The 55,213-nt window shown below is 71.7% G+C and carries 53 protein-coding genes and 2 tRNA genes (2 of these 55 cut by a window edge); 28 read left to right on the top strand and 27 right to left on the bottom strand.

Features of this window, described 5'->3' with window-relative positions; translation table 11 throughout:
* The 5 genes from ACNNMR_RS22205 to ACNNMR_RS22185 all read right to left on the bottom strand — a co-directional run.
* A protein-coding gene (locus tag ACNNMR_RS22205; RefSeq protein WP_419996415.1) for an AMP-binding protein crosses the window boundary here: on the bottom strand, positions 1–1,546 show its 5' portion. 149 nt of this gene lie to the left of the window's left edge; 1,546 of the gene's 1,695 nt are visible here — the first part of the coding sequence; it begins with the start codon at positions 1,544–1,546; the stop codon falls past the left edge of the window.
* Between the two features lie 24 nt (positions 1,547–1,570).
* Positions 1,571–2,119 carry a 4'-phosphopantetheinyl transferase family protein gene (locus ACNNMR_RS22200; protein WP_419996414.1) on the bottom strand — a complete coding sequence of 183 codons (549 nt, stop codon included), beginning with the start codon at positions 2,117–2,119 and terminating at the stop codon, positions 1,571–1,573.
* Positions 2,120–2,246: 127 nt separating this feature from the next.
* Positions 2,247–3,485 (bottom strand): cytochrome P450, encoded by a 1,239-nt coding sequence (locus ACNNMR_RS22195; RefSeq protein ID WP_419996413.1) that lies wholly within the window; start codon positions 3,483–3,485, stop codon positions 2,247–2,249.
* Positions 3,486–3,488: 3 nt separating this feature from the next.
* Positions 3,489–3,881, bottom strand: a complete 393-nt coding sequence (locus ACNNMR_RS22190; protein WP_419996412.1) for a hypothetical protein — start codon at positions 3,879–3,881, stop codon at positions 3,489–3,491.
* Positions 3,882–3,885: 4 nt separating this feature from the next.
* A complete protein-coding gene (locus tag ACNNMR_RS22185; protein ID WP_419996411.1) occupies positions 3,886–4,407 on the bottom strand; it encodes a hypothetical protein in 522 nt (173 codons plus the stop codon).
* Here ACNNMR_RS22185 and ACNNMR_RS22180 point away from each other — a divergent pair.
* On the top strand, positions 4,397–6,058 hold the full coding sequence (locus tag ACNNMR_RS22180) for a long-chain fatty acid--CoA ligase (RefSeq protein ID WP_419996410.1): 1,662 nt from the start codon (positions 4,397–4,399) through the stop codon (positions 6,056–6,058). The two genes, ACNNMR_RS22185 and ACNNMR_RS22180, sit on opposite strands and share 11 nt — an antisense overlap.
* Here the strand turns inward: ACNNMR_RS22180 and ACNNMR_RS22175 are convergent.
* From ACNNMR_RS22175 to ACNNMR_RS22165, 3 genes are all read right to left on the bottom strand, one after another.
* A complete protein-coding gene (locus ACNNMR_RS22175; RefSeq protein WP_419996409.1) occupies positions 6,045–6,668 on the bottom strand; it encodes a TetR/AcrR family transcriptional regulator C-terminal ligand-binding domain-containing protein in 624 nt (207 codons plus the stop codon). The two genes, ACNNMR_RS22180 and ACNNMR_RS22175, sit on opposite strands and share 14 nt — an antisense overlap.
* 5 nt (positions 6,669–6,673) lie before the next feature.
* The gene (locus ACNNMR_RS22170; protein ID WP_419996408.1) at positions 6,674–11,407 is read right to left on the bottom strand and encodes a PAS domain-containing protein; all 4,734 of its coding nucleotides are present in this window, start codon (positions 11,405–11,407) and stop codon (positions 6,674–6,676) included.
* Between the two features lie 212 nt (positions 11,408–11,619).
* Positions 11,620–12,825 carry a YncE family protein gene (locus ACNNMR_RS22165; protein ID WP_419996407.1) on the bottom strand — a complete coding sequence of 402 codons (1,206 nt, stop codon included), beginning with the start codon at positions 12,823–12,825 and terminating at the stop codon, positions 11,620–11,622.
* Between the two features lie 212 nt (positions 12,826–13,037).
* Between ACNNMR_RS22165 and ACNNMR_RS22160 the strand changes: the two genes are divergently transcribed.
* On the top strand, positions 13,038–13,742 hold the full coding sequence (locus tag ACNNMR_RS22160; protein WP_419996406.1) for a hypothetical protein: 705 nt from the start codon (positions 13,038–13,040) through the stop codon (positions 13,740–13,742).
* A gap of 191 nt (positions 13,743–13,933) precedes the next feature.
* On the opposite strand, the gene ACNNMR_RS22155 is transcribed toward ACNNMR_RS22160, so the two are convergent.
* Positions 13,934–14,464, bottom strand: coding sequence for a DinB family protein (locus ACNNMR_RS22155; protein WP_419996405.1), 531 nt, complete (start codon positions 14,462–14,464; stop codon positions 13,934–13,936).
* Positions 14,465–14,561: 97 nt separating this feature from the next.
* On the opposite strand from ACNNMR_RS22155, the gene ACNNMR_RS22150 reads away from it, so the two are divergent.
* The 6 genes from ACNNMR_RS22150 to ACNNMR_RS22125 all read left to right on the top strand — a co-directional run bounded on the left by ACNNMR_RS22150 (position 14,562) and on the right by ACNNMR_RS22125 (position 22,808).
* A complete protein-coding gene (locus ACNNMR_RS22150; RefSeq protein ID WP_419996404.1) occupies positions 14,562–15,266 on the top strand; it encodes a response regulator transcription factor in 705 nt (234 codons plus the stop codon).
* Positions 15,263–16,819 (top strand): sensor histidine kinase, encoded by a 1,557-nt coding sequence (locus tag ACNNMR_RS22145; protein WP_419996403.1) that lies wholly within the window; start codon positions 15,263–15,265, stop codon positions 16,817–16,819. The genes ACNNMR_RS22150 and ACNNMR_RS22145 overlap by 4 nt, the downstream gene beginning before the upstream one ends.
* Before the next feature lie 26 nt (positions 16,820–16,845).
* Complete coding sequence (locus ACNNMR_RS22140; RefSeq protein WP_419996402.1) at positions 16,846–18,108, top strand: glycosyltransferase; 1,263 nt, start codon at positions 16,846–16,848, stop codon at positions 18,106–18,108.
* Positions 18,105–20,420 carry a glycosyltransferase family 39 protein gene (locus tag ACNNMR_RS22135; RefSeq protein ID WP_419996401.1) on the top strand — a complete coding sequence of 772 codons (2,316 nt, stop codon included), beginning with the start codon at positions 18,105–18,107 and terminating at the stop codon, positions 20,418–20,420. Before ACNNMR_RS22140 ends, ACNNMR_RS22135 begins: the two co-directional genes overlap by 4 nt.
* Before the next feature lie 120 nt (positions 20,421–20,540).
* Positions 20,541–21,824: a D-alanyl-D-alanine carboxypeptidase family protein gene (locus ACNNMR_RS22130; protein WP_419996400.1), complete on the top strand. Its 1,284-nt coding sequence runs from the start codon at positions 20,541–20,543 to the stop codon at positions 21,822–21,824.
* Positions 21,825–21,905: 81 nt separating this feature from the next.
* Positions 21,906–22,808, top strand: coding sequence for a UTP--glucose-1-phosphate uridylyltransferase (locus ACNNMR_RS22125; protein ID WP_419996399.1), 903 nt, complete (start codon positions 21,906–21,908; stop codon positions 22,806–22,808).
* Here ACNNMR_RS22125 and ACNNMR_RS22120 read toward each other — a convergent pair.
* Together ACNNMR_RS22120 and ACNNMR_RS22115 are read right to left on the bottom strand one after the other, a co-directional pair.
* Positions 22,805–23,674, bottom strand: coding sequence for an alpha/beta fold hydrolase (locus ACNNMR_RS22120; RefSeq protein ID WP_419996398.1), 870 nt, complete (start codon positions 23,672–23,674; stop codon positions 22,805–22,807). The genes ACNNMR_RS22125 and ACNNMR_RS22120 overlap by 4 nt on opposite strands.
* Positions 23,675–23,704: 30 nt before the next feature.
* Positions 23,705–24,376 (bottom strand): TetR/AcrR family transcriptional regulator, encoded by a 672-nt coding sequence (locus ACNNMR_RS22115; protein ID WP_419996397.1) that lies wholly within the window; start codon positions 24,374–24,376, stop codon positions 23,705–23,707.
* Positions 24,377–24,443: 67 nt separating this feature from the next.
* On the opposite strand from ACNNMR_RS22115, the gene ACNNMR_RS22110 reads away from it, so the two are divergent.
* From ACNNMR_RS22110 to ACNNMR_RS22090, 5 genes are all read left to right on the top strand, one after another.
* Positions 24,444–25,529: an oxygenase MpaB family protein gene (locus ACNNMR_RS22110; RefSeq protein ID WP_419996396.1), complete on the top strand. Its 1,086-nt coding sequence runs from the start codon at positions 24,444–24,446 to the stop codon at positions 25,527–25,529.
* A gap of 40 nt (positions 25,530–25,569) precedes the next feature.
* The gene (locus tag ACNNMR_RS22105; protein WP_419996395.1) at positions 25,570–26,121 is read left to right on the top strand and encodes a GNAT family N-acetyltransferase; all 552 of its coding nucleotides are present in this window, start codon (positions 25,570–25,572) and stop codon (positions 26,119–26,121) included.
* A 10-nt stretch (positions 26,122–26,131) separates the two neighbouring features.
* Positions 26,132–26,833, top strand: coding sequence for an SMI1/KNR4 family protein (locus ACNNMR_RS22100; RefSeq protein WP_419996394.1), 702 nt, complete (start codon positions 26,132–26,134; stop codon positions 26,831–26,833).
* Positions 26,834–26,887: 54 nt separating this feature from the next.
* On the top strand, positions 26,888–27,352 hold the full coding sequence (locus ACNNMR_RS22095) for a nitroreductase/quinone reductase family protein (RefSeq protein WP_419996393.1): 465 nt from the start codon (positions 26,888–26,890) through the stop codon (positions 27,350–27,352).
* A gap of 192 nt (positions 27,353–27,544) precedes the next feature.
* Positions 27,545–28,762, top strand: a complete 1,218-nt coding sequence (locus tag ACNNMR_RS22090) for an IS481 family transposase (protein ID WP_419996392.1) — start codon at positions 27,545–27,547, stop codon at positions 28,760–28,762.
* A 67-nt stretch (positions 28,763–28,829) separates the two neighbouring features.
* On the opposite strand, the gene ACNNMR_RS22085 is transcribed toward ACNNMR_RS22090, so the two are convergent.
* Positions 28,830–28,902, bottom strand: a tRNA-Arg gene (locus tag ACNNMR_RS22085).
* A gap of 165 nt (positions 28,903–29,067) precedes the next feature.
* Here ACNNMR_RS22085 and ACNNMR_RS22080 point away from each other — a divergent pair.
* The gene (locus ACNNMR_RS22080) at positions 29,068–29,616 is read left to right on the top strand and encodes a DinB family protein (RefSeq protein WP_419996391.1); all 549 of its coding nucleotides are present in this window, start codon (positions 29,068–29,070) and stop codon (positions 29,614–29,616) included.
* Between the two features lie 44 nt (positions 29,617–29,660).
* Here the strand turns inward: ACNNMR_RS22080 and ACNNMR_RS22075 are convergent.
* Together ACNNMR_RS22075 and ACNNMR_RS22070 are read right to left on the bottom strand one after the other, a co-directional pair.
* Positions 29,661–29,752 (bottom strand) — tRNA-Ser (locus ACNNMR_RS22075).
* Positions 29,753–29,949: 197 nt separating this feature from the next.
* A complete protein-coding gene (locus ACNNMR_RS22070; RefSeq protein ID WP_419996390.1) occupies positions 29,950–30,861 on the bottom strand; it encodes an LLM class F420-dependent oxidoreductase in 912 nt (303 codons plus the stop codon).
* A gap of 188 nt (positions 30,862–31,049) precedes the next feature.
* Between ACNNMR_RS22070 and ACNNMR_RS22065 the strand changes: the two genes are divergently transcribed.
* The gene (locus tag ACNNMR_RS22065; protein WP_419996389.1) at positions 31,050–31,907 is read left to right on the top strand and encodes a TetR/AcrR family transcriptional regulator; all 858 of its coding nucleotides are present in this window, start codon (positions 31,050–31,052) and stop codon (positions 31,905–31,907) included.
* A gap of 104 nt (positions 31,908–32,011) precedes the next feature.
* Here the strand turns inward: ACNNMR_RS22065 and ACNNMR_RS22060 are convergent, their stop codons facing one another.
* Together ACNNMR_RS22060 and ACNNMR_RS22055 are read right to left on the bottom strand one after the other, a co-directional pair.
* Positions 32,012–34,531 (bottom strand): MFS transporter, encoded by a 2,520-nt coding sequence (locus tag ACNNMR_RS22060; RefSeq protein WP_419996388.1) that lies wholly within the window; start codon positions 34,529–34,531, stop codon positions 32,012–32,014.
* 11 nt (positions 34,532–34,542) lie between these two features.
* Positions 34,543–35,004, bottom strand: coding sequence for a MarR family winged helix-turn-helix transcriptional regulator (locus ACNNMR_RS22055; RefSeq protein ID WP_419996387.1), 462 nt, complete (start codon positions 35,002–35,004; stop codon positions 34,543–34,545).
* Positions 35,005–35,152: 148 nt separating this feature from the next.
* Here ACNNMR_RS22055 and ACNNMR_RS22050 point away from each other — a divergent pair, with 148 nt between their 5' ends.
* On the top strand, positions 35,153–35,365 hold the full coding sequence (locus ACNNMR_RS22050; protein ID WP_419996386.1) for a hypothetical protein: 213 nt from the start codon (positions 35,153–35,155) through the stop codon (positions 35,363–35,365).
* Positions 35,366–35,369: 4 nt separating this feature from the next.
* Here the strand turns inward: ACNNMR_RS22050 and ACNNMR_RS22045 are convergent, their stop codons facing one another.
* From ACNNMR_RS22045 to ACNNMR_RS22025, 5 genes are all read right to left on the bottom strand, one after another.
* Positions 35,370–36,062: a hypothetical protein gene (locus tag ACNNMR_RS22045; protein ID WP_419996385.1), complete on the bottom strand. Its 693-nt coding sequence runs from the start codon at positions 36,060–36,062 to the stop codon at positions 35,370–35,372.
* 59 nt (positions 36,063–36,121) lie between these two features.
* A complete protein-coding gene (locus tag ACNNMR_RS22040) occupies positions 36,122–36,988 on the bottom strand; it encodes an RNA polymerase sigma factor SigF (RefSeq protein WP_419996384.1) in 867 nt (288 codons plus the stop codon).
* A 216-nt stretch (positions 36,989–37,204) separates the two neighbouring features.
* Positions 37,205–38,002: an RNA polymerase sigma factor SigF gene (locus ACNNMR_RS22035; protein ID WP_419996383.1), complete on the bottom strand. Its 798-nt coding sequence runs from the start codon at positions 38,000–38,002 to the stop codon at positions 37,205–37,207.
* Between the two features lie 148 nt (positions 38,003–38,150).
* A complete protein-coding gene (locus ACNNMR_RS22030; RefSeq protein WP_419996382.1) occupies positions 38,151–38,330 on the bottom strand; it encodes a hypothetical protein in 180 nt (59 codons plus the stop codon).
* Between the two features lie 430 nt (positions 38,331–38,760).
* On the bottom strand, positions 38,761–39,528 hold the full coding sequence (locus tag ACNNMR_RS22025) for an SDR family NAD(P)-dependent oxidoreductase (RefSeq protein ID WP_419996381.1): 768 nt from the start codon (positions 39,526–39,528) through the stop codon (positions 38,761–38,763).
* A 153-nt stretch (positions 39,529–39,681) separates the two neighbouring features.
* Here ACNNMR_RS22025 and ACNNMR_RS22020 point away from each other — a divergent pair, with 153 nt between their 5' ends.
* A complete protein-coding gene (locus ACNNMR_RS22020) occupies positions 39,682–41,280 on the top strand; it encodes a sigma-70 family RNA polymerase sigma factor (protein ID WP_419996380.1) in 1,599 nt (532 codons plus the stop codon).
* Here ACNNMR_RS22020 and ACNNMR_RS22015 read toward each other — a convergent pair.
* Both ACNNMR_RS22015 and ACNNMR_RS22010 read right to left on the bottom strand, forming a co-directional pair.
* Positions 41,277–42,521: an RICIN domain-containing protein gene (locus tag ACNNMR_RS22015; protein WP_419996379.1), complete on the bottom strand. Its 1,245-nt coding sequence runs from the start codon at positions 42,519–42,521 to the stop codon at positions 41,277–41,279. The genes ACNNMR_RS22020 and ACNNMR_RS22015 overlap by 4 nt on opposite strands.
* 105 nt (positions 42,522–42,626) lie before the next feature.
* Entirely contained in the window at positions 42,627–43,637 is a 1,011-nt protein-coding gene (locus tag ACNNMR_RS22010; RefSeq protein ID WP_419996378.1) for a LacI family DNA-binding transcriptional regulator, read from the bottom strand.
* 166 nt (positions 43,638–43,803) lie between these two features.
* Between ACNNMR_RS22010 and ACNNMR_RS22005 the strand changes: the two genes are divergently transcribed.
* From ACNNMR_RS22005 to ACNNMR_RS21985, 5 genes are all read left to right on the top strand, one after another.
* Positions 43,804–45,102, top strand: coding sequence for an extracellular solute-binding protein (locus ACNNMR_RS22005; protein WP_419996377.1), 1,299 nt, complete (start codon positions 43,804–43,806; stop codon positions 45,100–45,102).
* Positions 45,099–46,013: a carbohydrate ABC transporter permease gene (locus ACNNMR_RS22000; protein WP_419996376.1), complete on the top strand. Its 915-nt coding sequence runs from the start codon at positions 45,099–45,101 to the stop codon at positions 46,011–46,013. Before ACNNMR_RS22005 ends, ACNNMR_RS22000 begins: the two co-directional genes overlap by 4 nt.
* Before the next feature lie 4 nt (positions 46,014–46,017).
* Positions 46,018–46,857: a carbohydrate ABC transporter permease gene (locus tag ACNNMR_RS21995; RefSeq protein ID WP_419996375.1), complete on the top strand. Its 840-nt coding sequence runs from the start codon at positions 46,018–46,020 to the stop codon at positions 46,855–46,857.
* A gap of 17 nt (positions 46,858–46,874) precedes the next feature.
* Positions 46,875–47,792, top strand: a complete 918-nt coding sequence (locus tag ACNNMR_RS21990; protein WP_419996374.1) for a nucleoside hydrolase — start codon at positions 46,875–46,877, stop codon at positions 47,790–47,792.
* Positions 47,793–48,251: 459 nt separating this feature from the next.
* Positions 48,252–48,911: an HAD family hydrolase gene (locus tag ACNNMR_RS21985; RefSeq protein WP_419996373.1), complete on the top strand. Its 660-nt coding sequence runs from the start codon at positions 48,252–48,254 to the stop codon at positions 48,909–48,911.
* On the opposite strand, the gene ACNNMR_RS21980 is transcribed toward ACNNMR_RS21985, so the two are convergent.
* From ACNNMR_RS21980 to ACNNMR_RS21965, 4 genes are all read right to left on the bottom strand, one after another.
* Positions 48,893–49,699 carry a DUF1932 domain-containing protein gene (locus ACNNMR_RS21980; RefSeq protein ID WP_420000434.1) on the bottom strand — a complete coding sequence of 269 codons (807 nt, stop codon included), beginning with the start codon at positions 49,697–49,699 and terminating at the stop codon, positions 48,893–48,895. The genes ACNNMR_RS21985 and ACNNMR_RS21980 overlap by 19 nt on opposite strands.
* Positions 49,700–49,728: 29 nt before the next feature.
* Positions 49,729–50,316, bottom strand: a complete 588-nt coding sequence (locus ACNNMR_RS21975) for a guanylate kinase (protein WP_419996372.1) — start codon at positions 50,314–50,316, stop codon at positions 49,729–49,731.
* On the bottom strand, positions 50,313–51,317 hold the full coding sequence (locus ACNNMR_RS21970; RefSeq protein ID WP_419996371.1) for an AAA family ATPase: 1,005 nt from the start codon (positions 51,315–51,317) through the stop codon (positions 50,313–50,315). Before ACNNMR_RS21970 ends, ACNNMR_RS21975 begins: the two co-directional genes overlap by 4 nt.
* A gap of 250 nt (positions 51,318–51,567) precedes the next feature.
* A complete protein-coding gene (locus ACNNMR_RS21965) occupies positions 51,568–51,918 on the bottom strand; it encodes a winged helix-turn-helix domain-containing protein (protein ID WP_419996370.1) in 351 nt (116 codons plus the stop codon).
* A gap of 437 nt (positions 51,919–52,355) precedes the next feature.
* Between ACNNMR_RS21965 and ACNNMR_RS21960 the strand changes: the two genes are divergently transcribed.
* From ACNNMR_RS21960 to ACNNMR_RS21935, 6 genes are all read left to right on the top strand, one after another.
* Positions 52,356–52,742: a RapZ C-terminal domain-containing protein gene (locus ACNNMR_RS21960; protein ID WP_419996369.1), complete on the top strand. Its 387-nt coding sequence runs from the start codon at positions 52,356–52,358 to the stop codon at positions 52,740–52,742.
* Between the two features lie 46 nt (positions 52,743–52,788).
* Positions 52,789–52,974: a hypothetical protein gene (locus tag ACNNMR_RS21955; protein WP_419996368.1), complete on the top strand. Its 186-nt coding sequence runs from the start codon at positions 52,789–52,791 to the stop codon at positions 52,972–52,974.
* Between the two features lie 98 nt (positions 52,975–53,072).
* Positions 53,073–53,366: a hypothetical protein gene (locus ACNNMR_RS21950; protein WP_419996367.1), complete on the top strand. Its 294-nt coding sequence runs from the start codon at positions 53,073–53,075 to the stop codon at positions 53,364–53,366.
* Positions 53,363–54,316 carry a conjugal transfer protein gene (locus ACNNMR_RS21945; protein WP_419996366.1) on the top strand — a complete coding sequence of 318 codons (954 nt, stop codon included), beginning with the start codon at positions 53,363–53,365 and terminating at the stop codon, positions 54,314–54,316. The genes ACNNMR_RS21950 and ACNNMR_RS21945 overlap by 4 nt, the downstream gene beginning before the upstream one ends.
* Complete coding sequence (locus tag ACNNMR_RS21940) at positions 54,316–54,693, top strand: RRQRL motif-containing zinc-binding protein (protein WP_419996365.1); 378 nt, start codon at positions 54,316–54,318, stop codon at positions 54,691–54,693. Before ACNNMR_RS21945 ends, ACNNMR_RS21940 begins: the two co-directional genes overlap by 1 nt.
* 29 nt (positions 54,694–54,722) lie before the next feature.
* Positions 54,723–55,213 carry the 5' portion of a hypothetical protein gene (locus ACNNMR_RS21935; RefSeq protein WP_419996364.1) on the top strand. It continues 13 nt past the right edge of the window, so 491 of the gene's 504 nt are visible here — the first part of the coding sequence; the start codon lies at positions 54,723–54,725; its stop codon lies off the right edge, out of view.

The following is a 55,213-nucleotide window of genomic DNA, read 5'->3' as shown; positions in this document are numbered from 1 at the left end:
CCGACCGCACCAGGGCCCGCAGCCGGGTCGCGAGCGCGGCGTGCTCCGCGGCGGGGCTGCCGGTCTCGGCGACCAGCACCATGAACTCCCGGTCGCCCTCCTGGTGGACGAAGGCCACGCAGCGTCGGCGGCGCACGGCCGGGTCGGCCCGTACGGCGCTCTCCACATCGTCCGGGTAGTAGTTGGCGCCGCGCAGGATGAGCATCTCCTTGGCGCGCCCGGTGATGTGCAGCTCGCCGTCCGCCAGATAGCCGAGGTCGCCGGTGCGCAGCCAGCCGTCGGCGGTGAACGGCTGGGCGAGGCCGCCGGAGTCGTCGACATACCCGGCGGTGACGGACGGGCCGCGCAGCTGCACCTCGCCGACCGACCGCTCGCCGGCCGCGGTGCTGCCGCCGGGGCCGCTGCCGTCGGGGGCGGCGATCCGTACCCGCATCCCGCGCACCGGGCCGCCGACGCTGACCACGCCGCGGGCGCCGAGCCCGGTCCTGGCGACCGGCACCGCGGCGCACCGCTCGGCGAGCGCCGCCCGGTCGACCCAGTCGATCCGGGGGCTCCGGCGCACCGGCGGGAAGGTCGCCGCGAGCGTGGCCTCGGCCAGGCCGTAGACCGTCAGCATGGCGCGCGGGTCGAAGCGGGCCGGGGCGAAGTGCCGGAAGAAGGCCACCAGCGAGTCCACCGCGATCGGCTCCGCGCCGTTGACCGCCACCCGCCAGCGGGACAGGTCGTACGAGGCGGCATCGGCGGCGGGGACGGCGGACGCCAGATAGTCGAAGGCGAAGCCCGGCATCGGGGTGACGGTGTAGCCGCCGTCGGCGAACGTCCGCAGCCAGCCCGCCGGGTCCCGTACGAACGCCGAGGGGCGCCAGATCGTGGTGGGCACCCCGGTCAGGAGGGCGGTGAGGGTGCCGAACAGGCCCATGTCGTGGAAGAGCGGCAGCCAGCTGAAATTGCGGTCCGCGGGGGTGAGCCGGATGCCGTCCCGGATCGCCCGCAGACAGGCCAGCACGTTGGCGTGGGTCAGCCGTACGCCCTTCGGGTCCGAGGTGCTGCCCGAGGTGTACTGCAGGACGATCTCCTGCTCCGCGGCCACCTCCGCGCCGGTCACCGCGGCCGTGCGCGCGGCCACGACCAGGGCCTCCGCCGCCGGCAGCACCCGGCGGCCCGGCAGCGCCTCCTCCAGGAAGGGCCGCATCCGTTCCAGCCGGCCGGACACCACCACTTCCTTGATGCCCGCGTCGTCCAGCACGTTCAGCAGCTTGGCGGTGCCGCTCGCGCGCGGAGAGTGCACCGGCAGCGGGCAGACGGACGCGCCGAGCCGGCTGAGCGCGAAGAGCAGCAGCAGAAAGTCGGGCTCGTTGGCGGACAGCGTGCCGACCCGGTCGCCCGGCTGGATGCCCAGCTCGCGCAGCCGCGCCGCGATGCGCCGGGACCGCTTGCGCAGCCGGCCGAGGGTGAGCGAGGCCCCTTCGGCCGGGAAGTCGACTGCTGCCGCCCGGTGTTGTGCAGTCACCTCGTCAAGCGCGAGGTGCAGCGTCGGTGCGTCCATCGCCCGCCTTCTCTCCAGTGGCATTCAGCCGGTGACTGCCCTGCGGATGTGCTGCATGCCGTCTATTCGGAGCGAAGGGGCCGCCGGATTGAGTCCCCATGTGCCGGCGGCGCGGCGTGGTGCCCACCACGTGAGGCGGATGCCGTCCGGTACGGCCCCGGCGGTGACCGCCAGGTGCCGGCTGCCCAGGTCGACCGTGCGGGTGCGCAGCCCGGTCGGCCGCCCGCGCCAGACCGCCCCGGCCCAGTGCCGGCCGGGGTGGCGGGTGAAGTGGATCGAGGAGAGCCCGGCGCGCAGCCCGAGACCGAGCGCTTTGGCCGCGCTCTCCTTGGCCGTCCACAGCTGCCGGGCGCCGCCGGGCCCGTCGAGGACGGCGGCGTCCTCGGCACGGCAGAAGCGGTCCGCGACCTCGCGCAGCCGCTGCTCGGCGATGTCCTCGACATCGATGCCGCACGGGACCGCGGCGGCCACCAGCGCGAGCAGCCCGGTGTCGTGGCTGACGTTGACGCACGGCTGCCCGGTGCCGCGGGCGAGCACGGCCCGTACCAGCAGCCGGGACGCCAGCGCCTGCAAGCGCCGGCGGCCCGGGGCGTACCGGTCCTGCAGCGCCGCGCGCTCTGCCGCGGGCAGGTCGGGCGGCAGGTGGGCGGCCGCAGGAGCGAGGGTGGCCAGGTCGACCAGGTGAAGGTGAAGTTCCCTGTTAATCCGCCCGGGTCCTGCCCGGCAGCGTCGCCAGCCCCCTGAACTGGAGGTTGTCCGCCCGCCAGCGATACGGACGGCTCTCGTCCAGCGCGAGGTCCGGCATCCGGCGGGTCAGCTCGGCGAGGGCGCAGGCGCCTTCCAGCTTGGCCAGCGCGGCGCCGATGCAGTAGTGGACGCCGGTGCCGAGCGCGACGTGCCCGGTCTCGGTGCGGGTGACGTCGACCCGGTCGGGGTCGCTGAAGTGCGCGGGATCGCGGTTCGCCGAGCCCCGTACGAGATAGACGAGCCGGCCCTTCTCGATGGTCGTGCCGTGCAGCGTGACCTCGCGGGTGGTCAGCCGGTGGGTGAGCTGCACCGGGCCGTCCCAGCGCAGGATCTCGTCGACCGCGGCCGGGATGAGCTTCGGCTCCGCCTTGATCCGTTCCCACTGGTCGCGCTCGGTCAGCAGGCCGCGCAGCCCGTTGCCCAGCATGTCGACGCTGGTCTCGTAGGTGGCCACCAGCAGCAGGAGCAGATTCGAGCAGAGCTCCTCGTCGCCCAGCCGCTCGCCGTCCTCCTCCGCCTGGGTCAGCCGGGATATGAGGTCGGTGCCGGGGGCGCGCCGGCGTTCGTCGATCACCGCGCCCAGGTAGTCCATCATCTGCTCCAGCGACCGCGTCGCCGGGTCGTGCGTGCCGAGCAGGTCGGGGGCGCCGCCGACGAAGAGCTTGATGGTGTCGCACCACTCGGTGATCAGCCGCCCGTCCGTCTCCGGGAGGTCGTACAGGGCGAGCAGCACCCCGGCCGGCACCGCATAGCTCAGGTCGGGAATCAGGTCGAAGCGGCCCTTGTCCAGCAGCTTGTCGACGAGCCGGCTGACGATGCCCGCCACCCGCGGCTCCAGGAGGCGTACGTCGCGCGGGCTGAAGCCCTGGTTCATCAGCTTGCGCACCCGGGTGTGCTGCGGCGGGTCGAGCATCCACATCCACTGCGAGGCGAGTTCGATGAACCGCCGCATCGCCGGGGAGGGGTTCGCCCCGCCGCGGGCGGCGAGCAGGCCGATCCGCCGGGACGAGAAGGTGTCGTGGTCGCGCAGCGCCGCGGCCACGTCGTCGTAGCGGGTCAGCAGAAAGCCGTTGAGGTCGTCGTCCCAGTGCACCGGGGCGTGTTCGCGTAACAGCGCATAGGTCGGATACGGGTCGGTGAGGACGTCTTCGGTGAGCAGCTTCAGGCCGCTGACCGCCGAGGTGTCGGGCATGGGTCAGCCCCTCCCGCCCGCGGCGTCGGCCAGGGTGCGGGGCACGTCGGCGACGCCGGTGCCGGCGAGGACCGGGGTGCCGTCCCCGTTGGTCACGCTGATCTCGCAGGCCAGCAGCGCCCGGTCCGCCGCCGGCTCCCCGGTCTCGGTGGCGCGGACCGAAGCGGTGACGGTGTCCCCGGCGTACACCGGGGCGAGAAACGCGAACGACAGCTCCCGCATGTGCACCCCGGGCTCGTCGAGCAGCGGAACCGCGGAGAGCGTCAGGGCGCCCTGGGTCATCCGCCGGCCGCCGTGCCCGGCCATGTGATGCGAGCCCAGGTCGCCGGTGAGGCGGGCGCAGACGTCGATGTCCTCGGAGCTGAAGGTGCGCGTGGTGGTACGGGTGATGGGCACGGGACTACCTCCGGTCGGGTGAGCCGCCGATGACGAAGCCCTTGCTGCGGCCGGTGATCACGAGCTCTTCCCCGACGTGGATGCGGGCCTCAAAGGCGATTTTGGTCATCCCTTCGGCCGGCTCCAGGCGCGTGACCTCGAGCTCGGCTGTAATCACTTCGTTCCGGCCCACCGGGCGGATGGCTTTCCACTCCATCTTTCCGGACAGATAGTTCAGATCGCCGCCCAGTTTGGTCAGGGGAGCGACGGTCAGGAGATACGGCAAGTGCTCCGGCAGCGAGTCGACGGGAGCACCACTCAAGGCGTAGTAGCCGCGCAGTTCCTGGTCCGTGTACTGCTTCGTCCAGACCAGCACGGTGCCCACGGAGATCTCGCCGTGGACGGCATTGGTGAGGCTGGTGGGAGACAACATCTCCTCCAGTTCGTGGGAGGTAGTGACATACCGGGCGGTCGGCAGCAGAATCTGCCAGTAATTACTGGCGCGTATTTGCGGCTTCGACCCTCGGGAGGCCCCGGTGCTGAGCACGATGCAGGACGTACCTCTTACCACGCAGCGCATTCTCGCCCAAGGCATGACTGTCCACGGCGCCGCGCAGGTGATCACCTGGACCGGCGAGGGCGAGCCCGCGCGGCGGACCTTCCGCGAGACCGGGGAGCGCGCCGTGCAGCTGGCTACGGCGCTGCGCGACGAGCTCGGCGTCGGCGATGCCGACCGGGTCGCGACCCTGATGTGGAACAACCAGGAGCACATGGAGACGTATCTCGCCGTCCCCTCCATGGGCGCCGTCCTGCACACCCTCAACCTCCGGCTGCCCGCCGACCAGCTCACCTGGATCGTCAACCACGCGGCTGACCGGGTGGTCGTCGTCTCCGGCTCGCTGATCCCGCTGCTGGCGCCGCTGCTGCCGCAATTCGGGTCGGTGGAGCACGTGGTGGTCGCCGGGCCCGGCGACCGTGCGCCGCTGGAGGGCGGGCGGGCGCGGGTGCACGACTACGAGGAGCTGATCGCGGGGCGGCCGGGCTCCTTCGACGGCTACGACTGGCCGGAGCTGGACGAGCGGGACGCGGCGGCGCTCTGCTACACGTCGGGGACCACCGGCGACCCCAAGGGCGTGCTGTACAGCCACCGCTCGATCTACCTGCACTCGCTGCAGGTCAACTCCGCGGCGTCGTTCGCGCTGACGCCGCAGGACCTGGCGCTGCCGGTGGTGCCGATGTTCCACGTCAACGCCTGGGGGCTGCCGCACGCCGCCTTCATGGCGGGCGCCTCGGTGCTGATGCCGGACCGCTTCCTGCAGCCGGAGCCGATCGCGGAGATGCTTCAGACGCTGCGGCCGACGATCGCCGCCGCGGTGCCGACGATCTGGCAGGGGCTGCTGGCGGAGCTGGACGGGAAGCCGCGCGATGTGTCGTCGCTGCGGTGCGTGATCATCGGCGGGTCGGCGTGTCCGCCCGCGCTGATGACCGCGTTCGAGGAGCGGCACGGGATTCGTGTCGTACACGCGTGGGGCATGACCGAGACGTCGCCGCTGGGGTCGGTGGCGCATCCGCCGGGCGGGCTGCCGGCGGAGGAGGAGTTCGCGTACCGGATCACGCAGGGGCAGTTCCCGGCGTCGGTCGAGGCGCGGCTGGCCGGGCCGGAGGGCGGCTTCCAGCCGTGGGACGGGGAGGCGGCCGGGGAGCTCGAGGTGCGGGGGCCGTGGATCGCGGGGGCGTATTACGGGGGTGCGGGCGGGGATCCGTTCCGGCCGGAGGACAAGTTCAGCGAGGACGGGTGGCTGCGGACGGGCGACGTCGGGACGATCACGCCGGATGGGTATCTGACGCTGACGGACCGGGCGAAGGACGTCATCAAGTCGGGCGGCGAGTGGATCTCGTCGGTCGAGCTGGAGAACCAGCTGATGGCGCATCCGGGCGTCGCGGAGGCCGCGGTCATCGCGGTACCGGACAAGAAGTGGGGCGAGCGGCCGCTCGCCGCGGTGGTGGCGAAGGAGGGCGCGGCCGAGGTGTCGTACGAGGAGCTGCGCGGCTTCCTCGGCGAGCACCTGGCGAAGTGGCAGCTGCCGGAGCGGTGGGCGCGGATTGCGGCGGTGCCGAAGACGAGCGTGGGGAAGTTCGACAAGAAGGTGCTGCGGAAGCAGTACGCGGACGGGGAGCTGGACGTTACGGAGCTGTGAGCGGGTACGCGCCCGCGCGCGCCGCCGCGGCTGCGGCTGCGGCGGCGCGGTCGGCCGCCTGCTCGTCGACGGGGGCGCCGGTGGCGAGCAGGCGGTAGTAGAGGGGGGCGGAGACGGCGCGGATGACCTCGTGCGGGTCGGTGCCGGGAGGCAGTTCGCCGCGGTCGACGGCCTGGGTGACGCAGGGGGCCCACTCGGCGATGCGGGTCGCGTAGAAGCGATGCAGCGCTGTTGCGGCCCCGGTGTCGCAGGTGGCGGCGGAGATGACGGCCTTGAAGAGCGCGCCCTGGCGCGCATCGCGCAGCGTCTTGGCGACCAGGCGGGCGTTGGCGCGGAGGTCGCCGTCGAGGGTGCCCGTTTCCGTACGGGGGAGGGACTGCTCGGCCATGTCGGCGAGGAGGTCGGCGACCAGGCCCGCGGGGGTGGACCAGCGGCGGTAGACCGTGGTCTTGCCGACCTCGGCGCGGCGCGCGATCTCGGCCAGGTCGAGGCCGGCGAAACCGGACTCGGCGAGGGCGTCGCCCGCCGCCTGGAGCACGGCGGCACGCACCCGGGCGGTGCGGCCGCCGGGGCGGAGGGTGCCGGGCTTGGCGTCCTGGTTGGCCGTCATGGCCCCTAGTTTGTACCGATCTTCGACAGCAGGTCGACGATCCGCGACTGGACCTCCGCGCTCGTCGAGCGCTCGGCGAGGAAGAGCACGGTCTCGCCGGAGCGGAGCCGGGGCAGCTCGTTGCCGTCGATGTCGGCGCGGGTGTAGACGACCATCGGCATGCGGGCGAGCAGGCCGTTGGCGCTGAGCCAGTCGATGATGCCGGCGCGGCGGCGGCGTACCTGCATCAGGTCCATCACCACCAGATTCGGCCGCATCTGAGTGGCCAGGGAGATCGCCGTCTGGTCGTCGGCGGCGTGCCCGACCTGCATCCCGCGCCGCTCCAGGGCGGTGGTGAGCGCGGCGGCGATGTCCGGGTCCTCCTCGAAGAGCAGGACGCGGGACGGGTGCATCTCGCTGTCGCGCGGGGCGAGGGCCTTCAGCAGTACGGCCGGGTCGGCGCCGTACGCCGCCTCGCGGGTGGCCTGCCCGAGGCCCGCGGTGACGAGGACGGGGACCTCGGCGGCGACGGCCGCGGTGCGCAGCGCCTGGAGGGCGGTGCGGGTGATGGGGCCGGTGAGCGGGTCGACGAAGAGCGCGGCGGGGTACGCGGCGATCTGCGTGTCGACCTCCTCGCGGGAGCGGACCACGACGGGGCGGTACCCGCGATTGGTGAGCGCCTGCGAGGTGGCGCCGTCCGGCTCGGGCCAGACGAGGAGGCGACGCGGATTGTCGAGCGGCTCGGGCGGGATCTCGTCATCGATCGGCCGGAGGAGCGCCGTATCCGGGTCGTCGTCGACCTCGACGACGCCGTGCTGCCCGTCGAGCGGCTCGGGACGGCCGATGGCGGCGGCGTCGGGGGCGCCGACGGCGTAGGCGCGGCCGGCGGTTTCGGTGAGGCGGGGGTCGGTGGGCGCCTGGGACTGGCGGGAACGGGGGTCGGCCGGGGCGTGGGGGTGGCGCGAGCGGGGGTCGGCCGGTGTGGGCGTGTGGCCGGTGCGGGGGTCGGTGGGCGCTTGTGGCTGGGCGGTGCGCGAGGCTGCCGCCTGGGGCCGGCCGGTGGCGTGGTCCGTGGCCGCGTGGGGGTGGGCCGGGCGCGAGGGCTCCTGAGGAGTGCCTTGCGCGGCCTGCGCGCCTTCGCCGGCTGCGGGGGCGGAGCCCGGGTGCGGGCGGGCGTCGGTCGGGGTGCCGTCCGGCGGGGTGCCGAGGCGACGGCGGCGGCCTGAGCCTTGGTCGGGGGCTTGGGTGGAGGGCTGGCCGGGGGCCTGGCCGGGGGCCTGGTTGGCGGGGTGCCCGGCGGTCTGGCCCGGGGCCTGATTGGCGGGGTGCCCGGCGGTCTGGCCGGTGGTGTGGCTCGTGGCCTGGCCGGCGTTCCGGTTGGCGGCGTGCTGCTCGGCGGCGCGGGGGTCGTCCGCGAAGCCCTCCTGCGCTTCCGCGTCGTGCTCGGCGAGCGGCTGCGTGAACGCCACACCCTGCCCGAGCGTCCGCACACTGATCGCCCCGGGCTGCACATGCCCGGCCGCGGCGGGCGGCGCGGGCGCGGGCCGGGCGCGGGCGAACTTGGTCGTGCCGCTGGGCTCAGGCGTGAGCGGCGCGGGGAACCTGCCGGTGGGGTCGGCGGTGGTGTGGGCCTCGGGGGTGTCGGCGTCGGCGGCCGTGTCCGCGGACATGGCGTCCGCGCGACTGCCGTCTGCGCCCATCGCGTCTGGGGCCACGGCGTCCGCGGACATCGCGTCCGCGCGACCGCCGTCTGCGCGCCTGCCTCCCGCGGCCAGCGCGTCTGCGCGCATCGCGTCCGCGTCCGCGGTGGCCGCCTGCGCCGGTGCGTTGTCGTACGCGGCTGCCGGGGCCGTCGGCCCGGGGGGCTGCGCGCCGCTTGCCGCGGCGTCCCGCTCCGTCCCCTGCGCGGGCGTGCGGTCCGCCTCCGTGGTCAGCGGGCGGCGGGTCCGGCGGCCGCTCTGGGTGGCCTGCGGGGCGCCGGCTTCCGCCGGGGGGACCTGGGCCTGGCGCGGTACGCCGGGCGCGGCCGCATCGCTCGCGACAGCGGTACGGACGACCTCCCCGCTCTCCTGCTCCGCGGGCGCGCGCCGCCGACGCCGTCCGCTCGGCTGCTGCCCGGCCGCGCTCTCACCGCCGCCGGTCTCCTCATCGCCACGCGCCACGGGCCCTTCCCCGACCGGCCGTCGCCGCCGCCCCGCACCGGGAACGGAAACGCCCCCAGGAGGCGTGCCACCGCCGGCCATGCCCGCGTCGCTGTCGTGGGGAGTGCCGGGCGCCGTGGCGTGCTCGGCCGCGATGCCGGGCACCGCGGTGTGGTCACCTTCCGCTGCCCCGGGCTCCGCGGGCTGGCCCTCTGCCGCTGCCCCGGGCACCGGAAGGTAGTTGCCGCCCGTTGTGTCGGGTGCCACCGGCTGGTCACCCGCTGCCGCTCCGGGCACCGGAAGGTAGCTGCCGCCCATTGTCCCGGGCGCCGCCGGCCGGCCACCGGCCGCCGCTCCGGGCGCTCCCGGGAAGCCGGCCCCCGATGCCTCTGGATGCTCACCCGCCGCAGCCGCAGCCGCCGACTGGTCGCCCGTGTCCGGGCCCTGGGCCGCGCGGCGGCGGCGCCCGGCGGGGCGGTCACCGACGGTGCCATCCTGGCCCGGCTGGCCCGGCTGGCCCGGCTGGCCCGGCTGGCCCGGCTGGCCCGGCTGGCCCGGCTGGCCCGGCTGCCCGGGCTGGTTCAGCTGGCCCGGGTGACCCGCCTGGTCGGGGCCCTGCTGCTCCTGCTCGGCGAGCGCGCCCCCCTGCCCGCCATACGAATCGTCGGCAAGGAAGGCATCCGTGCCGGAGGTCCGCCGCCCCCGACGCCCACCGGAGGTGGCCCCGTGCGGCGCGCCTTCGCCGGAATCCGCGCGCCCGCCGCCATACGTACCGCCCTGCTGAGCAGGAACGGCCTGCAGCTCACCGCGCACACCACCGCGCCCGTCAGTCCCGGCGCCCTCGTCCTGCGCCGCCCCCTGCCGCGCCCCACTCTCGGCAGCCAACGCCCGCCGCGCCCGCCGCCCGACAGGCACCCCGCCCGTACCGCCGCCGGGCACCGCACCGGTACCGCCGCCGGGCACCGCACCGGTACCGCCGCCGGCAAAAGCTCCAGCGCCGCCAGGCGCCATCGCGCCCCCACGCGCCACCGCCGCCGACTCCCCCCGAGGCGGCGCCATCCCCCGCCCCGGCTCCGCCGGCTCCGGCATCACCGTCGTCTCGCCCGCACGGTCCCGCGGCGGCCGCGCCGCCGTCGCGGCGCCCGCGCCGGGGCCCGTCACCGGGACCTCCAGCACATACGCGCTGCCGCTGCCCCCCTGACCAGGCACCTCGTGCGTCTGCAGTATCCCGCCGTGCAGCCGCGCCACGCCCCGCGCCAGCGGCTCGTGCACCGGGTCTCCGCCACCGTGCGGCCCGCGCACCTCCACCCGTACGACATCGCCCCGCTGCGCCGCCGCCACCACGATCGTCGAGTCGCCCGAGCCCCCCGACACCACCGGCGCCCGACCCGTCGCGTCCACGCCTGCCACGTCCGCGATCAGGTGCGCCAGCGCCTGCGTCAGTCGCTCGCCGTCCACGACCGCCTCGACGCCCTCCGGCGCGTGGACCACAAACTGCGCCCGCCCGGGGCCGATCAGCTCCGAAGAGCGCTCCACCGCCGCGTGCACCACCGCATCCACGGCGGTCGGCTCGGGCGAAAGCCGCTCGCGGCCCGCGTCCAGGAGTTGGTATGACAGCACGCTGTCGATCAATGCGGTCATCCGGCCGTATCCGGCCGACAGGTGATGCAGGACCTGATTGGCCTCCGGCCACAGCTGCCCCGCCGGGTCCGACGCCAGCGCGCCCAGCTCCGCGCGGAGCTGGTCCAAAGGGCCGCGCAGGCCCGACGTCAGGACCGCCGACAGCTGGTCCTGGCGCGCCGTCAGCGCGTCCACCCGCCGCCGGTCCGTGAACGCCAGCACCGCGCCGACCAGCTGGTCCCCGTCCCGTACCGGAGCCGTCGTCATGTCGACGGGCACCGCGCGCCCGTCCTTCGCCCAGAGCACCTGGCCGCGGACCCGGTGCTTGCGCCCGGAGGAGAGGGTGTCGGCGAGCGGGGTCTCCTCGTACGCGAGGGGTGTGCCGTCGCGGCGGGAGTGGTGCAGCAGCGGGTGCAGCTCCTGGCCGCCGAGGTCGCCTGCGCGGTAGCCGAGTATGTGGGCGGCGGCGGGGTTGACCAGGACGATCCGCCCCTCCGTGTCCGTGCCGACGATGCCTTCCGAAGCGGCCCGCAGAATCATTTCGGTCTGGCGGCGCTGCCGGGCCAGCTCCGCCTCGGTGTCGAGCGTCCCCGTCAGGTCGCGTACGACCAGCATCAGCAGCTCGTCGCCGGTGAAGCGGTGGTCGCCGTTGAAGGCGTCGGGGGCCTCGCCGTCCTCGAGGTTCGCGCTGGTGACCTCTGCGGGAAAGGAGCTGCCGTCCGTCCGGCACGCCGTCATGCGCGTCGGCTTCGTCTGCTTGGCCTCCGCCGACTGCTCCTCGGCGCGCATCGAACCGGGGATCCGGCGCGGGTCGAAGTCCGGCAGCAGGTCGAGCAGCCCGCGCCCGATCAGCGCGGCTCCCGGGCGCTCGAAGGCGGCCAGCGCGACGGGGTTGGCGGCCACGACGGTGCCATTGGTGTTGACCAGGACGAGCGCATCGGGGAGCGCGTCGAGTATTGCCGCGAGGCGAGCAGCGCCTCGGGACGGCCGGCTGCTCACGACGACACTTCCTCCTCGGTTACGCAACTTCTCCCCCGGTCCCCGACGGCCGCCGAATTCGCTTCACCGCCGTGTCCCCCGGCCGGGTACTGGTGAGGATTCTACGACCCATGTGCGCACCTGCGACGGCGGATGAGAATCGTCACGGAAGCGGCACACAAGACGCCCGCACCGGGTAGCTTTCCGCCCGGTGCGGGCGTGTTGTGGGTCGGTTACCGGAAGATTCCCGTGTGTCCGAGTGAGTAGCGCCCCGGCTGCGGGTACACCGCGAGCCCGTGCGGCCCGGCCCCGACCGGGATCCGCGCGAGCTGCTTGCCGCTCCTGGTGTCGATCGCGTAGACCTCGCTGTCGTACCGCCCGGACAGCCACAGCGTCTTGCCGTCCGCCGACACCCCGCCCATGTCAGGGCTGCCGCCGTCGGGCAGCGTCCACTTCTCCACGACCTTCTTCTTCGCGAAGTCGAAGACCGAGACCGTGCCCTCGCCGCGATTCGATACGTACATGGTCTTGGCGTCCCGGCTCGGGTAGAGGCCGTGCGTGCCCTTGCCGGTCGGGAAGAGCTTCGGCTTGCTGAACTTGTCGCCGTCCAGCACCCACATGCCGTGCGCCATCATGTCGGCCACGTACCAGGTCTTGCCGTCCGGCGAGACCTTCACGTCCTGCGGCATGCCGTCCGCCATCGGCAGCTTCTGCTTCTTGACCACCTTCATCTTCTCGGTGTCGACCTTGAGCAGCTCCGCGGAGAACTCGCAGGAGACGATGAAGTACTTCCCGTCCGGCGAGAAGTCCGCGTGGTTGACCCCGTAGCAGTCGACCGGGACGGTCTTCTTCCGCTTCATGGTGTGCGGGTCGCGGAAGACCAGCTCGCGGTCCATGGAGGCCATGACGACGGCGTATTTGCCGTTCGGCGTGAAGTAGAGGTTGTACGGGTCGCTGACCTCGACCGGCTTGCCCTTCTTCTTGCCCGTACGCGGGTCGAGCGGGGTGAGGGTGTCGCCGAGGTCGTCGTTCACCCAGAGCGTCTTCATGTCCCACGACGGCACCACGTGCTGCGGCTGGTCGCCGACCGGGATGGTGCGGATGACCTCGTACGTCTTCGGGTCGATGACGGAGACCGTGTCGGACTCGGTGTTCGGGACGTAGACCAGGTTCTTGAAGGTCTTCATCACCGGCGCCATCTTGTCGGCGGTGGTCTCGCTGTAGATGTTCTTCGCGTCCTTCACCAGCGGCATCCCCGGGAGGGCCGCGGCCTTCTGGGCGGCGATCTTGCGGGCCTTGGTCTGCGCGGCGAGCTTGGCGGCCTTGCGCTTCTTCTCGTGCGCCGCCTCCTGCGGGGACGGGCCGCAGGCGCCCGCCGCGAGGGCGAACACGACGGCCGCGGCGGCGAGCGCGGCCGGGCGCCGGAACAGAGGGGTCATGGGTGCTGGCTTCCTGGCTCGTACGGGATGGGGGGGTGCGGTGGTGCAGTGCTGACAGTCAAGAAGCTTGTATGACCTTCGTCCCGGATTACGCAGAACGAGGGCGTGTGCACGCTATGTCACTCATTTGGCGGAATGGGACTTTGTGCTCTATGGTCGATATTCCGTGCAAAACGGACATCAGCCGTAAAAAGTGAGGGAAAGGGACCCCCTTGAAGCGATCCATACGCTCCGCCATCGTCACGACCGGAGTTCTTGCCGTCGCCGTCGTGCCGACCTCCGCGGCCTTCGCGACCAGCGCCCCCGCGGCCGGGGTGCCCGGTGTGCACGCGGCGCTGCCCGAGCACGGGCAGAAGAAGACGAAGCGGGTCTACGTGAAGACCGTGCAGCTGAAGGGCGGCTTCACGGCCAAGGTCTACAAGGTCGGGCGCCACTACGAGGCCGACCTGCGTGCCAAGGTGCCGGGCACCGGCAAGACCAAGGTGTGGCACACCCTCAAGACCAGCGGCAACAAGCCCGCGTACGGCGAGGCCAACGGCGTGCGCTTCGTCCTCGACCCGAACGGCGGCATCCGCTCCTGGACCGACGGCGCGAAGCCGAAGCCGGTCAAGCGCGTGTACGTGCAGTCGTACCCCCTCGCCGGCGGCTTCAAGGGCAAGGTCTACAAGGTCGGCTCCAACTACGAGGCCGACATCATGCCCCGCGGCACCAGCAGCGCCTGGGACACCCTGAAGACGCGGGGCGGCAAGCCGGCGTACGGCGAGCACAACGGCGCCCACTTCGTCCTGAACCCCAACGGCACGATGAAGTCGTGGGTCGACGAGGACCCGGGCCCGAACCCGCCGGCGCCGAACCCGAACCCGGACGACGGCTCCACCCCGGCGCCGAACCCGGATGACGACTGGGGCACCGAGTAATCCCCTAGAGACGTGACGCGCGGCCAGGACAACGGCGTCCTGGGCAATGGCGCCCAGCGCCGCCCGTCCAGCGGAACCGAGCGCGTGGCATCAGCGGCCCTCCTGCCACCGACCGGCTCCGCACCCTGAAGAAGAACGAGAGCCCCGCTCCACCTCACCTGGAGCGGGGCTCTCGGGCGTCCGTAACCCCGCTATTCGCCGGTCAGCCCGTCCACCGTCTCCCGTACGAGATCGGCGTGCCCGTTGTGCCGCGCGTACTCCTCGATCATGTGGCACACCACCCAGCGCAGCGACACCGCCCGCCCGTCCGGCCACTTGAAGACGGACATCCCGGACAGCCCGCCCTCCGCCAGCGCCCGCTCGGTCAGCTCGCGGGACCGGTCCACCGCCGCCTGCCAGAGCGCGAGCAGCGCCTCCGGATCCTCGTCCAGCTCGGACGGCGCCCACTCGGCGGCCCAGTCGTCCCCGGCCCACCGCGGATCCGGCTTCTCGCCGCGCAGCCGGACCGCGAACCAGATGTCCTCCACCCGGGCCAGATGCCGCAGCATCCCGCCCAGCGTGATCTCCGACACCCCCACCTTCGCGCGCAGCCCCGCCGCGTCCACCCCGCCGCACTTCCACGCCAGCGTCGCCCGCTGGTAGTCCAGGAAGCCGAGCAGGGTGGCGGCCTCGTCCCCGTCGAGGGGCGGCTCGGGGCGCCCTTCCTCGTCAATGTCGACCATGCGCCGCGAGTGTACGGGCGGCCGCCGACACCCGCTCACAGGTTGCACACAGCCTGCGCTCAGGCTGCTCTCAGACAAGGCGCGCACCCTGCCGGGTGTGACCACCGATATCCGCATCCTGGTCGTCGACGACGAGCCGCCGCTCGCCGAGCTGCTCACCATGGCACTGCGGTACGAAGGCTGGGTCGTGCGCAGCAGCGGCACCGGCGCCGAGGCGCTGCGCACCGCCCGCGAGCTCAAGCCGCACGCCGTCGTACTCGACGTGATGCTCCCCGACATGGACGGCCTCACGGTGCTGCGCCGGCTGCGGGCCGAGCAGGCCGAGCTGCCGGTGCTGTTCCTCACCGCGAAGGACGCCGTCGAGGACCGCATCGCCGGTCTTACGGCAGGCGGGGACGACTACGTCACCAAGCCGTTCAGCCTGGAGGAGGTGGTGGCGCGGCTGCGCGGGCTGATCCGGCGGGCGGGCGCCACCACGGCCGCGCGGGGGCGGCAGTCGCTGCTGACCGTCGGCGACCTGGTGCTGGACGAGGAGAGCCGGGAGGTGGCGCGGGGCGGGGAGCCGGTGGAGCTGACGGCGACCGAGTTCGAGCTGCTGCGCTATCTCATGCGCAATCCGCGGCGGGTGCTGTCGAAGGCTCAGATCCTCGACCGGGTGTGGTCGTACGACTTCGGTGGGCAGACCAATGTGGTCGAGCTGTACATCTCGTACCTGCGGAAGAAGATCGACGCGGGGCGGGAGCCGATGATCCACACGCGGCGCGGGGCGGGCTATCAGATCAAGCCGAGCGCGGGCGGGTGAGGCGGCTGCCGGCTCGGCGCCGCCTGTCCCTCCGGGCCCGCCTCGTCCTCTCCGCCGTCGCCCTCATCGCCGTCGTCTGCGCGGTCATCGGCGCGGTCACGACCCTCGCCCTCCGCGCCTATCTCTACGACCAGCTCGATGACCAGGTCGCCGGCATAGCGCACCGCGCCGTACCCCCCATGCCCGCGCCGCCGCTCAAGGGCGAGGAGCGCGACCACGGCCCGCTCGGCTTCCTCCTCGGCCCGGGCCAGCCGCCGCGCACCCTCGGCGCCGAGCTGTCCGGCGGCAAGGTGACCGGGGCCGCCGTCAGCACCGAGGACGGTGACCTCGACCGGCTCGACGGGGAGCAATCCGCCGCCCTCTCCGGCGTACGGACCGGCGCCGACCCCAGCACCGTGAGCGTCGGCGGCCTCGGCCCGTACCGCGTGGTCGCGGTCGCGGGCGAAGAGAAGGGCGAGAGCATCGTCGTCGGCGTCCCCGAGTCCGGGCTCCACGACACCATCGACACCCTCATCGTCGCCGACGCCTCCGTCACCGCCGCCGGGCTCGCCGCCGCCGCGCTCGCCGGGACCGGCATGGTACGGATCGCGCTCCGCCCGCTGCGCCGCGTCGGCGCCACCGCCACCACCGTCGCCCGACTCCCCCTGGACCGCGGCGAGGTGGCGCTCCTCGAACGCGTCCCCGCCGCCGACACCGACCCGCGCACCGAGGTCGGGCAGGTCGGCGCGGCTCTCAACCGGCTGCTCGGGCACGTCTCTTCCGCGCTGGAGGCGCGCCATGAGAGCGAGACGCGGGTACGTCAGTTCGTCGCCGACGCCAGCCACGAGCTGCGTACGCCGCTGGCGTCCATCTGCGGATACGCCGAGCTGACTCGCCGCGGACGGGAGGAGCAGGGGCCCGACACCCGGCATGCGCTCAGCCGCATCGAATCCGAAGCCACGCGGATGACGGGGCTGGTGGAGGACCTGCTGTTGCTGGCCCGGCTGGACGCGGGCCGCCCGCTTGCCCTTGCCGAGGTGGACCTCTCGCCGCTGGTCGTGGACGCGGTCGGCGATGCGCGGGCGGCGGGGCCCGCGCACAGCTGGCGGCTCGAACTGCCCGACGCGCCTGCGGTGGTGCGCGGGGATCCGGGGCGGCTGCAGCAGGTGCTGCTGAATCTGCTGCACAACGCGCGGGTGCATACGCCGGCGGGGACGACGGTGATCGGCCGGGTCGCGAGGGCTGGGGGCGGGGCCGGGGTGCTCCTGGAGGTGGAGGATGACGGGCCCGGGATTCCGGCGGGAGTGCTGCCCCATGTCTTCGAGCGCTTCGCGCGCGGCGACGCCTCGCGACACCGCATGACGGGCACGGGCACGGGTGCCGGCACCGGCGTCGGCGCGCCGCACGGCACCGGGCTCGGCCTCGCCATCGTGCACGCGGTCGTCACCGCCCACGGTGGCTCGGTGACTGTCGAGAGCGCGCCGGGACGGACCGTCTTCCGGGTCGTGCTGCCCGGGGCCACCCCGGCCGCGTACGACTCACAGCTCACGCACAGCGACGCCACAAGGTCATGACAGCCTGACCGCGAAATCTCGGGGGCATGACGCGATCAGAACCCCCACCGGTCACCACGCTGGTGCCGCTGCCCGCCCGCGACCACCTGCCCGCGGCCTCCGTGGCGCCGGTGCTCGACGTGGTGATCCCCGTCCACAACGAGGAGCAGGCGCTCGCCGCGAGCGTCCGCCGCCTCCACGACCACCTCTCCCGCACCTTCCCGTACGCCTTCCGCATCACCGTCGCCGACAACGCCTCCACCGACGCGACCGCGACGGTCGCCGCCGCGCTGGCGGGCGAGTTCGCCGAGGTCGCCGTCGTACGGCTGGAGCTGAAGGGCCGCGGCCGGGCGCTGCACGCCGTGTGGTCGGCATCCGACGCGCCGGTCCTCGCGTACATGGACGTGGACCTCTCCACCGACCTCAACGCCCTGATGCCGCTCGTCGCACCGCTCATCTCCGGGCACTCGGAGCTGGCCATCGGCACCCGGCTCGCCCGCGGTTCGCGCGTGGTGCGCGGGCCGAAGCGGGAGCTGATCTCGCGGGCGTACAACCTCATCCTGCGCCGCGGGCTCGCGGCCGGATTCAGCGATGCGCAGTGCGGCTTCAAGGCGATCCGGCGGGATGTGGCGGAGCGGCTGCTGCCGCTGGTGCAGGACACGGCGTGGTTCTTCGATACGGAGCTGCTGGTGCTCGCGGAGCGGGCCGGGCTGCGGATTCACGAGGTGCCGGTCGACTGGGTCGACGACCCGGACAGCCGCGTCGACATCGTCCGTACGGCCGTCGACGACCTGCGCGGCGTGTGGCGGGTGGGGCGCGCGCTCGCCTCCGGCGACCTGCCGCTCGATCGGCTGCGCCGCCCGTTCGGCGACGATCCGCGGGACCGGAAGCTGGCGGGGGTGCCCGGCGGGCTGCCGCGGCAGCTGCTCGGCTTCTGCGCGGTGGGGGCGCTGTCGACGCTGGCGTACCTGGGCCTGTACTCGCTGCTGCGGCCGGGCCTCGGCCCGCAGGCCGCGAACCTCCTCGCACTGCTGCTGACCGCCATCGCCAACACCGCCGCCAACCGGCGCCTCACGTTCGGAGTCCGGGGTCGTACGGGGGCGGTGCAGCAGCAGGCCCAGGGCCTGCTCGTCTTCGGCATCGGCCTGGCCCTGACCAGCGGCTCGCTGACGGCGCTCGACCGTGCGAGCGGCAGCCCGGCGCACGGCACGGAGCTGGCGGTGCTGGTGATCGCGAATCTGGCGGCGACGCTGATCCGCTTCCTGCTGCTGCGGGGCTGGGTCTTCAAGAAGGAAGAGACGACACGATGACGACGACCACGACGATCCCCGCAGCCGCGCCGCCCGCGCACCGGCGGGCGGCGGGACGCCCGCGCTGGGAACGCCCGGCCCTGGCCGCCCTGCTGCTGGCCACCGCCGCCCTCTACCTCTGGGACCTGAGCGCCTCCGGCTACGCCAACTCCTTCTACTCCGCCGCCGCCCAGGCAGGCGGCACGAGCTGGAAGGCCTTCCTCTTCGGCTCCCTCGACGCCGGCAACGCCATCACCGTCGACAAGCCCCCGGCCGCGCTGTGGCCGATGGCCCTGTCCGTACGCCTCTTCGGCCTCGGCGCCTGGCAGATCCTGGTGCCGCAGGCGCTGATGGGCGTCGGCACGGTGGCGGTCGTGTACGCGGCGGTGCGCCGGGTCTCCGGCGCCGCGGGTGGGCTGATCGCGGGGGCGGTGCTGGCGCTGACGCCGGTGGCGGCGCTGATGTTCCGCTTCAACAACCCGGATGCGGCGCTGGCGCTGCTGATGGCGGCGACGGTGTATTTCGTGGTGCGCGGCCTTGAGGACGGCCGTACGCGATGGCTGGCGTGGGCCGGCGCGATGGTCGGACTCGCCTTCTTGGTGAAGACCCTGCAGGCGTTCTTGATCCTGCCGCCGCTGGCGCTGGTGTACGCGGTGTGCGGGCCGACGCGGCTGCGGCGGCGGCTTGGTCAGCTGGCGCTGGCCGGGGTGGTGCTGGTGGTCAGCGGCGGCTGGTGGGTGGCGCTGGTGGAGCTGTGGCCGGAGTCGTCGCGGCCGTATGTGGGGGGCTCGCAGCACAACTCCTTCCTGGAGCTGACCTTTGGGTACAACGGGCTGGGCCGGCTGAACGGGGAGGAGACGGGGAGCGTCGGGGGCGGGGCGCCTGGCGGCGGGGGGCCCGGTGGCGGGGGCGGCGGGGCGTGGGGTGACTCCGGCATCGGCCGGATGTTCTCGGATTCCATCGGCGGCCAGATCGCCTGGCTGCTGCCCGCGGCGCTGATCCTGCTGGCGGCGGCGCTGGTGCTGACACGGCGGGCCGCTCGTACGGACGTGACCAGGGCGGCGTTCCTGGCGTGGGGCGGTTCGCTGCTGGCGACGGCGGCGGTGTTCAGCTTCATGGCCGGGATCTTCCACGAGTACTACACGGTGGGGCTGGCGCCGTATCTGGCGGCGGTGTGCGGGATGGGGGCCGTACTGCTGTGGCGGCACCGGCGGGATGCGGCGGTCGCGCGGTGGGGGCTGGCGGCGGCGGTGGCGGCGACGGCGGTGTGGTCGTACGCGCTGCTGACGCGGACGGAGGACTGGCAGCCGTGGCTGCGGTGGGTGGTGCTGGTGCTGGGGCTGGTCGCGGCGGTGGGGCTGGTGATCGGCCGTACCGCGGGCGGCCGCACCTCGGGCGCGGATTCGGTGGGTACGGGGCCGGGCGTCGTAGGCCCGGCGGAGATGGGCCCGGGCATCGCGGGACCGGCCACCGCCGGACGGGCCACCGCCGGGCGGCTTCCGGCGAGGATCGGGCTGATGTCGGCGGGCGCCGCGCTGATCGCATGCCTGCTGGCTCCGCTCGCCTACACGGCCGCGACGGTGACCACGGCCCACACGGGCAGCATCGTGACGGCGGGCCCGGCGAGCGCGCAGCGAGGCCCGGGAGCGGGCGGCGGCCGCCCGCCGGGCGGTGGCGCGGGGATGCAGGCGGCGCCCGGCCAGGGCGGCCAGAACGGCCAGAACGGCCAGGGCAGCCAAGGCGGAAAGGGCGGTCAGGCCGCCCCCGGCGGGCAAGGTGGTCAGGCCGGACCCGGCGGCCAGTCCAGCCGGAACGGCCAAGGTGGTCAGCCCGGCGGGAAGAGCGGCAGCACTCAGCCCGGCGGGCAGACCGGCGGTTCCCAGACCACCCCCGGCCAGCGACCCGGCCCCGGCACCGCCGCCGAAGGCGGCATGGGCGGCGGCCGAGGTGGCGGCATGGGCGGGCTGCTCAACGGCCAGAAGGTCAGCTCCAAGCTCGCCAAGGCCCTCGCCGCCAACGCCTCCGACTACACCTGGATCGCCGCCACCACCGGCGCCCAGAATGCCGCCAGCTACCAACTCAGCACCGAACTCCCGGTCATGGCCATCGGCGGCTTCAACGGCAGCGACCCGTCCCCGACCCTCGCCGAGTTCAAGCGCTACGCAAAGGAAGGCAGGATCCACTACTACCTCGGCGGAGCCGAAGGCGGCGGCATGCCCGGCTCGGATTCCGGCACCGCGCCCAAGATCGCCGACTGGGTCGAGAAGACCTACACCAAGCGCACGATCGACGGCGTCACCGTCTATGACCTGACCGCCCCGAAGTCTGACTGACCCGTACGGCCGCGAGAGTTTGAGCGACGGCGCCCCAATCCGTAGTGTCCGAATAATCCGATTTGTTGGTACGGGACGGAATGGGGCGCCTCTCTCTTGCAGCATCTCCAGCGGTCTCACGTGCGCATTGCCGCGACAGCGGCCATCGCCGCCCTCCTCGCCGGCGCGGTCCCGGCCACCGCCGCCACCGCGGCCGCCGCCGACGGCTCCGACGGCAAGTCATCCGTCGGCGGCGAGCTCCTCGGCAAGCCCGGCACCCACGTCCACCCCCGCACCGGCGTCCAGCTCACCGTCGGCGGCGAGGTCCTCGACCGCGCGGGCGCCCGCACCGGCCCGCGCCGCGCCGTACCTCTGGAGTCCGGCAAGGTCCGCCTCGGCCATCCCGGCGAGCCGGTCCGCCCGGGCCAGGGCGCCCCCCGCCTCCCCGACGACCTCACCGCCGCCTCCTGGCTGGTGGCCGACGCCAAGACCGGCGAGATCCTGGCCACCCGCAACGCCCACCGCCGCCTCGCCCCCGCCTCCACCCTCAAGATGCTCTTCGCCGCCGCCCTGCTGCCGAAGCTCGGCAGCTCGCAGCGGCACCGCGTCACCGCCACCGAACTCGAAGGCCTCGGCGACGGCAGCAGCGCGGTCGGCGTCGAGGAGGGCATGACGTACGCCGCCCGCGACCTGTGGCACGGCGTCTTCCTGGCCTCCGGCAACGACGCCGTGCACGTCCTGATGTCGATGAACGGCGGCAAGGCGAAGACCGTCACCGACATGCAGGCGACGGCCGACGACCTCGGCGCCGCCGACACGGTGGTGAAGGAGCCGGACGGCTACGACGCGGCCGGGCAGTCGTCGTCGGCGTACGACCTGACGCTCATCGCGCGCGCCGGGCTGCGCAATCCGGAGTTCCGCGAGTACGCGGGCACCGCCAGCGCCACCTTCCCGGCCGCCGGCGGCGCCTTCGAGGTCGGCAACACCAACCGGCTGCTCACCGGCGACTTCGACATCGAGCCGTACAAGGGCATGGCGGGCGTCAAGAACGGCAACACCACCGAGGCCGGCGCCACCTTCACCGGCCTCGCCAAGCGCGGCGACCGCGAGCTCCTGGTCACGGTGATGCGCCCCTCGGACGACCACAACCAGGTCTACCGCGAGGCGGCCTCCCTCCTCGACTGGGGCTTCGCCGCGGCGGGCACGGTCGAGCCGGTCGGCCACCTCGTCGAGCCGAAGAGCTCCCGCGAGGACGCCAAGCCCGCCCGGCACGCCCACCTCCCGACCGCCCCGCCGGCGGGCACGGCGAGCAACGACTCCGCCGGCACCACGGCCGCCCTGACGACGGCCGCGGTCCTGCTGGCGCTGCTGTCGCCGCTGGCCTTCCCGCGGGTACGGACCCGCCTCCGGCGGCGGCGGAGCTGAGCCGCCGGGCCTGAAGGCGGGCCGCTCGGACGGCGTTGGTAGCGTCGGGGCAAGTTGCCATTCGACCGAGAGAGACGCGAAATGTCGCCGACGATCCGCAGAGCCGTGATCCCCGCCGCCGGACTGGGCTCCCGCCTGCTGCCGCTGACCAAGGCGACGCCGAAGGAGATGCTCCCGGTCGGCGACAAGCCGGTGATCGAGCACACCGTGCGCGAGCTGGTCGACTCCGGCATCACCGACATCACCATCGTGGTCTCCGGCGGCAAGAGCCTGATCCAGGAGCACTTCCGCCCCAACCCGGCCCTCGTCGCGCAGCTCCGCGAGGACGGCAAGACGGCGTACGCGGACGCGGTCGAGGAGGTCGCCGAGCTGGCCCGCCAGGGCCACATCACCTACCTCGACCAGCACGGCCCGTACGGCAATGGCACCCCGGTCCTCAACGCCGCCCGCGCCTTCGGCGACGAGCCGGTGCTCGTCCTGTGGCCCGACGACGTCTTCGTCGCCGAGGTCCCGCGCGCGCAGCAGCTGATCCGCGCGTACGAGCAGACCGGCTGCCCGGTGCTGGCGCTGTTGCCGATGGACCCCTCCGAGTCGCAGCGCTACGGCGTCCCGATAGTCAAGGAGGACCTCGGCGAAGGCCTCCTCCGCATCACGGGCCTGGTGGAAAAGCCCGCCCCGCAGGACGCCCCGTCCTCCTACGCCGCCATCGGCGGCTACGTCATCACCCCCGGCATCGTCGACGAGCTCCGCGAGCAGACCCGCCGCTGGTACGAGCACCGCGAGGGCGAGATCTACCTGACCGACGCCATCAACGCCTACGCCGGCGACCGCGCGGTCTACGGCCAGGTCATCCAGGGCCGCTGGTACGACACCGGCAACCCGGCCGACTACCTGGTCGCCCAGATGGCCTCGGCCCTCGCCCACCCGGAATACGGCCCGCTGCTGCGCGGCCTCGTGAACCAGCTGGACGAGGGCAGGGCTTAGCTCGCTCCGCCGAGGACTTCCCGCAGCCGCACCGCGAACTCCTCCGGCTTCCCCGGATACCCGAACTCGCCGTCCAGGAAGCCCCCGTGGTGGCTCGGGAAGACCACCGGCTGCTGCCCGAGCAGCTCGGCCGCGGCCTTGGCCGTACGGCCGGTGAGGGTCTCGCCCGTCTCCTCGCCGACGGCGATCACCACGCGCGTCGGCGCGGCGGTGAGCGCCGCGGCGTCGGGCCGGTAGTCGGTGATCGCCCAGGACCGGTCGGACAGCAGCGGGTCGTCCCGCGAGCCGTCGTCCTCGGCCGGCATCCCCATCGCGGCGGGGTCCGGCGCGGGCTGCGCGAAGTACGCGTCGGTGAACTCGCCCTCCCACGAGGTCCCCGCCACGAACGCCGCCATCCCGGCGCCCCAGCCGCCCGTCTCGTACGCATCCCGGAACCCGGCCCGCATCCGCGCGGCCGCCTCGGCATCCGGCAGCAGCCTGAGGAGCGGCGGCTCGTGCGCGACCAGGGTGCTGACGTCCCCGGGGTACCGGGCCACCAGCGCGAGCGCGGTCACCGCCCCGCCACTGCTGGCGAACAGCTCGACCGGTCCGCCCCCGATCGCCTCAATGACCGCGTGCACATCCGCGGCCTGGGTCTCGGGGGTGTGGTCGACCCGCCCGTCGGAGCGCGTGCTGCGCCCGATGCCGCGCGGGTCGTACGCCACCACGGTCCGCTCGGGCAGCTGTCTGGCCAGGGCCCGGAATCCGGTGGCATCCATGGGCTGCCCGATCATCACCAGCGGCACCTGGCCGTCGGCGGCGGGCAGCGGGCCGTGCACGTCGTAGACGATCTCGGCCTCATTGGTCTTGAGCGTGTGTGTCTCCATACCCGTACTGACCGGGGCCGCCGGGGAAACTCATCGGTGGCGGGCAGGGGTCGGGGCCGGGGTCGGGGGGAAGAGTGCCCGCACCTGCCCCGCCAGCCGCTCGGCGTCGAAGCGCCCCGGCTCGTCCAGCGCCAGCCGGGCGAAGTGCTCGCCGACGGCGAGCAGCGCGTGCGCCAGCACCTCGGCGTCCAGGTCGTCCCGCCCCTGGTGGTCGAGGGCGACGGCGATCCACTCCTCGAAGCGTGCCCGCAGCCGCTCCCGGTCGGCCTGGATGCGGTCCCGTACGACCGCGGGCATCGAGGCGGGGGTGAGCAGGATCAGCCGCCAGGTGTCGGGGTCCTCGCGCAGCATGGCGCCGACCCTGCGGGCCGCCTCGGCCGCGAATCCGGCGGGATCGCGGAGCTCCTCGCTCTGCGGAAAGGCGTCGAGCAGGCGGCCGAAGGCCCGCTCCTGCTGCCGGTCCAGCAGCGCCGTGAGCAGCGCGCCGAGGTCGCCGAAGGCGCCGTAGACGACGGCGCGCGCGACGCCCGCGCGCTTGGCGACGGCGTCGATGGAGATCCGGTCGTGGCCGTCGGTGACGATGACGGCGAGGGCGGCGTCGAGCAGTTGCTCGCGGCGCTCCTCGAGGGGGATGCGGGGGGCGTACGGGCGGCGCTTGCGCGCCGTGGTGCTCGTAGTGCGCGAATTGGCGGGCGTCGGCATCTTGGCATCGTACGACGGCCGTGTCTTAATTTACGACAGCAGTGTCGTAAATGCTGGAGGAGAAGGCATGAAGCGCTCGGACGTCCAACCGCACGACGACTACGGCTTCTTCGGCCCCGGCTCGGTGGTCTGGAAGGTCTGGAGCTACCCGTCGGCCCCCACGGTCGGCTTCCAGCGCGCGGTGGTCGTCGAGGAGCTCGACCCGCCCCTGGTCGCCTCCGTCGACCACACCCAGGGCATCTACGACCGCCCCCGCACCCGCTACGACCGCACCCTGCGCTACTTCGCGATGGTCGCCTTCGCCGGCACCCGGGACGTATGCAAGGCGGCCGACATCCTGGTCAAGGTCCACTCAAAGGCGATCGGCAAGCTCCCGTACGAGGAGGACGCGAACGGGGCGGGCACGTCAGCGGTGGGCACGTACGACGCCAATGACCCGGCCTCCCAGCTGTGGATCCAGCTGACGGGCTGGCACTCGATCCTCTATGCCTACGAGAAATACGGCCCCGGCAAGCTGTCGGACGCGGAGGAGCGGGAGTACTGGGAGGCGTGCGCGGTGGCGGCGGAGCTGCAGACCTGCTCGCCCGACGACGTGCCGCGCACGCGCGAGGGCGTGCGCGCGTACCTGGAGGGGATGCGCCCCAAGCTGAGCGCGAGCCCGATCGCCAAGCAGGCGATGCGCCACCTCCTGAAGACGGAGCTGGTCCTGCCGAAGAAGCTGCCGTGGTGGGAGAAACTCCCGGCCCACATCGCCGCCAGGGCCCTGCGCATCGCCACCCTCGCCACGCTCCCGCGCTGGATGCGCAAGGAAACGAACCTCCCGACCTCCCGCCTCCTGGACGTCCTGATCGTCCCGCTGATGCGGGTGTCCTTCGCGGTGATCCACCTGAGCCCACAGCTGGAACTCCGCCTGATCAGCCGCCTCTCCCCGTCGACGGTCCCGGTGATCGCCCCGATGAAACTGGGCGTGCCCCCGGTAAAGGAGGAGACCCTCACCCCGGCCGAAGCCCGCGACCGCCACGGCTACCCCCGCCCGGCCGACGCCCACCACGACCTCCGCACCCGCCAGGCAGCCCGCGTCTTCGACAAGGGCGAGGCGCCGAGCGAGGAGGGCCTGCTGGAGTCGCAGGAGGTGCTGGGCCGGCTGGCGTGAGGCGGGCCCGTGCAGGGTGACCGACTACGGTGTGATGGCGATGAAGCCGATAACCACTGAGCGCCTCACCCTGCGCCCGTTCCGGGCGGACGACGCAAACGACCTGGCCGACCGCCACGCGTACCAGTCCCTCCCGGAAGTAGCCCGCTACCTCTACCGCCCACCCCTCACCCGCGAAGCCTGCGCGAAGTCGATCGCGGCACACGCGGCCGGGACCCGCTGGCAGTCGGACGACGACGCCCTGCTCCTGGCCGTAACCCGCACTTCGGAACCAGGCGTGCTCGGCGAGGTAGTGCTCACCCTGCGCAACGCCCACGCCCGCCAGGCCGAGATCGGCTGGATCTTCCACCCGGCCTGGGCGGGCAAGGGCTACGCCACAGAAGCCGCCAGAGCGCTGACGAACGAGGCCTTCACCACCCTGGGCGTCCACCGCGTATACGCCCGCCTGGACGCCTTGAACAAGGGCTCGGCGAACATCTGCGAACGCCTCGGCATGCGCCGCGAAGCCCACCTGATCGACAACGACCTCGACGGCGACCGCTGGGGCAGCGAGTACATCTACGCGCTGCTGGCCCGCGAGTGGAGGTCGTAACCTCACGGCGATGGGGGCAATGGAGGCAACGGAGGCAATGGACTGGGGCGGGGTCCGCGAGCGGGTCGAGGCGCTCGCTCGCACGGACCGAGCGAGAAGAATCTTCGGTGCCTGGGACGAGTACGGCGCCATTGGGCATCATTTCCGGCTCGCCGCGCCGTTGTCAGAGCCACAGGTCGGCGAGGTCGAGGAGCAGTGGGGCATATCGCTGCCGGCGGACTACCGCGGCTTTCTGCTGGAGGTGGGTGCGGGCGGCGCTGGCCCTGGGTACGGCCTGAATGTCGTGGCCAGGCAGGGTGCCGGTTGGCGCTGGCAAGCGCACGACCGAATGCGCCATGACCGCTTGCGAGTCCCTTCCCCAAGCGCCGCGCTCAGCGAGCGCATGCAGGCCGAGCACGCCGGTCGAGAGCCTGTGGAGGCCGAGTTCGAGGACGAGGACGCCTTCCTTGAAGCCAACCGAATCTGGCTCGAGGAAGACGAGGCCGTCTTCGAATGGACGACGTGCGGGGCAGTGAACCTCTGCCACGAAGGCTGCGGATACTGCTACTGGCTGATCGTCTCCGGCCCCGAGCGCGGCTCAATGTGGCTCGACGAACGCCCCGGCGACGGCACGTTCTCCCCCCTCGGCGAGCCTCAGTCGCGGGTCTCCTTCGCGGCGTGGTACCTCAACTGGCTGGAAACGTCGGAGTCTTCAGCCGCCGTACGGCGATGACCGCCTGGGTAGGGTTTCATACCGGTCCGGTCGCCGAGCGACAGGAGAGCACGCATGAGCTTCGATTCCCGCCCTGGCACCCGCGGCGCCCGGCAGCCCGCCGGGTGGGCGGCGCGGTGGTACAACGTCCTGGCCGCGCGGCGGATCCGCCGTCGGGAAGGCGGCCGGTTCATGGACTTCAGCGCCCTGATCATGACGACGATCGGCCGGCGGACCGGCGCCGAGCGGACCACGCCCGTCGGCTGGTTTCCCGGCAAGGACGGCTCACGACTGATCGTGGCATCGGCTTCGGGCGCGGCGGAGAATCCGGGCTGGTATTACAACATCGCCGCGAACCCCGACAAGGTCCGCATCGAGATCGAAGGCCGTACGGTCGAAGTGGTCGCCGACCAGCTGCACGGGACGGAGCGGGAAGAGGCCTGGCAACAGATCACCACCGCCTCCCCCCGCTTCGCGCACTACCAACGCAAAACCGACCGTGAACTACCCGTAATCCGCCTACGCCCCCTGCGCAGCTAACCGCGAGAGCACCAGAAGCCCACTGACGCCAAAGACCCCCTGGATGATCTCCAGGGGGTCTTTGATCGCTGCGCGCTCGGCAGTGTCCTGGTTCAACACATCCCGGACGGATGTCTCGGGTGATGGCGGACGGCTGTCTCGGGTGATGGCGTACTGGTCCGCCGGGGTGTCGTGCGAGGCCAGCGTGCGGGGATGTCCCGCATCCGTTTGATGATCACTGCGGTGGTGGTCGAGAAGCGTCCGGTGGCCGCCGTCGCGGCCGACTACGGGGTTTCCCGGTCCTGGCTGTATGAGCTGCTGGCCCGGTACCGCGCCGAGGGCGAGGCGGCCTTCGAGCCACGCTCACGGCGTCCGCATACCCAGCCGCGGGCCCTGGCCGCCGAGGCGGTCGACCTCGTCGTCGAGCTGCGGCAGAAACTGAGCGCGGCCGGTCTGGATGCCGGGCCGGACACCATCGCCTGGCATCTCGCCCACCACCACGGCGTGACCGTGTCCCGGGCCACCGTGGCCCGCTACCTGAGCAAGGCCGGCCTGGTCGTGCCCGAGCCGGCCAAGCGCCCGAGGTCGTCCTACCTGCGCTTCGAAGCCGCGCAGCCGAACGAATGCTGGCAGGCCGACTTCACCCACTACCCGCTCGCCCTCCCAGGCGGCCGCCCGGGCGCCGGGGCCGAGATCCTCACCTGGCTGGACGACTGCTCCCGCTACGCGCTCAACGTCACCGCGCACGCCCGGGTCACCGGCCCGATCGTCCTGGCCGCCTTCCGCCACACCATGGCCGAACACGGCCACCCCGCCTCGACCTTGACCGACAACGGCATGGTCTTCACCACCCGCTACTCCGGCCGCGGACAGACCCCCACCCGCGGCCGCAACGGCCTCGAACACGAACTGCGCCGCCTGGGCATAACCCAGAAGAACTCCCGCCCGAACCACCCCACCACCTGCGGCAAAGTCGAACGCTTCCAGCAGACCATGAAGAACTGGCTCCGCGCCCAGCCCGACCAGCCGGCCACCACCACCCAGCTGCAAACCCTGCTCGACCGCTTCGTCCACACCTACAACCACCACCGGCCGCACCGATCGCTACCGCGCCGAGCCACCCCGGCCACGATCTACACCAGCCGGCCCAAGGCCACCCCCGGCGACCGCACCGACGACACCCACGACCGCGTCCGCCGCGACCGCGTCGACAAGGCCGGAAAGATCACCCTGCGCCACGGCGGCCGGCTCTACTCCATCGGCATCGGCCGAACCCACACCGGAACCCGCGTCCTCGCCCTCGTCCAGGACCTCGACATCCGCATCATCGACGCCGCCACCGGCGAGCTCCTGCGCGAACTCGCCCTCGACCCCACCAAGCGCTACCAGGGCACCGGCCAACCACCCGGCCCCACCCGCAAAGACCCCTAAAACGCCAAACAGCCGAACCCGCATCTCGCGGGTTCGGCCGTCCACGATGCCCTGAGACATCACACTGCGCGCTCGGCAGGATTCGAACCTGCAACCTTCTGATCCGTAGTCAGATGCTCTATCCGTTAAGCTACGAGCGCCTGCTCTCCGGCCTTCTGGCCGGGCTGGCGTTGCGGAGACAACATTACATGACCTGCTGCTGCAGGAGAAATCCGTTTCGAGCAGCCGCTCTGACCTGCGGAAATGTGTTCGGCGTGGGGGGTTTGGGGTCCGGTCGTCTCCCCTGTCGCGGCTAGTGTGCGGACATGACAAGAAGTGAGCGGCTTGCGGAGCAGCTGGACTGGTACTGGGGCAAGAACCTGCGGCCGCGGCTGGAGGGCCTTACCGATGGCGAGTACCTCTGGGAGCCGGTGCGCGGCTGCTGGAGCATCCGGCCAGCTGGCACGTCGGTCGCACCGATGCCGGCAGGTTCGGGGGAATGGACGATGGACTCCGCGCCCCCTGACGCCGTGCCGACGCCGCCGCCCGTGACCACCATCGCCTGGCGGCTGGCGCACATCATCGTCTCCTGCCTGGGCTATCGGGTCGCCTGGTACTTCGGCGGCCCGGACGTCGACTCCCAGACTTTCGCCTACGCGGGGACCGCCGACGAGGCGCTGAAACAGCTCGATGAGATGTACGCGCGATGGAACGCGGGGGTCCGCGAGCTCTCGGACGTCGACCTGGACAACCGGCCGACGGCGGGTCCCGAGCCGTATCCCATGGAGAACAGGATCCTGCACGTCAACAGGGAGCTGATCCACCACGGCGCCGAGATCTCCCTGCTGCGCGACCTCTACCGAGCCGGGAAATGACACTGGGAGTCCACGCCGTACGGCATGGACTCCCAGATCAGGTGCGGAGGCGGAGGGATTTGAACCCTCGATCAGGGGGTTACCCCGAAACCGCATTAGCAGTGCGGCGCCATAGACCGGACTAGGCGACGCCTCCAGTGTGCGCAGCCCCGAAGGGCGTGTGCAGATGATGGCATAGCCTGCTGGGCTGCTGCCAATCGCCCCTACCGTACCTGGCGGCGGGGTGACAGGGCAAAGCCGATTCGGGCCGTGGTGGGGGTGGCTGCGGCGTGGTCCATCCGGCGGCTACGGGGTCGTCAGCACCGGCGGCTACGCCGTCGTCCGCGCCGGCCGCTACGCCGTCGTCAGCGGCAGCGCCTCCGCCAGCCTGCGCCACTCCTCGCGCGGCAGGTCCTCGCCCGTACGCGCCGTCACCACCTGCACCGCCAGGTGGTCCGCGCCTGCCGCCAAGAACTCGTCCGCGCGAGCCCGGATCGCCTCCGCCGAGCCCAGGGCGAAGACCGCGTCGATCAGCACGTCGCTGCCGCCCGCCTCGTAGTCGGCCTCCGTGAAGCCGAGGCGGGTGAGGCTGGACGTGTAGTTCGGGAGGGCCAGGTAGTGGGAGAGGTATGCGCGGGCTGTCGAGCGGGCTCGGGGGATGTCCGGGTCCAGGACGACCTTTAGTTCCGGGGCGAGGACAGCGTCCGCGCCCAGGGTCGTACGGGCCGTCGCCGTGTGTTCCGGCGTGACCAGGTACGGGTGGGCCCCCGCCGCGCGGTCGCGGGCGAGCTCCAGCATGCGCGGGCCCAGCGCTGCCAGCACGCGGTCGGCGGGGGCGACCGGGGGTGAGGCCGCGTCCAGGGCGTCGAGGTAGGCGACCATCGCCGAGTACGGGCGGCGGTACTGGTCCGCGAGCACCGCGTGGCTCACGCCGAGGCCCAGGGTGAAGCGGCCGTCGTACGCGGCGTTCGCCTCGGCCGTCTGCGCGGCCACCGTCGCCGGCTCGTGCTGCCAGATGCTCAGGATGCCCGTCGCCACCCGCGCCCGCTTGGTCGACTCCAGGACCCGCGCCGCCTGCTCGACGCCGGGGCTCGCACCGAGCCACAGCGTGCCGTAACCGAGCTCGTCGAGCTCGGCTGCCGCGTCGGCGAGCTCGCCGCGCCGGGACGTGTCGTCGCTGCGGAGGATGCTGCTCCAGATGCCGATTCGGCCATAGCGGTTCAGAGCGGGAGACGGGGTGGGGGGCTGCTGCTGAGGCGTCGTCATATGGGGGCAACGCCTGCCGCGGAGGCTGTTGTTCCGCCGCCGCTCGTCAAGCACAGTCGTGCCCTGTACGTCGTACGGGTCTGATCCGGGCCGAGAAGCCCGCCGTCGCGGTGAGCGGGACGGGGGCAGGGGGCGTACACGGGAATAGCATTCTGTATACGGCTGGCACTGACCTGAGGAGGCGCGCCATGGCGTCCGACCGGCGCACGGGCCGCGACGCGCGCACCACCAGCATCTGGCTGACGGATTCGTCCACCGCCGAACGCACCTCCCGGCGCCGCCCGCCCGCAGGCGGACAGCCCGCCGGCCTCGACCTCGAGCGGATCGTCGCCGCCACGGTGCGGCTGCTGGACGCCGAGGGTCTGGCGAAGGTCTCCATGCGGCGGCTGGCGGCGGAGCTCGGGGTCACGGCGATGTCCGTGTACTGGTACGTCGATACCAAGGATGAGCTGCTTGAGCTGGCGCTCGACTCCGTACACGCGGAGATCCGGCTGCCGGAGGACGAGGGCGAGGGCGAGGACGAGGACGAAGGCGACTGGCGCCAGCAGCTGCGGCAGCTCGCCACCGAGCACCGCCGGATGCTCGTCGCCCATCCGTGGGTCTCGCCCCTCGCCGGCGAGTACCTCAACGTCGGCCCCCACGCCCTCGCCTTCATGAACGCCGCCCAGCGCGCCATGCGCCGCTCCGGCCTGGCGCCCGAGCACCTGATGGGCGCGCTGTCGCTGCTGTTCCAGTTCACGTACGGCTTCGGGACCGTCGAGGGGCGGTGGTCGGAGCGGTGCCGGGCGACCGGGATTCGCGAGGACGATTTTTACGGGGAGGTGCTCGCGCGGCTCAAGGGGCGGCCCGAGTACGCGCTGTCCGTATCGACGGTGGAGGCGCGGCCCGGGGGGACGGTGCGGGAGATAAGGGACCGGGACTTCGAGTTCGCGCTGGAGTGCGCGATGGCGGGGATCGCCGCCATGCGGGGGCGGCCGCCGGCGAAGGGCGGGGAGAGCGGGAAAAGCGGGGAGAGCGGGGAGATCGGGGAGGGCGCGGAGGGCTGAGGCTCCCGTAACGAACCGTAGCCTCCGGCGCCCCGCGCCCCCGGGCCGTCCCTTGCCCGGGGGCGCTCCCACTCCGCAGTGTGGGGTGCCGGAGGCTCCGGCGGTCAGTCGGCCGGCTGGTGGCCGAGGGTGATGTCGCGGCCTTCCGCGCCTTCGCCGGTGAGGGTGAGGCGGGTCGCGACGGGGGCGTAGCCGCTGGCCGTGAGGGTGTACGGGCCCGCGTCCAGGTCGGTGAACTCGTACCGCCCGTCCGCCCCCGTCAGCTTCGACGCCACCACCGTGCCCGCGCCGTCGACCAGCGTGACCAGCGCGTCCCGTACGGGCGGGCCTGCCGTCTCCGCGCCGTCCTCGCCGATCAGCGCCGTCCGTACGGTCCCGGAGAGCCGGGCCGCCGGGTCCAGCGCGATGCGGGCGCCGGTCGGGGTGCTCGCGCCCACCTCGACCGGGACCGCCGCGGGGCGGAAGCCGGGGGCGGTGACCGCGGCGGTCGACGGGCCCGGGGTGAGCTCCGCGAGGGCGAAGCCGCCGTGGTCGTCGGTCTTGACGGTGCCGAGGACCTCGCCGCGGGCGTCGCTGACGATGACGGTCGCGCCGGGCAGGGGGCGGCCGTCGGTCGCGGCGATCACCGTGCCGGTGAGGGTGCCGGTGCCGGGGAGCAGGATGTCCTGGTGGACGGGGGCCTGGCCGGTCACCACCGTGGTCGCCTGGGGCTGGTGGCCGTCGGCGGCGGCGATGAGGACGTACGAGCCGGTGCCCGGGGTGGGGACGTCGTACGAGCCGTCGGGGCGGGCGACCGCGCGCCCCAGCTGGCGGCCGCTGGCGGAGATCAGGGTGATCACGGCCCGGGGGACTGGCGTTCCGTCGGCGTTGCGGACGGTTCCGCGGATGGCGTTGACGTCGCTCGGCGGTGCGCTGGGCTCGGGCTCGGTGCCAGGAGAGACGGCGGCCGCCGGTTCCGCTGTGCCCGCCCGTTCCGCCCCGGCGGAACGCACGCCCACAGCGTTGTCGCTGGTGGCGAGCTCGTCTGTCTGCTCCGCGCCGCTCCTCGTCTTCAGCGGGACCTCCTTGATGAACAGGACCGCCACCAGCGCCACCACCAGCAGCGGTGCCGCGTAGCGGAAGACATCGCCGATGCCGTTCCCGTACGCCGTCTCGATGACCTCGCGGACGGGAGCCGGCAGGGTGTCCAGCTTCGGGATGCCGGTGCCGCCCGAGGCGCTCTGGTGGATGCCGAGGGCTGCCAGGCCGTCGGTCGTGTAGTCCTTCACGTGGTGGGCGAGCAGCGCGCCCAGCGCGGAGACGCCCGTCGCGCCGCCGAGCGAGCGGAAGAAGTTGACCGTCGACGAAGCCGCGCCGAGGTCCTTCGGGTCGACCTGGTTCTGGGTGCAGAGGACGAGGTTCTGCATCATCATGCCGATGCCCAGGCCGTAGACGGCCATGAAGACCGCCACGTGCCAGTACTCGGTGTCGTGCCGCATCGTCGACAGCGCACCCGCGCCGCCCGCGAGCAGCACCGCGCCCGAGACCAGCCAGGCCTTCCAGCGTCCGGTACGGGTGATGATCCGGCCGGAGACGGTGGAGGAGACGAACAGGCCGCCGATCATCGGGATCGTCATGACCCCGGCCATCGTCGGCGACTCGCCGCGCGCCAGCTGGAAGTACTGGCTGAGGAAGATCGTCGCGCCGAACATCCCGACGCCGACGAAGAGCGAGCCGATCGACGCGAGCGCGATCGTGCGGTTGCGCAGCAGCCGCAGCGGGATGATCGGCTCGCTCACCTTCGACTCGGTGATCACGAACAGCACGGCCAGCAGGACCGAGCCGCCCACCATCGCGTACGTCTCGTTCGACGCCCAGTCGTACTTGTCGCCCGCCAGCGACACCCATATCAGCAGCAGCGAAGCCGCCGCGCTGATGAAGAAGGCGCCCAGCCAGTCGACCTTGACCTTCCGCTTCACCACCGGCAGGTGCAGGGTCTTCTGCAGCACGATCAGCGCCAGGACGGCGAAGGGCACGCCCACGTAGAAGCACCAGCGCCAGCCCAGCCACGACGTGTCGGTGATGACGCCGCCGAGCAGCGGGCCGCCGACGGTGGCGACGGCGAAGGTGGCGCCGAGGTAGCCGGAGTAGCGGCCGCGGTCCCGCGGCGCGATCATCGCGGCCATGATGATCTGGGCGAGGGCCGAGAGGCCGCCCATGCCGATGCCCTGCACGACGCGGCAGGCGATCAGCATCCCGGCGCTCTGCGACAGGCCCGCGACGATCGACCCGGCCACGTAGATGACCAGCGCCAGCTGGACGAGGACCTTCTTGCTGAACAGGTCGGCGAGCTTGCCCCACAGCGGCGTGGTCGCCGTCATCGACAGCAGGGTGGCGGTGACCACCCAGGTGTACGCCGACTGGCCGCCGCCGAGGTCGGCGATGATGTGCGGCAGGGCGTTGGAGACGACGGTCGAGGACAGGATGGCGACGAACATGCCGAGCAGCAGCCCGGACAGCGCCTCCATGATCTGCCGGTGGGTCATCGGCGCGCCGCCGCCGCCATGTGGCGGGTGAGCCGGGGCCGCGTGGGCCCCGTGCGCGCGGTGGCCATCACGCACACCGGCCGGTGTGGTCTGAGCCATGAGCTTCCTTACTACTTTGCTGGTGCTTCTTCACGTACGTACGGCCGCGGCAGCCCGAAGCTGGTCCGCAGCCGGGTCATGAGCTCGGTGAGCCGTACGACGTCGTCGTCCGGCCAGTCCGCGAGCGAGGCGGCGAGCGCCTGGGTGTAGCGGCGGGAGATGTCGTCGAGCAGCCGCTCGCCGTCCTCGGACAGGCGCAGCAGCTTCGAGCGCTTGTCGGCCGGGTCGCAGCGGCGCTCGATCCAGCCCTGGTCCGCGCAGTACGCGAGGTGCCGGCTGGCGACCGACACGTCCACGTCGAGCAGCTCCGCCAGCCGGCCGAGCCGCAGCTCGCCGCGCTGGCGCAGCAGGCTGAGGACGACCGACGAGGACGGTGAGCAGTGCGCGGGCAGCGCGCGGCCGAGTTCCCGGCGGATCGGGCCGATGACGCCGATCTGCCGGGCGAGCTCCTCGTACTGCGCCTGTGTGGCCATGGCTACCCGCCCCTTGGACTTAAGTTGCTTAGGGCAACCATAATCTTGTTGGTTGCTACACGCAAATGAATCACCCGGGCGGTTCAGGTGTGCAGATCCGGTGGCCTTCGTTCCGTTGGGCGGGGCGGATTCGCTAGGGTCCTGCTCCATGGCTCACAACCCCCAAGGACAGGCCCCGGGACCGATGGACGACCCGGCCGGCAACACTCAGATGTTCCGCGCGTTCGTCGACGAGGGCGGCCCGCAGCAGCAGCGCCGCGTCGCCGCGCCGGAGAGCAGCGGCTCGCGGGTCGGCGTGATCGTCGGAGTGATCGCGGTGGTCGTCGTGCTCGCCGGTGCTGCCTGGCTGGCGCTGAGCTAGCCGCTCACTTCCACTTCACGTCGATGTCCTGCGTCTCGACGTGCATGCCGATCGGCACCCGCCACTCCTCCACGCACACCGTCCACGTCTTCGTGACGCTGTCCCCGCCCGCGATCGGCGCGGGCAGCTCGCGCTTGCCCTCGATCGTCGCCCAGTCGATGCCGAGGCCGCCGATGACGTGGGTGCCGAAGGTCACGGTGCCGGAGCGGATCGGGGATTCGCCGGTGTTCGCGAAGCGCATGGTGACCTTGTTGCACCAGCGCTTGTCGGTCTTGGCCAGCTTCGGGTCGCCGGTCTTCAGGACGGCCGGGCCCGCCGGCCCGGAGGCGGACGAAGAGCCGTCATCGCCGGGCGCCGAGCCCGATGGCGTACGGGACGAGCCCCCGCCCGAGCCGCCGTCGCCGGACCCGCCGCCGTCGCCGCTGCCCTCGCCCCCGCCCGTACCGGAGGCCGAGCTCTCGCCGCCCTTCGACGGTGACGAGGAGCCCCGGTCGCCGTCCGGGCGCTTCTCCTTCGGCAGCGGCACCATCGAGACGTCTTCCTGGGGCGGCTTGGCCGATGCCGGGCCGGAGGCGGGGGCCTCCGCGCCCACCGCGGCATAGCTGGGCCTGCCGCCCTCGGAGCATCCCGTGAGCAGCACCGCCCCGGCGCAGGCCGGGGCGGTGACGTATGCGAGCACGCGCAGAGTCCGACGCATCCCGCCAGTGTTCCTGACGGGGCGTCAGGTGTGAAGGGGGCGGCCGCGAACCACTGCGGTCAGTCCGCGATCAGGCCCTCCCGCAGGGTGGAGAGCGTGCGGGTGAGCAGCCGGGAGACGTGCATCTGGGAGATGCCGACCTGCTCGCCGATCTGGGACTGGGTCATGTTCGCGAAGAAGCGGAGCATGATGATCTGCCGCTCACGGGCCGGGAGCCGGGCCAGCAGCGGCTTGAGCGACTCGCGGTACTCGACGCCCTCCAGGGCGGTGTCCTCGTAGCCGAGGCGGTCCGCGAGGGAGCCCTCGCCGCCGTCGTCCTCCGGGGCGGGGGAGTCGAGCGAGGAGGCGGTGTACGCGTTGCCGACCGCCAGGCCGTCGACGACGTCCTCCTCCGATACGCCGAGGTACTTGGCGAGTTCGGGGACGGTTGGGGAGCGGTCGAGCTTCTGCGACAGGTCGTCGCCCGCCTTGGTGAGGGCGAGGCGCAGCTCCTGCAGCCGGCGCGGGACGCGCACCGACCAGGAGGTGTCGCGGAAGTAGCGCTTGATCTCGCCGACGACCGTCGGCATGGCGAAGGTCGGGAACTCCGTGCCGCGGGCGCAGTCGAAGCGGTCGATCGCCTTGATCAGGCCGATGGTGCCGACCTGGACGATGTCCTCCATCGGCTCGTTGCGGCTGCGGAAGCGGGCCGCGGCGTAGCGGACGAGCGGGAGGTTGAGTTCGATCAGGGTGTCGCGGACGTAGGTGCGCTCCGGGCTGTCCTCGTCGAGCGTGGCCAGCCGCAGGAACAGGGAGCGGGAAAGCGTGCGGGTGTCGAGGGAGTCCCCTGTCGAGGGCCGAGGCGCCGGGATGTCTGCGGTCTTAGCGTTCGCAGCCGCCGGAGCGTCGCGGTCAATCACCTTGGTGCTGCCCAGTTCTACGGACATGCCACCCCCTTTGAGGTCGCGGTCGGGTCGCAGCCGAGCTCCTCGGCGTTCAAGAAGCGCAGCCTCCACCTGAATACCGGAGGCCGGGCCGCGGCAAACGCAGTTCCAGCAGAATGTCACAAGTCAGCAACACGACCTAGCGCCAAGTCGACATATCTGCGCAGATCGGCAGCGTGCGAGGCCCTGGGAGCCCCGTACCAGTGCTACCCGATCAGGTTAGGAATCGATCCGGTTTGCGGATCGCAGCTTCGCGAAGCTGCGCGACAGAAGCCGCGATACGTGCATCTGCGACACGCCGAGCTCGGCGCTGATCTGCGACTGGGTGAGGTTGTTGTAGTAGCGCAGCAGCAGGATCCGCTGCTCCCGCTCGGGGAGCTGGACCAGCAGGTGGCGGACGAGATCGCGGTGCTCGACGCCGGTCAGCTCGGGGTCCTCGTAGCCGATCCGGTCGAGCAGCCCCGGTGTCCCCTCGCCCTCCTGGGCGGCCTCCAGGGAGGCGGCGTGGTACGAGCGGCCGGCCTCGCGGCACTGCCGCACCTCGTCCTCGCTGACGCACAGCCGCTCGGCGACCTCGGCGGTGGTGGGGGTGCGGCCGTGCAGGGTGGTGAGGTCCTCGGTGGCGCCGTTCACCTGCACCCACAGCTCGTGCAGGCGGCGGGGGACGTGGACGGTGCGCACGTTGTCGCGGAAGTAGCGCTTGATCTCGCCGACGACGGTCGGCATCGCGAAGGTGGGGAACTGGACCCCGCGGGTCGGGTCGAAGCGGTCGATGGCGTTGATCAGGCCGATGGTGCCGACCTGGATCACGTCCTCCATCGGCTCATTCCGGCTGCGGAAGCGGGCCGCGGCGTACCGGACCAGGGGGAGGTTGGCCTCGATCAGCGCGGCCCGTACCCGGTCGTGCTCCGGGGTGCCGCGCTCCTGGGCGAAGAGCTCCTGGAAGAGCACCTGGGTCAGGGCCCGGGTGTCCGTGGGCCGGCCCGGCTGTGCGGGTAGGGCAGCGCTCGCGGACAACGGAATCCTCCACCCCTGCACGACCGGACATTTTTGGGAAAAGCGGTCATAGCATCACAAGAACTGCGTAGGGTGTGCAAGCACCGTAATTCGCCGTGTTGGCGGTCGCTTTGAGCGCCACGCTGGGGCTATGGGCGCGGCAGCGGGATCATTTCTCGTCGGTGGCCTGATTCAGCAGGTCGGCCATGAAGTCGAAGAGGCCCTTGACCAGCTGCGAGATCCACTCGAAGAGCACCTGGACCAGGTCGGCCGCCTGGGCCGGTGAGGCGACGATCGCATACACCGCGAAGAGGCCGACCGCGGCCAGTGAGATCTTCTTGAAGTCCATGGTCGTCCCCGCCTCCCCTGCGGTGCGCCTTGCGCGCTCTGTGCGCCCTGCGACACAGCCACCGTGCCCGCCCGTTCCCCGGCCCAACCGCCGAGTCTATCGGGGCGTTAAGCCCTCACCTGAGTTTTCAGGACCAAAGGCCCGTAGGCCAGGGTCTTTCGCGGGATCCACACACCGTCTACGTACCGCACGATGGATATCAAGCCCGGAGGGTCTGGCAGGAACTCCGACGGGCGAGGGACAGACCGCACTGCGTGGTCCGCTGCAGCTTCCCCCCAGCGCGGCGTGACTTGCAGGTCTGTCCTCATCGGGGGAGGCGGCTTGTCCCCCCGATGCCGCCTCCCCCGCCCCCCTCCTTCTGGCGGGGGGTTTTTACGTCTGCAGGAACGTTTCCGGCGTACGGCGGCTCACCCGCCCGCAGCCCGCCGGCTCACTCGCCCGCGGCCTGCCGCCACATCCGCCGGGACGCCGCCCGCAGCAGGCCCCGCGGCGCCAGCCGCAGCGCGGGCACCAGCGCCTTGTACTGAGCGCCCGGCACGCACCGCGACCGCCCGGCCGCCACCGCCTCCAGGCCCGCCCGCGCCACCGCCTCCCGGCGCAGCCACAGCAGCCCGCCGGCCGAGTCGTCGGTTTTGGTGAAGCCCGGGCACAGCGCCGTCACGTGCACCCCGCCCGCGCGCATCTCGGCGTGCAGGCTCTCCGTCAGCGCCGCGACGTACGCCTTCGTCGCCCCGTACACCGCACTCCCGGGCGCCGGGGCGAACGCCGACATCGACGCGACATTCAGCACCCCGCCCCGCCCGGCCCGCAGCATCGCGGGCAGCGCGGCGTGGGTGAGGCGGGTCAGCGCCACCGCGTTGAGCTCGACCTCCGCCAGCTGGTCGGTGAGCGGCAGTTCGGCGTACGGGCCGAAGGCCCCGTATCCCGCGTTGTTCACCAGCAGCTCGCAGCTGCCGTCCCGCAGCCGCTCCTCGACCGCCGCGCGCTGCGCCGGGTCGGTGAGGTCGGCGGGCATCGCCTCGGCCCGTACGCCGTGCTGCTCGTGCAGCTCGTCGGCGAGCGACTTCAGCCGCTCCGCCCGTCGCGCGACGAGTGCGACATCGACGCCGCGCGCGGCCAGCAGCCGCGCGAAGCTCTCCCCTAACCCGCTGGACGCGCCCGTCACGAGCGCGGCGCGGTAACGGTACGCTCCGGCCATGGCGACGGAGGCTAGCCCAGCGGGGCGCGGAGGGGAACGTCTGTCCGATCCCCGCGCTTGGGTCACGTTCCGGTAACGCCGCGGGATGCCGCCGCCCGTACCCGCTCTACCTCCGCAGACATGGCTTTCCCACCCGACCCCAGGTCCCCGAGAGTGACCGAGACCACTGCCGACGCCGACCTGACGGCACGTATACGAAGCGGCCCCGCCCCGGCCGCGGACGCCGCCCTGGACGAGCTCTACCGCCGCCACCGCGACGCGGTCCTCGCGTACGCCCGGCACTGCACGCTGGACGCGCACACCGCGGAGGACCTCACGTCGGAGGCCTTCGCCCGCGCGCTGCACGCCGTGCGTGGCGGCAGCGGGCCGTCGGCCGGGTGGCGGCCGTACCTGCTGGCCACCGTGCGCCGCACGGCCGGGGCCTGGGCGCGTACGGCCCGCCGCACCGAGCTCTCCCCCGACTTCGAGACCTGGCTGACGCGCTCCGCGCCGGACGAGAGCGGCGAGGAGTCGCTGCTGCGGCGCGAGGACGAGGACCTGGTGCTACGCGCCTTCCACAGCCTCCCGGAACGCTGGCAGACGGCCCTGTGGCACTCCACGGTCGAGCGCGAGTCCCCGGACCGCATCGCGCCGCTGCTGGGCCTGACGCCGTCGGGCGCGGCCTCGCTGACCGCGCGGGCGCGGGAGGGCCTGCGCGAGGCGTACCTGGCGGCGCGGGTGGCGGACACGACGACTCCGGCGGAGTGCCGGCACTTCACGGGGCTGCTGGCGGCGTCGCTGCGGCGGGCGGGTCGGGGGCGGCGGGGTGCTCGCGGCCACCGCGGACTGGAGCGGCACCTGGCGGACTGCCCGCGCTGCCGGCGGGCGGGGGCGGAGCTGCGGGAGCTGAACAGCACGCTGACTGCGGTGCTGCCGGTGGGGGTGCTGCTTTGGGCTGGGGGATACGGGATCAAGGCGGGGAGTGAGGGTGCGGTGGCAGTGTCCAGTGCCGCCGCACCAGCCGGCATCGGTGCTGCCTCCGCGCCCGTCGGCGTCGGAGCCGCGCTCAAGGCCGGTGCCGTAGGCGCCTCCGTCATCGCCGTCTTCCTCGGCGGCTATGCCGTCCTCCCCGACCGCGGCGAGCCGCCCCCGCAGCCGTTGCCCGTCCCCACCGCCACCACCACGGGGCCGAACCCCGAGCCCACCCGGGAGCGCGGCCGGGACCGGGCGGCGGACCCTAAGCCGTCCCGTAAACCGTCCAGGACCCCCTCCAGCCGGGACGCGGGACCGCCCCCGAGCTGGTCCCCGGCCGCCGCCGACCGTGTCACCCTCCCCGTCGCCGCCACCGGCCGCTGCATGGACATCGCGGCGGGCGAGGGCGCCGAGCCGTACGAGAGCGCCTGTGACGGCGGCCGCAGCCAGCGGTGGGAGCTGCTCGTCGACCGGGCCGCGCAGGAGGTGCGGATCCGGAATTACGCGACCGGGATGTGCCTCACGCACACCGGCACCGAGACCGACGGCGCCCCGGTGCGCCAGCGCCGCGGCGCCTGCAAGGACGACGCGACGACGGCCCGCTGGACGTACTTCCGCACCGAGGGCAGCGACCGCGTCGCCTTCGCGCAGAAGGGCAGCAGCCTGTACTTCCTCGGCCTGGACGACTGGCACGAGGCCGCCGAGGGCGAGCGGCACGACCCGGACATCGGAACGACGGCGAATTACTACAACTCGCCGTCGCTCCGGTTTCGTTATGAGGGCACCGCGCTAGGCGGCTAGCCCTTCATCACGAACGACTTCGCACCATCCACCGCGATCGGCTCCCCGCCGCTCCGGTGCACGATGCTGTAGCCGTTACGGGCATCGCCCTGGTTCTCCTCGACCCACCAGTGCTGCTTCGCCGTCTGCGCGCACGCCTCCAGCACCGGGCTGCCGCCCGAACCCTTGGCCAGGCACTTCTCGCCCAGCTTGAACTTGAACCAGCCGTGCCCGCTGATCTCCCGCACCCACGTCTGGCCGTCACCACCGCACGCGGCGAGCTTGAGCCCGGACCCGTCAGCGGCAAGGCACTTGCCGCCCTCCTGATCGGCCAGCCGCGCCGCCACCGGCTTCGCGGCCTTGTCGCGGATCAGGTACGGGCTGCGCGCCACGTTCTGCGCCGGCTTCTCGGCCAGCTGCGTGCCCTTCGCCGGGCGCGGGTGGAAGTACGCGAAGTCGTCGCGCCCGCAGTCCAGCACGGCGCCGGAGCGCGGCGACGCACAGCGCGGGGACTCGTCGTAACCGCGGCAAATGGGGTCGTTCCCCTGGGCCTTGTCCTCGTCGCAGTGGGTGACGCCGAAGCCGTGGATCATCTCGTGCGTCATCGCACCCTCGCCCGCACAGCCCCAGGACACCTCGGACCAGCCGCCGTGCATGTCGGCGCGCGAGTCGGGCCCGGGAGCCCCCGCGGTGCCGCAGCCGTCCGGCTTGCCCGTGTCGTAGAAGAGCAGCAGCCGGTGAGTGCCGAGCCACTCATCCGCGCCCGCGCCCACCTTCTGCCGCACGGCCTCCTGCGCCTTCTCGCGCACATCGCCCATCGCGTGCTCCTCGCCGAGGCCCTTGACCGCGACGCTCATCACCTCGGGCTTGCAGTCCGCGTCCTGTACGAAGCGGGGGCGGCGGCTGTCGTTGTAGCCGGCGTACCGCTTGGCGCTGGCCTCGAAGGTCTGGTCGACGTCCCATATGACCTGCCGCACCGCGGCGGGCCCGGACTTCTTGGCCCCGGCCTCGGCCCGGTACACGTACACGGGCTGATAGCGCCCCTTGCCGTCACCTTCCTTGCCGTCGTCACACGCGACCGCGCCCACGGCGGCGGTCTTCGTAGCGGCGGCCACCTCAGCGGCGGATCTGGCGCCCGCGCCACCGTCCTCGCTCGCCCAACCGGGCATGCCCATCGCGGTCCACGTCAGCGCGATCGCAGCAGCGGCAGCCCCGCCGCCGAGCTTCCACCGCGCGGTGCGGTGCCGTCCTCTGGTACTCAAGGGTTCTCCTCCTGCAAGTGGGGGTCACAGGAGGAAAGCGCGGGTCAGAGGCGCCAGCCCGCGCCGTTATCGGGTCGTTACCAACGCTTAAGGGGTCATTGAAGATCAGGCCGATTCGCGCGGCACCAGCCGATGCGCGAGGACTATCTCCCGGGCCGCCCGCGTGCCGTCGCCGGCCAACGCGTCGAGCAGCAGCTGGGCCGCCGAGCGGCCGATCTCCCGCGCCGGGTTGAGCACCGTGGTCAGTGCGGGGGAGACCAGCGACGCCGCCTCGATGTCGTCGTATCCGGTGATCGCCACGTCGTCCGGTACGCGCAGTCCCGCCGCGTGCGCGGTGTCCAGGGCGCCGACCGCGATCAGGTCGTTGGCGCACACCACGGCGTCCGGCGGCTCCGCGGCGTTCAGTACGGTCGTCGCGCCCGTTCGCCCGCCCTCGCGCGTGAAGCTGGTCCAGACGACGAGGTCACCCGGCACCGGCAGCCCGGCCGCCTCCAGCGCCTTCCGGTAGCCCGCGAAGCGCTCCTCGCCCGGCTCCACCCCGGCTGCGCCGCCGATATACGCGATACGCCGGTAGCCGCGCCCCACGAGGTGGCTGACCAGGTCGTACATGCCCTCCGTCTCCGCCGCCCGCACCACATCGCCGAGCCCCGGCTCCAGCCGGCCGCCGAGTCGTACGAGCTTCGAGCCCGAGGCCACGATCCGGTCGAGGTCCTGGCGGGTGGCGCCGTACCGGCCGACGACGATGCCGTCGATGCGGCGGGCGACCAGCTGGCGGATCACCGCGGGCAGGTGCGGGCCGTCCATCGGGGCCTCGCAGACCACGGTGAGGTACTCGTGGGTCAGCGCGATCTCCTGCATGCCCGCGGCGATGGCGGTGTTGAACGGGTTGGTGATGTCCGGGACGACCAGGCCCAGGGTGCGGGTGCGCTGGGTGCGCAGGCCGCGCGCCGACGGGTCCGCCTGATAGCCGAGCCGCGCTATGACGCCCTCGACGCGCGCGCGGGTGGCGGCCGAGACCGGGCGGCGGCCGCTCAGGACGTGGGAGACCGTGGTGACGCTGACGCCCGCTTCGGACGCCACATCCACGATCTTGATCCGGCTCCCGCCGCGCACCATCGGCCTCCCGGTCTCTTCCAGTGCGGTCTGTTCAAGTGTTCTAGGTCACTCTATCCAACACGCAAAACGTTTTGTATCGTGCTTGCCATCGTGCCATACGGAGGCCTAGCCAGCGTACGCAAAACGATTTGGAGAAGCCGATGTCCATCGCAGGCAGGGAGCCCGCATGACGAGCTCTCCCAGCCGCAGAACCCTGCTCTCCGCCGCACTCGGCGCGGCGTCCGCGGCGGCCCTGGCCGGCTGCTCGGGCGGCGGCCGTACGGCGGACGGCAGAACGGCGGTGCGGTTCCTCGGCCCGGAGACCCCCGAGACCTTCCGGGCGGTCATCCGCGGCTTCGAGCGCGCCAACCCCGACCTGCGGATCGACTACACCGCGGTCCCTCCCGACCAGCTCAATGACGTACTCCAGCTGCGGCTCTCCGCCAAGGACAGCGCGATCGACGTGTACGCCGTCGACCAGCCGCGGGTCCCGGCGCTGACCGCCCGCGGCTTCCTCACCGACCTCGACCGGGTCGCGGCCCGCACCCGCGCCGCCGTCACCCCCGAGCAGTACGCCGTCAGCTCCTGGCAGGGCAAGCTCCGCTCGCTGCCCATCTGGACGTCCACCCAGTACCTCTTCTACAACGCGGACCTGCTGACCGCGGCGGGCATCGCCCTCCCGGGCGCGGCCCCCGCCGACCGCTGGAGCTGGGAGCGTACGAAGGCGGCGGGCCGCCGGGCGATGGACAAGGCCGTCGCCGACTACGCGCTGGTGCTGGAGCAGACCGATCTCTATTACGGGCTGCAGCCGCTCGTCGAATCCCTCCGCGGCGGCTCCGGCATCACCGGCAAGGACATGCTCACCCCCGCCGTCACCACCCGCGGCTGGGTCGACGCCCTGGAGTGGTACCGCACCCTGTTCGCCGACGGCTCGTCCCCGCGCGGCATCCCCTCGTACCAGCTCTCCGCGCTCTTCACCTCCGGCCGGGTGCCGTTCTTCGTCGGCGGCCCGTGGAACCTCGGCGCCTTCGCCGGACTCAAGGCCTTCAAGTGGGGCACCGCGCCGCAGCCGCAGTTCGCCGACGGACGCGCCGTCACCCCCACCGACTCCTGGTCCTGGGGCGTGAATCCGTACGCCGAACACCCCGACGCGGCGCTGCGGTTCATGGAATACGCCGCGCTGACCACCAAGGGCAGCCTCGCGACCGTCGAGGCGTCCCCGCTCATCCCGTCGAACCGCAAGGCCTTCGACGCCTATGCGGCGGGCCTGGAGCGCAAGGCCGAGAAGAGCACCGCCGGGGTCGCCACGATCATGCGGTACGAACTTGAGCACACCGCCGTCAGCCGGCCGCGCAGCATCGGCTACACGCAGTTCGAGACCGTCATGGGCGCCGCCTTCTCCGACATCCGCAACGGTTCCGCCGTGGCACCCCGGCTGGCGAAGGCCACCGGCGAACTGGTGAGCACCTGGGAGCGCCTGCGATGACCACCACCTCACCGACCCACACCCCGAAGCGGCCCGCGCGCAGCCGCCGCGCCTCGCAGGGCCGTACCGCCCTCTACTTCCTGGCCCCCGCGCTGCTCGCCCTTCTGGTGCTGCGGCTGCTGCCCGCCGCGATGGCACTCGTCAGCAGCCTGCGCCACCACAGCCTCGTCGACGGCGCCACCACCTTCGTCGGCCTGGGCAACTACGCCGACCTCTTCTCCGACCCCCAGTTCTGGCAGAGCGTCCGGGTGACGCTGCTGTTCAGCCTGGTCATCAACCCGCTCCAGGTGCTGCTCGCGCTCGGCCTCGCGGTGCTGCTCAACCGGCGGTTCGCGGGCGTTCGCTTCTGGCGCTCGCTGGTCTTCGCGCCCATCGCCGTGCCGCCCGCGGTGTCCGCCGTCATCTGGGGCGTCCTCTACCGCCCCGACGGGCCGCTCAACGCGATCCTCGGCACCATGGGCATCCCGCCGCAGCCCTTCCTCACCAGCTCGCAGCAGGCGCTCTTCGCGCTGATCGTGCTGATGTCCTGGGTCGGCGTCGGCTACTGGATGATGTTCCTGATCGCCGGCCTCCAGGACATTCCGCAGGAGTGCTACGACGCGGCGGCCGTCGACGGCGCCTCCGCCTGGCAGCGGTTCCGCCATGTCACGCTGCCGCTGCTGCGCCGCCCGCTCGCCTTCGTGCTGGTCGCCGCCACCGTCGCCAACTTCCTGGTGTTCGCGCCCGTGCAGCTGCTCACCCGCGGCGGGCCCGAAGGCTCCACGAATCTCATGATGTACGACGTGTTCCGCCGCGCCTACAGCGTCGGCGACATCAACTACGCCCAGGCCGAAGTGGTGGTGCTGGTCGCCATCACGCTCGCGGTGGTCGTCGTCCAGTTCCGGATGATGCAGGGCAAGGGCGAGGAGTGAACCGGTGAAAGCCACGAAGTCTCCGTCGCTGCGGCACATGCCGCTCATCGCCGCCGTCGTCATCGGCGTGCTGTTCGCGCTCCCGCTGCTGTGGGTGCTCGCGGGATCGCTGCGCCCGGGCGCCAAGGTGCTCGGCAGCCTCGACCGGGTGTCCTGGCGCAGCCTGATCCCGACCGACGCCACCCTGCACAATTACGTGACGCTGTTCCAGGGCGACTTCGGCCGCGCCGTACTCAACTCGGTCGGCGTCGCCGCCATCGCCGTACTGCTCGGCCTCGTGCTCTCCGCGACGGCCGCCTTCGCCCTCTCGGTCTTCGAGTTCCGCGGCCGCGGGCTGGTCTTCGCGGTGATCCTGCTCAGCTTCATGATCCCGTTCGACGCCATCGCGATCCCGCTGTCCGACATCTTCCGCGACTGGGGGCTGCAGAACACGTACGCGGGACTGATCCTGCCCGGCATCGGCAACGGTCTGGCGATCTTCCTGCTGCGGCAGTTCTTCCTTGCCATTCCGCGTGAACTCGTCGAGGCGGCCCGGATGGACGGGCTCAGCTGGTGGGGCGTCTTCGCGAAGATCTACGTGCCGCTGTCGCGGCCCGCGCTGATCGGCGCGGGGCTGACGCTGTTCACCTTCCAGTGGCAGTCCTACATGTGGCCGCTGCTCGTCGGCACCGAACCGGACAAGCAGCTCGGCCCGATCGCCCTCGGCACCCTCCAGGGGCAGATGGTCGTCGACTACGGCCAGGTCTTCGCCGCCGCCGTCGTCCTGACCGTCATCCCGCTCATCGTCCTGCTGCGCCTGCAGCGGTATTTCACCCAGTCCATCGCCGGCAGCGGCCTGAAGTGACCACCATGAAGCCGGCCATGAAACCCACCGACCCGAGGAACCCCGTGAACCACCACCCCGCCGACGTCCTCCTCGACACCGACATCGGCAGCGACGTCGACGACGCCCTCGCCCTCGGCGTCCTGCTCGGCTCGCCCGAGGCCCGGATCACCGGCATCACCACCGTCTACGGCGACACCACGCTGCGAGCCCGCCTCGCCCACCGGCTCGGCGCCCTCGCCGGCCACGACCTCACCGCCGTCCCCGGCGCCCGCGAGACCCTCTCCGGCAAGGACGTCTGGTGGGCAGGGCACGAGGGCAAGGCCTTCCCCGACCTGGACACCGAGCCCGTACGCGACGACATCGCCGCCGACCGCTACCTGGTCGACACCGTGCTGGCCCGCCCCGGCACCACCGACGTCATGGCCATCGCCCCACTCGCCAACATCGCCCGCGCGATCCGCCTCGACGACCGCTTCACCACGGGCGTACGCACCCTCTACATGATGGGCGGCAGCTTCGGCCCCGGAGCCAAGCCCGAGCACAACATCGTCAGCGACATCACGGCCGCCCGTATCGTCTTCGGCTCCGGCATCCGCACCGTCGTCACCGGCCTGGACATCACCACGCGGCTGCGCATCGAGCGGACCGGCATCGAGGCGATCCGGGCGGCGGGTGCGTACGGCGCCGCGCTCGCCCGCGAGATCGACGCCTGGACCGGCTTCACCGGCGAACCCTGGAGCGTCCCGCACGACCCGATCACCGCGCTCTCCCTGCTCCGCCCCGACCTCTACACCACCGAACGCGGCACGGTCGAGGTCACGCACGACGGGCTGACCGTCTTCACGGCCGACCCCGGGGGCCACGTGGACCTTGTCGTCGACGCCGACGTGGCGACGATCGCCGAGGAGATCGTCGCCCGGATCGTACGGGCCGCACGCAAAACACCCTCCTGATCGCGTTTCCGCAGATCAGGAGGGTGTGAGAGCGGTAGCGGTGGGATTTGAACCCACGGTTGGCTTGCACCAACACTCGCTTTCGAGTGGTGTTCGTACTGGTCAGGGGGCGATTCACGCACGTTCATGGCCGTACACGAGACGGTTTGGCGACCCACCGCGCACCGCCGTGAACCTGCGTGGACGGCCATGAACGAGACGGAAACTGAGACGGACGACGCCGCGAGCAGAGCGGAAGTCGCCTGCGGCGACTGCGACCCTTTCGGGCCCGGCAAGCCGGGCTTGCTGTAACACTCTGGGGGGTCGGTGTGACTGTGACAGCATACTGCTGTCGCGGCCATTCATGCAGGTCAGCGAGGGGGCTGTGACAGTGCGACAGGTGCGACACCCCCAGTGTTTCAGCGTTCTTCTACTCTCTTCCCTGTCTCAGTGGGTGTGACAGAGAGGAGAGCCCCGTAGATGCAGCACTTCGCGCTCTTCGACCTGGATAACACCTTGATCGACCGGCAGGCGGCTCTGAAGGTGTGGGCCCGTACATTCGCCGTGACCAGGGGCCTCCCGGGCGCTGAGCGACTGATCAGAGAAGCACTGCACTCGCGGGCCTACCCTCGCGACTTTGAATGGCTCCGCGCGGCTCTCGACGTCCGGGAGTCAGCTGCGGAGCTGTGGAGCGAGTACGCCGCCGGCGTGGCGGATAACGCGGCGTGCTCCCCTGGAGTGCGGCGCGGTCTCGGGGAGCTACGCGCGGCCGGATGGACGCTGGGTATCGCCACCAACGGAGCCACGGATATCCAGCGGGCAAAGATCGATCGAACCGGGCTTGCCGGTCTGGTCGACGGGGTGTGCGTCTCCGAGGAAGTAGGGGAGGTCAAGCCGGCGGCCGTGGTCTTCGAGGTCGCGGCGAAACGGTGCGGCGTGGAGCTGAACGGCGGCGGTTGGATGGTGGGAGACAACGCCGCGACCGACATAGCAGGAGGGCGGGATGTCGGACTGCGAACCTTATGGATCGCTGCTGGCCGACCGTGGCCCACCGACGACACCCGCCCGGACCTGGTTGCCGAGGACGCTTCCGCTGCAACGGCTCGGCTGCTGGCACTGGACTACTCCGAGCGGTCGTGAAGTAGGTCCAGGGCCTCTCGCATGTTCATAGATCGATCCTTCGCAGTCGCCCAATGGCCCATCACCCGCGCGGCAGCCTCAACGAGATCCGGGGGCAGATTCACCGCTGCGAGGGCACTTGCGGCCTCCCGCAGCTCTGGCGACCACCGCCATGCCCGCGCCGCGGTCTTCGGCACGTAGTCGGTCTCGCTCAGGTAGCTATTCGTGCGCCCCTGCGCGATATCGAGTAGCTCGTCTTCGACGCCGTATTCAGTGGCGAGGGCGTACGCCACCCCAACGAGCACTCGGCTCGTCTTCTGATAGCTGCTGTACGAGAGCTTCAGGGCGGAAGCTCGCCCGAGGCCACCCTCAAGCAAGTGTGTGTGCACCGCTGAGTCCGCGAAGATCTCAGCGACTTCCGTCAGCGCTGCCGCAGGTCCCGAGAGGTAAAGCCGAGCCCGCTTCGAATCGGACGGCGGGGAGCCGACGACAGCACCGTCTACGACGGTCGCGCCAGCCGTGGACACAACATCGCCGATCCTTGCCACCGTCTCAGGGGAGACCGCGTTTCCGTCCACGTAGATCCCGGAGAAGTGCAGTCCTGCCACCGCGTCGGCGACTTCCACGGCGTTGGCTGGCGGGCAGATGCTCAATATGACGTCGACACGCTCCGTCATGGCAGCAAGGTCACTCACGGCCGTGAGCCCGTGTTGTTCTGCTCGTTCCTTGCTCGCCGCGCTGCGACCCGCAGGGCACCACAGAACCTCGGTTCCTTGGCGTCTTGCCTGAGCGGCCACGGCAGCGCCCATGCTGCCGGGGTGGAGGATGCCGAGAACAGTCACTCGACCAGCCCTCGGATATCGCGGACCGCCGCGGGGGCGGCATCCAACACGGCGCCAGCGATGATGCCCGCGGTCTCTTCGGGGGCGCTCTGGTCGGTTCGGATTACGAGTGACCATGGCTCGCCAGGGTTGTCCAGGAGGTCTTGCCGTGTTTCGTGCCAGACCTTGAGCCTTGCCTCTACGTCCTTGTCGCCGCGCCCACGGCTGCGCTCGGCGGTCACCTCAAGCGGGCACCAAAGCAACACCTTCACCCAGTGGAGGGGGAAGGCACTGACCGCGTTCGCCCCCGCGACCTGGCCCATGTGTAGCACGGGGATACAGCCGGCGTCCGCCAGCGCGGAGAGTGCGGCGCGGTCAATGGCGTATTCGGCGTCGTACCGAGCATTGCGGTACAGGATCTCTCCGATCCGTGACAGCTGCTCAATGTGCTCCGACGTGGTGAGCCGGTAGCCGGTAGTGCGTCCAGGTCCGGCCTTAAGCCGCTGAAAGAGCGTGAACTCAGGTTGGGTACGGGTCAGTTCAGCTGTAATCGTGTCCTTCCCCGAGCCCGGAGGACCGTACAGGATTACCCCAGAGGTGCTCACAGGCCACCACCGTTCAGGATGTCTTGAGCCTCATCCACGAGCGTGACAGCGGCGCCGAGGTTGTTGTTCGCCACGAAGTGAGGGCCCTGCGGGCGCAACTTGAGGTCGAGTGACGCAAGGTACTCTTCCCAAGAATCCATTTTCCACATGTCGCGGGCTGCGCCCCGGAATTCAATGTACTCCCGCATGGACTCCGGATCGCATTCAACCCATATGGTCGAAAGTGCAACCTGCCTCGGGCGGCAGAAGTTCTGAAATCTCTGCATCCAGTCCGGCTGTGAGAACTCCGAGATGAACGGTGCATCCAGAATGACGGAAACGCCGGACCGGATATTCTCCTTCGCCACCTCGATGAGGCAGTGGTATTCGAGAGGGCGAACCTTCTCCCGATATAGATCCGAACTCCGGTCGTGTGCCTCGCCTCCGAGGGCTACAAGGAGTTGGTCAACGAGTCGGCGCGTGAGCGTGTCCTTATCTAGAATGGTCCAGCCGGTCAACCCTCCGAGAAACTTGGCGATCTCAGATTTCCCGGACCCGGCAAACCCTCCGACAAGCACCACGGAAGGCACGTCGACTACACCGCTTGATGCGGTCGTTCGTCGGAGCCATGCATTGACGATTCGTTCCCGGAAGGCGTCAGCATCCACGTCGTCCGTGCCTGCCTGAATGCTGCTGAGCGCCTTCCTGATGGCTTCGGAGGGCTCGGACGCCGTAGGTTCCGGCGCTATCGTGGCGATGCTCACTGCGGGCTCCTCTCCGGGGAGTGCTGGACGGAAGCCCAGTTCTGTTTCGCTACTGCGGTAGAGAATGCAATACGCACGTCGGTAATGCGGATTTGGGTGCGTGCCGTTCTCGTGGCTCCAGATGGTCTGGAAGTTGCCAGCCACGTTCAGCTTGTGCCGCTCGGCAATGTCGCGCAGCTTCTCTCCGACTTCTTCTAGGGTCAGTTCGAAACTTGTTCGGTGCTGATTAAGCAGGTTCGACTTTTCCTTGCGAGCCATCTTCCCCCCAGGGGTAGCAGCTTGACGGGCGTCAGTGTAGCGACTCATCTAGCGCCGCGAAACTTCGTGATACTGCGCGTATAAGAGCTCGTGTAAAACGAGCTGAAGCGAAGTCGGGTAGGCGTTCGTGATACCGATATTCCGGCCGTCGCTGTGGAATTGAGCACACCCCAACGAGGAGGTGCTCATGGACCGGCGCAGGGTCGGAGCGGTCAGCAGGCGGCCGAGTCAACTCGGTCGCGACTGCGGGTCAGTTGGCTTCGAGATCCGTCACGCGTTCGCTGAGCTTGGCGAGTGCGCTGCGGAGTTGGCCCACCTCATCCCGCAGCTCCGCGATCGCGCTCGTGGGGTCCGTTTTCTTGGCGACGTCTACGGCGTTGGCCGTGAGGAACGCCCCCTTCCCCTGGTGGCTGACGGCCAGCCCGTCAGCGTTGAGCTGCCGGACGGCCGCGCGAGCCGGCGTGACAGTGATCCCGTACTCGGTCTGAAGGGCCCCCAGGGACGGCAGCATGCCGGTCTCTGCGAACTCGCCTTCGGCGATCCGTCGCCGGAGGTCTTCCGCCACCTGCTGATATGCGGGCTTGCCGGTCCACTCGATCATTCGCACCTCACGTCTCATCGTGCCCTCTGGCTCATAGTGCCTAAGCCGCACAAGGAGAACCAGCACTCCGCGCACCTTGTTCCGTGGGGGCACTTGACGCACTATGGCTCACAGTGCACTATGACTCAAAGTTAGATCGGATCGATCCTGCAAGGGGACGGTCCGAGCAAAGCGCTTGACCTGCACAAACGCCCGGAGGGCCCCGTGGAACGGGTTCGAAGGAAGCGACTGCACTTTGACAACTGCATGGGGATCACGCCGCCTCTCCTCTGCCAAACGGCCAAGTAGGCGGTCACGCGGCTTACCGCGTGACGAACAGCGCAATCCATCGGTCCCGGGGTGCACGCGCGCCCCGACCGGTTGCCTCCCTCGTCCGTCTCCAACGGGCGGGGCCGAGGGGAGCCGGAACATCCACCTTCATTCGTTGGGAGAACGCCATGCGTCCTGCTGTTCGGATCATCTCGTTCGGTTACTTGCACCCAGGCCCGCCGCCGGAGGCGCACCTGACCATCGACCTGCGCCACCACTTCCGCGACCCGCACATCAGCCCGGACCTGAAGTACATGACCGCGCACGATGCCGAGGTCCGCACCACGGTGCTGAACACCCCCGGCATCGGCGCCCTGATCGACTCCACCGCGACGGCCGTTGCGGCGTTCGCCCTCGGACCGAGCGCGACGACCGTGCGCGTGTCCGTCGGGTGCGCGGGCGGCCGGCACCGCGCCCCGACGTTCGCCATGGCGCTGGCCGCGCAGCTGCGCGCGCTGGGCTTCGAGGTCACCGTCAATGACCTCGACCTGGCCAAGCCCGTCGTGACCCGCTGACCCAGCGCGCCCGCCACATTGTCAGCCCTCCGGAAAGGGGCACCACATGAGCTTCGCCGATTACGCCCGCAAGGCCGATGAGCTGCTGCAGGACGCGCTGAAGCCGACATGGCAGAAGTCCGAGGAAGACAAGGCACGCGTTCCCCAGTTGATCGCGGCAGCCGAGGTGTACGCCCGCCTCGCCGATGCCGCATCTCGGCTCCCCGACGGCGGGGAGAGCGAGACCGAGTGATCCGCCGCCGCTCACGCGGCGTGCCCCCGAGGCGGCCACCTCTCACCACCAGGCCGCGGCCGCCTCGACTCTCCGTCCCTTCGAATCTGGAGCACACCATGCGTTCGTACGTCAGCGGCCACCAGGCCGTATCAGCTGAAGACTTCGCAGAACTGGCCCTTGGCACACCGCCTGAACTGTGGCTCGGGGTACCGAACGAGAGCCCCGCAGAGCGCGCGGCTCGCCTGGACGCTGCACGCGACATCCTTGCCGAGTGGCCCGAGCTGCACGAGCGGGTCAGCCACCTGACGACCGGGGCACTTGAAGTCAACGCCCCGAAGCTCGCCGAGGTCATCGCCATCCCGCGGCCCGCCCAGCGGCGTCTGCGCCCCCGGAAGGGAGCGGCGGCATGAACACCCGCCGCACGTTGACCACGGCGCAGAAAGCCGTGTTGACCGCCGCCTTCCTGCCGATGGTCGCCACTGGCATCGCGGGGGGCATTGGGACGTTCAGCAACGTCAGCCGCGCGTACGGCCAGGGCACCGCACTGGGTGCGGTCGCCGCCGGTGAGGGCGCCACCGCGGTACTCGCCCTGGTCCTGCTGGGCTTGACTATGCTGGGCCAGGCCGCACCGCGCATCATCCGCGTGGGGCTGTGGGCGCTGCCGGCCGCCGCCTCCGTGATGTCCGCGATGGCCGGTGATGGCATCGGCCGCACGGTCATCTATGCGGTGACCCCGATGGGCATGTGCGTGGCCGCGGAGGGTATGGCCTTCCTCGCCCGTCGCATCGTGGTCCACCTTGACGGTCGCGACATCGAGGCCGAGGCGCAGGCCGCGGCCGTGGTTCGGGCGCTGGCCTACCACCGGGCCCGTGCGGTCAACCACCCGGACGCGAGCGTCCGCAAGGACTCGGAACGCGAGGCGTGGAAACTGGCTCGCGACATCGGGGCCGGGGACTACGCGCTTGGCGCGCAGCTGCTGCAGATCCAGCGTGAGCGGGTCACCAGCGGCGCCGATGCTGCCCTTGGGTCCATGTTCGCCGCCCTGGACAGCCCTGTCCGTCTGGCGGTGCCGAGCGGCAGCGCCCCGGCCCTCGCGGGGGAGTCCGAGCAGCCCAAGCCGCCGCGTAAGCGCGGCGGGAAGGGGCGCAAGGCCAAGCCTCCCGCGCGCACGCCCGAGCAGTTGCTCGCCGATGCACGCGATGTGACCGTCGCGTGGCCGGATGAGCAGCTGACGGCGGAGCGAATCCGTACCGCGGTGGGCTGCTCGCAGGCCAATGCCCGCACCCTGCGCGAGGCGCTGCGCGATGAGCGCCGCAACGGTGGACCGGCGCCGCTGCACGTGGTCGGGGGTGGTCGCTGATGTCGCCCGCGTTTGGCAAGTGCTACGACCCGCACGGCGCCCGCTACGGCGTGCCCACTTACCCGTGGAAGTTCGCCCCGGACGGGCTGGCCACCCGCCGGCAGTTACGTGCCCGCGGCCTGCGGCCGGGCGGGCAGGACATCGCCGCGCAGGTGATGCGGCAGAGCCGGGGCGGCGGGGTGCGGGTCGCCTACCTCTACGAGATCGGCCGGGCCAAGGCGGTGCGGCCGATGACCTCCCGCAAGTGGGGCGCGCTGGCGCTGGCCATGCTCGCCCGCCGCACCTGTCCGCAGTGCCGCACGGACGCGGGCTACTGCATCCCCGCCTCACTCGGGGTGTGCGTGCCGTGCGCCGACTCCAATACCGCTGCCGCGTAGCCGCGGCCCGAGCCTGCAAGGACCCGACGATGACCACACACGTAGACGCGACCTTCTACAACAACCTGCTGCCGGAGCTGACCAGCCTGGCCGCGGCGTACCGCGCCAAGATGCGCGCTGAGGACGAAGCACTGCGGCGAGCGGCGGAAGAGGCCGAAAGGCAGCAGATCCTCGCGCAGTGCAACGCGGTGATTGCGGAAGCCCGCGACAGCCTCTCGTTCTATTTCCCCGACACCTTGTCCAGGGTGCTGCCCCACGAGGCATGGGCGGGCTACCCCAGCGGCCAGCACTTCGGCCGCGCTTCGCGCGAGCCGATCGCCGTAGCCTCCCTCGGTTCCGGGGTGTGGCTGACCTACGACGAGAGCCCGTACGGCGGGTCGCAGTTCCACCTGGTTCGAGCCTGCGCCGAGTGCAGCCGCTACTTCGAGGTGGACATCACCGACGACCGCCAGGTCGCGCTGGCGCTGGAGAACAACCCGGTCAACGTCCGCTGCGACGGCTGCTACACCAACCGCGCCGA

It is taken from the genome of Streptomyces boninensis, assembly GCF_048572725.1.
In the GTDB taxonomy this organism is placed as follows: domain Bacteria; phylum Actinomycetota; class Actinomycetes; order Streptomycetales; family Streptomycetaceae; genus Streptomyces; species Streptomyces boninensis.
Note: the sequence above shows the minus strand (reverse complement) of the source record. Positions and strands in the feature narration are given on the sequence as shown.

Excerpts from the sequence above, each read along its gene's own strand:
- ACNNMR_RS22195 (WP_419996413.1), bottom strand. The coding sequence starts at position 3,485 with ATGCCCGACACCTCGGCGGTCAGCGGCCTGAAGCTGCTCACCGAAGAC.
- ACNNMR_RS22175 (WP_419996409.1), bottom strand. The coding sequence starts at position 6,668 with ATGACGGCCAACCAGGACGCCAAGCCCGGCACCCTCCGCCCCGGCGGC.
- ACNNMR_RS22165 (WP_419996407.1), bottom strand. The coding sequence starts at position 12,825 with ATGACCCCTCTGTTCCGGCGCCCGGCCGCGCTCGCCGCCGCGGCCGTC.
- ACNNMR_RS22155 (WP_419996405.1), bottom strand. The coding sequence starts at position 14,464 with ATGGTCGACATTGACGAGGAAGGGCGCCCCGAGCCGCCCCTCGACGGG.
- ACNNMR_RS22140 (WP_419996402.1), top strand. The coding sequence starts at position 16,846 with ATGACGCGATCAGAACCCCCACCGGTCACCACGCTGGTGCCGCTGCCC.
- ACNNMR_RS22135 (WP_419996401.1), top strand. The coding sequence starts at position 18,105 with ATGACGACGACCACGACGATCCCCGCAGCCGCGCCGCCCGCGCACCGG.
- ACNNMR_RS22125 (WP_419996399.1), top strand. The coding sequence starts at position 21,906 with ATGTCGCCGACGATCCGCAGAGCCGTGATCCCCGCCGCCGGACTGGGC.
- ACNNMR_RS22120 (WP_419996398.1), bottom strand. The coding sequence starts at position 23,674 with ATGGAGACACACACGCTCAAGACCAATGAGGCCGAGATCGTCTACGAC.
- ACNNMR_RS22115 (WP_419996397.1), bottom strand. The coding sequence starts at position 24,376 with ATGCCGACGCCCGCCAATTCGCGCACTACGAGCACCACGGCGCGCAAG.
- ACNNMR_RS22110 (WP_419996396.1), top strand. The coding sequence starts at position 24,444 with ATGAAGCGCTCGGACGTCCAACCGCACGACGACTACGGCTTCTTCGGC.
- ACNNMR_RS22105 (WP_419996395.1), top strand. The coding sequence starts at position 25,570 with ATGAAGCCGATAACCACTGAGCGCCTCACCCTGCGCCCGTTCCGGGCG.
- ACNNMR_RS22100 (WP_419996394.1), top strand. The coding sequence starts at position 26,132 with ATGGGGGCAATGGAGGCAACGGAGGCAATGGACTGGGGCGGGGTCCGC.
- ACNNMR_RS22095 (WP_419996393.1), top strand. The coding sequence starts at position 26,888 with ATGAGCTTCGATTCCCGCCCTGGCACCCGCGGCGCCCGGCAGCCCGCC.
- ACNNMR_RS22090 (WP_419996392.1), top strand. The coding sequence starts at position 27,545 with ATGTCCCGCATCCGTTTGATGATCACTGCGGTGGTGGTCGAGAAGCGT.
- ACNNMR_RS22080 (WP_419996391.1), top strand. The coding sequence starts at position 29,068 with ATGACAAGAAGTGAGCGGCTTGCGGAGCAGCTGGACTGGTACTGGGGC.
- ACNNMR_RS22070 (WP_419996390.1), bottom strand. The coding sequence starts at position 30,861 with ATGACGACGCCTCAGCAGCAGCCCCCCACCCCGTCTCCCGCTCTGAAC.
- ACNNMR_RS22065 (WP_419996389.1), top strand. The coding sequence starts at position 31,050 with ATGGCGTCCGACCGGCGCACGGGCCGCGACGCGCGCACCACCAGCATC.
- ACNNMR_RS22060 (WP_419996388.1), bottom strand. The coding sequence starts at position 34,531 with ATGGCTCAGACCACACCGGCCGGTGTGCGTGATGGCCACCGCGCGCAC.
- ACNNMR_RS22055 (WP_419996387.1), bottom strand. The coding sequence starts at position 35,004 with ATGGCCACACAGGCGCAGTACGAGGAGCTCGCCCGGCAGATCGGCGTC.
- ACNNMR_RS22050 (WP_419996386.1), top strand. The coding sequence starts at position 35,153 with ATGGCTCACAACCCCCAAGGACAGGCCCCGGGACCGATGGACGACCCG.
- ACNNMR_RS22045 (WP_419996385.1), bottom strand. The coding sequence starts at position 36,062 with ATGCGTCGGACTCTGCGCGTGCTCGCATACGTCACCGCCCCGGCCTGC.
- ACNNMR_RS22040 (WP_419996384.1), bottom strand. The coding sequence starts at position 36,988 with ATGTCCGTAGAACTGGGCAGCACCAAGGTGATTGACCGCGACGCTCCG.
- ACNNMR_RS22030 (WP_419996382.1), bottom strand. The coding sequence starts at position 38,330 with ATGGACTTCAAGAAGATCTCACTGGCCGCGGTCGGCCTCTTCGCGGTG.
- ACNNMR_RS22025 (WP_419996381.1), bottom strand. The coding sequence starts at position 39,528 with ATGGCCGGAGCGTACCGTTACCGCGCCGCGCTCGTGACGGGCGCGTCC.
- ACNNMR_RS22010 (WP_419996378.1), bottom strand. The coding sequence starts at position 43,637 with ATGGTGCGCGGCGGGAGCCGGATCAAGATCGTGGATGTGGCGTCCGAA.
- ACNNMR_RS22005 (WP_419996377.1), top strand. The coding sequence starts at position 43,804 with ATGACGAGCTCTCCCAGCCGCAGAACCCTGCTCTCCGCCGCACTCGGC.
- ACNNMR_RS22000 (WP_419996376.1), top strand. The coding sequence starts at position 45,099 with ATGACCACCACCTCACCGACCCACACCCCGAAGCGGCCCGCGCGCAGC.
- ACNNMR_RS21990 (WP_419996374.1), top strand. The coding sequence starts at position 46,875 with ATGAAACCCACCGACCCGAGGAACCCCGTGAACCACCACCCCGCCGAC.
- ACNNMR_RS21985 (WP_419996373.1), top strand. The coding sequence starts at position 48,252 with ATGCAGCACTTCGCGCTCTTCGACCTGGATAACACCTTGATCGACCGG.
- ACNNMR_RS21980 (WP_420000434.1), bottom strand. The coding sequence starts at position 49,699 with ATGGGCGCTGCCGTGGCCGCTCAGGCAAGACGCCAAGGAACCGAGGTT.
- ACNNMR_RS21970 (WP_419996371.1), bottom strand. The coding sequence starts at position 51,317 with ATGGCTCGCAAGGAAAAGTCGAACCTGCTTAATCAGCACCGAACAAGT.
- ACNNMR_RS21965 (WP_419996370.1), bottom strand. The coding sequence starts at position 51,918 with ATGATCGAGTGGACCGGCAAGCCCGCATATCAGCAGGTGGCGGAAGAC.
- ACNNMR_RS21960 (WP_419996369.1), top strand. The coding sequence starts at position 52,356 with ATGCGTCCTGCTGTTCGGATCATCTCGTTCGGTTACTTGCACCCAGGC.
- ACNNMR_RS21955 (WP_419996368.1), top strand. The coding sequence starts at position 52,789 with ATGAGCTTCGCCGATTACGCCCGCAAGGCCGATGAGCTGCTGCAGGAC.
- ACNNMR_RS21950 (WP_419996367.1), top strand. The coding sequence starts at position 53,073 with ATGCGTTCGTACGTCAGCGGCCACCAGGCCGTATCAGCTGAAGACTTC.
- ACNNMR_RS21945 (WP_419996366.1), top strand. The coding sequence starts at position 53,363 with ATGAACACCCGCCGCACGTTGACCACGGCGCAGAAAGCCGTGTTGACC.
- ACNNMR_RS21940 (WP_419996365.1), top strand. The coding sequence starts at position 54,316 with ATGTCGCCCGCGTTTGGCAAGTGCTACGACCCGCACGGCGCCCGCTAC.